The 53,551-nt window shown below is 65.0% G+C and carries 51 protein-coding genes; 25 read left to right on the top strand and 26 right to left on the bottom strand.

Annotated elements, in window-relative coordinates; translation table 11 throughout:
* Positions 1 to 217 (top strand): oligopeptide/dipeptide ABC transporter ATP-binding protein (locus tag BBA01S_RS44170; RefSeq protein ID WP_027819124.1); only part of this gene is annotated, 217 nt, incomplete at its 5' end.
* A gap of 1 nt (position 218) precedes the next feature.
* Positions 219 to 1,466 carry a TraB/GumN family protein gene (locus BBA01S_RS35050; protein ID WP_027820502.1) on the top strand — a complete coding sequence of 416 codons (1,248 nt, stop codon included), beginning with the start codon at positions 219 to 221 and terminating at the stop codon, positions 1,464 to 1,466.
* Here BBA01S_RS35050 and BBA01S_RS44175 read toward each other — a convergent pair.
* Positions 1,447 to 3,330, bottom strand: coding sequence for a tetratricopeptide repeat protein (locus tag BBA01S_RS44175; protein ID WP_063750590.1), 1,884 nt, complete (start codon positions 3,328 to 3,330; stop codon positions 1,447 to 1,449). The two genes, BBA01S_RS35050 and BBA01S_RS44175, sit on opposite strands and share 20 nt — an antisense overlap.
* Positions 3,331 to 3,580: 250 nt before the next feature.
* On the opposite strand from BBA01S_RS44175, the gene BBA01S_RS44180 reads away from it, so the two are divergent.
* A complete protein-coding gene (locus tag BBA01S_RS44180) occupies positions 3,581 to 4,411 on the top strand; it encodes a glycosyltransferase family 2 protein (RefSeq protein WP_042298410.1) in 831 nt (276 codons plus the stop codon).
* 6 nt (positions 4,412 to 4,417) lie between these two features.
* Here BBA01S_RS44180 and pxpA read toward each other — a convergent pair whose 3' ends face one another.
* The 4 genes from pxpA to BBA01S_RS35080 all read right to left on the bottom strand — a co-directional run bounded on the left by pxpA (position 4,418) and on the right by BBA01S_RS35080 (position 7,889).
* On the bottom strand, positions 4,418 to 5,167 hold the full coding sequence (gene pxpA / locus BBA01S_RS35065; protein WP_027820503.1) for a 5-oxoprolinase subunit PxpA: 750 nt from the start codon (positions 5,165 to 5,167) through the stop codon (positions 4,418 to 4,420).
* 134 nt (positions 5,168 to 5,301) lie between these two features.
* Complete coding sequence (locus tag BBA01S_RS35070) at positions 5,302 to 6,357, bottom strand: 5-oxoprolinase subunit C family protein (protein WP_027820504.1); 1,056 nt, start codon at positions 6,355 to 6,357, stop codon at positions 5,302 to 5,304.
* The gene (pxpB, locus tag BBA01S_RS35075) at positions 6,354 to 7,055 is read right to left on the bottom strand and encodes a 5-oxoprolinase subunit PxpB (RefSeq protein WP_042298411.1); all 702 of its coding nucleotides are present in this window, start codon (positions 7,053 to 7,055) and stop codon (positions 6,354 to 6,356) included. Before pxpB ends, BBA01S_RS35070 begins: the two co-directional genes overlap by 4 nt.
* 198 nt (positions 7,056 to 7,253) lie before the next feature.
* Positions 7,254 to 7,889: a 5-formyltetrahydrofolate cyclo-ligase gene (locus BBA01S_RS35080; protein ID WP_042298418.1), complete on the bottom strand. Its 636-nt coding sequence runs from the start codon at positions 7,887 to 7,889 to the stop codon at positions 7,254 to 7,256.
* Between the two features lie 8 nt (positions 7,890 to 7,897).
* On the opposite strand from BBA01S_RS35080, the gene BBA01S_RS35085 reads away from it, so the two are divergent.
* From BBA01S_RS35085 to BBA01S_RS35100, 4 genes are all read left to right on the top strand, one after another.
* Positions 7,898 to 9,871 (top strand): lytic transglycosylase domain-containing protein, encoded by a 1,974-nt coding sequence (locus tag BBA01S_RS35085; protein ID WP_027820507.1) that lies wholly within the window; start codon positions 7,898 to 7,900, stop codon positions 9,869 to 9,871.
* Between the two features lie 115 nt (positions 9,872 to 9,986).
* Positions 9,987 to 10,943 (top strand): complex I NDUFA9 subunit family protein, encoded by a 957-nt coding sequence (locus BBA01S_RS35090; RefSeq protein ID WP_027820508.1) that lies wholly within the window; start codon positions 9,987 to 9,989, stop codon positions 10,941 to 10,943.
* A gap of 40 nt (positions 10,944 to 10,983) precedes the next feature.
* Positions 10,984 to 11,649 carry a glutathione S-transferase family protein gene (locus tag BBA01S_RS44185; RefSeq protein ID WP_042298412.1) on the top strand — a complete coding sequence of 222 codons (666 nt, stop codon included), beginning with the start codon at positions 10,984 to 10,986 and terminating at the stop codon, positions 11,647 to 11,649.
* Positions 11,646 to 12,905, top strand: coding sequence for a multifunctional CCA addition/repair protein (locus BBA01S_RS35100; protein ID WP_027820509.1), 1,260 nt, complete (start codon positions 11,646 to 11,648; stop codon positions 12,903 to 12,905). Before BBA01S_RS44185 ends, BBA01S_RS35100 begins: the two co-directional genes overlap by 4 nt.
* Before the next feature lie 64 nt (positions 12,906 to 12,969).
* Here BBA01S_RS35100 and BBA01S_RS35105 read toward each other — a convergent pair whose 3' ends face one another.
* Positions 12,970 to 13,164, bottom strand: a complete 195-nt coding sequence (locus BBA01S_RS35105; protein ID WP_027820510.1) for a DUF2905 domain-containing protein — start codon at positions 13,162 to 13,164, stop codon at positions 12,970 to 12,972.
* Positions 13,165 to 13,218: 54 nt separating this feature from the next.
* Complete coding sequence (locus tag BBA01S_RS35110) at positions 13,219 to 14,433, bottom strand: class I SAM-dependent methyltransferase (RefSeq protein ID WP_027820511.1); 1,215 nt, start codon at positions 14,431 to 14,433, stop codon at positions 13,219 to 13,221.
* Positions 14,434 to 14,446: 13 nt separating this feature from the next.
* Here BBA01S_RS35110 and BBA01S_RS35115 point away from each other — a divergent pair, with 13 nt between their 5' ends.
* The 7 genes from BBA01S_RS35115 (at position 14,447) to BBA01S_RS48510 (ending at position 22,216) form a co-directional block, all read left to right on the top strand.
* On the top strand, positions 14,447 to 15,313 hold the full coding sequence (locus tag BBA01S_RS35115) for an SDR family oxidoreductase (protein WP_084162733.1): 867 nt from the start codon (positions 14,447 to 14,449) through the stop codon (positions 15,311 to 15,313).
* 328 nt (positions 15,314 to 15,641) lie between these two features.
* Entirely contained in the window at positions 15,642 to 16,037 is a 396-nt protein-coding gene (locus BBA01S_RS35120; RefSeq protein ID WP_027820513.1) for a dihydroneopterin aldolase, read from the top strand.
* Positions 16,038 to 16,040: 3 nt separating this feature from the next.
* A complete protein-coding gene (ttcA, locus tag BBA01S_RS35125; protein WP_027820514.1) occupies positions 16,041 to 17,054 on the top strand; it encodes a tRNA 2-thiocytidine(32) synthetase TtcA in 1,014 nt (337 codons plus the stop codon).
* Positions 17,055 to 17,270: 216 nt separating this feature from the next.
* Positions 17,271 to 18,632, top strand: a complete 1,362-nt coding sequence (gene glmU / locus BBA01S_RS35130; RefSeq protein WP_027820515.1) for a bifunctional UDP-N-acetylglucosamine diphosphorylase/glucosamine-1-phosphate N-acetyltransferase GlmU — start codon at positions 17,271 to 17,273, stop codon at positions 18,630 to 18,632.
* Positions 18,633 to 18,741: 109 nt separating this feature from the next.
* A complete protein-coding gene (gene glmS, locus BBA01S_RS35135; RefSeq protein WP_027820516.1) occupies positions 18,742 to 20,562 on the top strand; it encodes a glutamine--fructose-6-phosphate transaminase (isomerizing) in 1,821 nt (606 codons plus the stop codon).
* A 203-nt stretch (positions 20,563 to 20,765) separates the two neighbouring features.
* Entirely contained in the window at positions 20,766 to 22,049 is a 1,284-nt protein-coding gene (locus BBA01S_RS35140) for a TPM domain-containing protein (protein WP_027820517.1), read from the top strand.
* Positions 22,050 to 22,096: 47 nt separating this feature from the next.
* Complete coding sequence (locus tag BBA01S_RS48510; RefSeq protein ID WP_167336076.1) at positions 22,097 to 22,216, top strand: LemA family protein; 120 nt, start codon at positions 22,097 to 22,099, stop codon at positions 22,214 to 22,216.
* A gap of 24 nt (positions 22,217 to 22,240) precedes the next feature.
* Here BBA01S_RS48510 and BBA01S_RS35150 read toward each other — a convergent pair whose 3' ends face one another.
* Positions 22,241 to 22,561 (bottom strand): hypothetical protein, encoded by a 321-nt coding sequence (locus tag BBA01S_RS35150; protein WP_042298413.1) that lies wholly within the window; start codon positions 22,559 to 22,561, stop codon positions 22,241 to 22,243.
* A 178-nt stretch (positions 22,562 to 22,739) separates the two neighbouring features.
* Between BBA01S_RS35150 and BBA01S_RS35155 the strand changes: the two genes are divergently transcribed.
* Both BBA01S_RS35155 and BBA01S_RS35160 read left to right on the top strand, forming a co-directional pair.
* Positions 22,740 to 23,501, top strand: a complete 762-nt coding sequence (locus tag BBA01S_RS35155) for an SIR2 family NAD-dependent protein deacylase (protein ID WP_042298414.1) — start codon at positions 22,740 to 22,742, stop codon at positions 23,499 to 23,501.
* Positions 23,502 to 23,596: 95 nt separating this feature from the next.
* Positions 23,597 to 24,091 (top strand): CinA family protein, encoded by a 495-nt coding sequence (locus tag BBA01S_RS35160; protein WP_027820520.1) that lies wholly within the window; start codon positions 23,597 to 23,599, stop codon positions 24,089 to 24,091.
* Positions 24,092 to 24,474: 383 nt separating this feature from the next.
* Here BBA01S_RS35160 and BBA01S_RS35165 read toward each other — a convergent pair whose 3' ends face one another.
* Both BBA01S_RS35165 and BBA01S_RS35170 read right to left on the bottom strand, forming a co-directional pair.
* Positions 24,475 to 25,377 (bottom strand): aspartyl/asparaginyl beta-hydroxylase domain-containing protein, encoded by a 903-nt coding sequence (locus BBA01S_RS35165; protein WP_027820521.1) that lies wholly within the window; start codon positions 25,375 to 25,377, stop codon positions 24,475 to 24,477.
* Between the two features lie 186 nt (positions 25,378 to 25,563).
* A complete protein-coding gene (locus BBA01S_RS35170; protein WP_027820522.1) occupies positions 25,564 to 26,526 on the bottom strand; it encodes a DMT family transporter in 963 nt (320 codons plus the stop codon).
* Between the two features lie 329 nt (positions 26,527 to 26,855).
* On the opposite strand from BBA01S_RS35170, the gene BBA01S_RS35175 reads away from it, so the two are divergent.
* Positions 26,856 to 27,077 carry a hypothetical protein gene (locus BBA01S_RS35175; protein WP_027820523.1) on the top strand — a complete coding sequence of 74 codons (222 nt, stop codon included), beginning with the start codon at positions 26,856 to 26,858 and terminating at the stop codon, positions 27,075 to 27,077.
* Positions 27,078 to 27,159: 82 nt separating this feature from the next.
* On the opposite strand, the gene BBA01S_RS35180 is transcribed toward BBA01S_RS35175, so the two are convergent.
* Both BBA01S_RS35180 and BBA01S_RS35185 read right to left on the bottom strand, forming a co-directional pair.
* Positions 27,160 to 27,441 (bottom strand): hypothetical protein, encoded by a 282-nt coding sequence (locus BBA01S_RS35180; RefSeq protein ID WP_027820524.1) that lies wholly within the window; start codon positions 27,439 to 27,441, stop codon positions 27,160 to 27,162.
* 87 nt (positions 27,442 to 27,528) lie between these two features.
* Positions 27,529 to 28,344, bottom strand: a complete 816-nt coding sequence (locus BBA01S_RS35185; protein ID WP_027820525.1) for a Mut7-C RNAse domain-containing protein — start codon at positions 28,342 to 28,344, stop codon at positions 27,529 to 27,531.
* A 99-nt stretch (positions 28,345 to 28,443) separates the two neighbouring features.
* On the opposite strand from BBA01S_RS35185, the gene BBA01S_RS35190 reads away from it, so the two are divergent.
* Together BBA01S_RS35190 and BBA01S_RS35195 are read left to right on the top strand one after the other, a co-directional pair.
* Positions 28,444 to 29,316, top strand: coding sequence for an NAD(P)-dependent oxidoreductase (locus BBA01S_RS35190; protein WP_027820526.1), 873 nt, complete (start codon positions 28,444 to 28,446; stop codon positions 29,314 to 29,316).
* A gap of 195 nt (positions 29,317 to 29,511) precedes the next feature.
* Positions 29,512 to 29,877 (top strand): response regulator, encoded by a 366-nt coding sequence (locus BBA01S_RS35195; protein WP_027820527.1) that lies wholly within the window; start codon positions 29,512 to 29,514, stop codon positions 29,875 to 29,877.
* Positions 29,878 to 30,207: 330 nt separating this feature from the next.
* Here the strand turns inward: BBA01S_RS35195 and argC are convergent, their stop codons facing one another.
* From argC to BBA01S_RS35210, 3 genes are all read right to left on the bottom strand, one after another.
* Positions 30,208 to 31,155 carry an N-acetyl-gamma-glutamyl-phosphate reductase gene (gene argC / locus BBA01S_RS35200; protein WP_027820528.1) on the bottom strand — a complete coding sequence of 316 codons (948 nt, stop codon included), beginning with the start codon at positions 31,153 to 31,155 and terminating at the stop codon, positions 30,208 to 30,210.
* Between the two features lie 244 nt (positions 31,156 to 31,399).
* Positions 31,400 to 31,981, bottom strand: a complete 582-nt coding sequence (locus tag BBA01S_RS35205; RefSeq protein ID WP_027820529.1) for a flavodoxin family protein — start codon at positions 31,979 to 31,981, stop codon at positions 31,400 to 31,402.
* Between the two features lie 233 nt (positions 31,982 to 32,214).
* Positions 32,215 to 32,823 (bottom strand): YbhB/YbcL family Raf kinase inhibitor-like protein, encoded by a 609-nt coding sequence (locus BBA01S_RS35210; protein ID WP_027820530.1) that lies wholly within the window; start codon positions 32,821 to 32,823, stop codon positions 32,215 to 32,217.
* 257 nt (positions 32,824 to 33,080) lie between these two features.
* Here BBA01S_RS35210 and BBA01S_RS35215 point away from each other — a divergent pair, with 257 nt between their 5' ends.
* Positions 33,081 to 33,788, top strand: coding sequence for a response regulator (locus tag BBA01S_RS35215; protein ID WP_027820531.1), 708 nt, complete (start codon positions 33,081 to 33,083; stop codon positions 33,786 to 33,788).
* Between the two features lie 124 nt (positions 33,789 to 33,912).
* Here BBA01S_RS35215 and BBA01S_RS35220 read toward each other — a convergent pair whose 3' ends face one another.
* On the bottom strand, positions 33,913 to 34,599 hold the full coding sequence (locus BBA01S_RS35220) for an orotate phosphoribosyltransferase (RefSeq protein WP_027820532.1): 687 nt from the start codon (positions 34,597 to 34,599) through the stop codon (positions 33,913 to 33,915).
* A gap of 358 nt (positions 34,600 to 34,957) precedes the next feature.
* On the opposite strand from BBA01S_RS35220, the gene BBA01S_RS35225 reads away from it, so the two are divergent.
* Together BBA01S_RS35225 and BBA01S_RS35230 are read left to right on the top strand one after the other, a co-directional pair.
* Complete coding sequence (locus BBA01S_RS35225) at positions 34,958 to 36,289, top strand: MFS transporter (protein ID WP_084162735.1); 1,332 nt, start codon at positions 34,958 to 34,960, stop codon at positions 36,287 to 36,289.
* Between the two features lie 532 nt (positions 36,290 to 36,821).
* Positions 36,822 to 39,095 carry an NADP-dependent malic enzyme gene (locus BBA01S_RS35230; protein WP_027820534.1) on the top strand — a complete coding sequence of 758 codons (2,274 nt, stop codon included), beginning with the start codon at positions 36,822 to 36,824 and terminating at the stop codon, positions 39,093 to 39,095.
* 108 nt (positions 39,096 to 39,203) lie between these two features.
* On the opposite strand, the gene BBA01S_RS35235 is transcribed toward BBA01S_RS35230, so the two are convergent.
* Complete coding sequence (locus tag BBA01S_RS35235) at positions 39,204 to 42,800, bottom strand: indolepyruvate ferredoxin oxidoreductase family protein (RefSeq protein WP_027820535.1); 3,597 nt, start codon at positions 42,798 to 42,800, stop codon at positions 39,204 to 39,206.
* Between the two features lie 414 nt (positions 42,801 to 43,214).
* Between BBA01S_RS35235 and BBA01S_RS44190 the strand changes: the two genes are divergently transcribed.
* A complete protein-coding gene (locus tag BBA01S_RS44190) occupies positions 43,215 to 43,397 on the top strand; it encodes a hypothetical protein (RefSeq protein WP_042298415.1) in 183 nt (60 codons plus the stop codon).
* Between the two features lie 161 nt (positions 43,398 to 43,558).
* Here the strand turns inward: BBA01S_RS44190 and hppD are convergent, their stop codons facing one another.
* Positions 43,559 to 44,656 carry a 4-hydroxyphenylpyruvate dioxygenase gene (gene hppD, locus BBA01S_RS35245; protein ID WP_027820536.1) on the bottom strand — a complete coding sequence of 366 codons (1,098 nt, stop codon included), beginning with the start codon at positions 44,654 to 44,656 and terminating at the stop codon, positions 43,559 to 43,561.
* 144 nt (positions 44,657 to 44,800) lie between these two features.
* Here hppD and BBA01S_RS35250 point away from each other — a divergent pair, with 144 nt between their 5' ends.
* Positions 44,801 to 45,301, top strand: a complete 501-nt coding sequence (locus tag BBA01S_RS35250; protein WP_027820537.1) for an Lrp/AsnC family transcriptional regulator — start codon at positions 44,801 to 44,803, stop codon at positions 45,299 to 45,301.
* An 83-nt stretch (positions 45,302 to 45,384) separates the two neighbouring features.
* Here the strand turns inward: BBA01S_RS35250 and BBA01S_RS35255 are convergent, their stop codons facing one another.
* The 8 genes from BBA01S_RS35255 to paaA all read right to left on the bottom strand — a co-directional run bounded on the left by BBA01S_RS35255 (position 45,385) and on the right by paaA (position 51,893).
* Positions 45,385 to 46,050 (bottom strand): GNAT family N-acetyltransferase, encoded by a 666-nt coding sequence (locus BBA01S_RS35255; RefSeq protein ID WP_027820538.1) that lies wholly within the window; start codon positions 46,048 to 46,050, stop codon positions 45,385 to 45,387.
* A 271-nt stretch (positions 46,051 to 46,321) separates the two neighbouring features.
* A complete protein-coding gene (locus tag BBA01S_RS35260) occupies positions 46,322 to 46,924 on the bottom strand; it encodes a TetR/AcrR family transcriptional regulator (RefSeq protein WP_027820539.1) in 603 nt (200 codons plus the stop codon).
* Positions 46,925 to 46,952: 28 nt separating this feature from the next.
* Entirely contained in the window at positions 46,953 to 47,834 is an 882-nt protein-coding gene (locus BBA01S_RS35265) for a DUF1835 domain-containing protein (protein WP_027820540.1), read from the bottom strand.
* 242 nt (positions 47,835 to 48,076) lie between these two features.
* A complete protein-coding gene (gene paaE / locus BBA01S_RS35270; RefSeq protein WP_027820541.1) occupies positions 48,077 to 49,165 on the bottom strand; it encodes a 1,2-phenylacetyl-CoA epoxidase subunit PaaE in 1,089 nt (362 codons plus the stop codon).
* 1 nt (position 49,166) lies between these two features.
* Entirely contained in the window at positions 49,167 to 49,697 is a 531-nt protein-coding gene (paaD, locus tag BBA01S_RS35275; RefSeq protein ID WP_027820542.1) for a 1,2-phenylacetyl-CoA epoxidase subunit PaaD, read from the bottom strand.
* A 65-nt stretch (positions 49,698 to 49,762) separates the two neighbouring features.
* Positions 49,763 to 50,569, bottom strand: coding sequence for a 1,2-phenylacetyl-CoA epoxidase subunit PaaC (paaC, locus tag BBA01S_RS35280; RefSeq protein ID WP_027820543.1), 807 nt, complete (start codon positions 50,567 to 50,569; stop codon positions 49,763 to 49,765).
* 10 nt (positions 50,570 to 50,579) lie between these two features.
* Positions 50,580 to 50,864 carry a 1,2-phenylacetyl-CoA epoxidase subunit PaaB gene (gene paaB, locus BBA01S_RS47235; RefSeq protein ID WP_027820544.1) on the bottom strand — a complete coding sequence of 95 codons (285 nt, stop codon included), beginning with the start codon at positions 50,862 to 50,864 and terminating at the stop codon, positions 50,580 to 50,582.
* A gap of 30 nt (positions 50,865 to 50,894) precedes the next feature.
* On the bottom strand, positions 50,895 to 51,893 hold the full coding sequence (gene paaA / locus BBA01S_RS35290; protein ID WP_027820545.1) for a 1,2-phenylacetyl-CoA epoxidase subunit PaaA: 999 nt from the start codon (positions 51,891 to 51,893) through the stop codon (positions 50,895 to 50,897).
* A gap of 254 nt (positions 51,894 to 52,147) precedes the next feature.
* Between paaA and BBA01S_RS35295 the strand changes: the two genes are divergently transcribed.
* Positions 52,148 to 53,425: an SGNH/GDSL hydrolase family protein gene (locus tag BBA01S_RS35295; protein ID WP_052392031.1), complete on the top strand. Its 1,278-nt coding sequence runs from the start codon at positions 52,148 to 52,150 to the stop codon at positions 53,423 to 53,425.
* Positions 53,426 to 53,551 lie beyond the last annotated feature (126 nt).

Raw genomic sequence — 53,551 nt, forward strand, 5'->3', positions numbered from 1 at the left:
GCTGCTGTCGGCGACGCCCGCGATCTTCGAGGCAGACCGGCGCGTGAAGATCCGGCTCGAAGGTGAATTGCCGTCGCCGCTGAATCCGCCGTCGGGCTGTACGTTCCATCAGCGTTGTCCGTATGCGATCGAGCGCTGCCGCCAGGAAGTGCCGCAACTTCGCGAAGTCGATGGGCGTCAGGTATCCTGCCATCGTGCAGAGGAGGTGGGGGAATAGGATGCTTGAAGCGACGGCGGCGCGTCGTTTTGCGCGCCGCCAACGTAGAAGCGGCCGTCGCGCCGCTTTGAAATTGCGGGCGTGGGTCTGGCGCCAGGGACGAACGGCGCGCGCTGCGATGGGCGCGGCGCTCGCGCTTGCCGTGGCGCTCGGGCCTTCGCTCGACCGTCCGCTGAGGCTCGCCGGTGCTTCGAATGCCGCCGGTTCGCCGGGTTTGCAGGGTTCGCGCACCTTCATGCCGCGCGCCTTCGGCGCGGGCGCTGCCGCCAATACGCCCGGCGTGCGTCCCCCGGTGCCGGCTTCACGGTTGCCGGGTTCGTCGTCGGGGGGGAGCCTGCCGGGCTTCCACTCGCCGCCCCCCGTGCAGAGCTACGCCTCAGGCACGACCGCGGGCGGCCCGGTGCGCACGCAACCGGCTCGCATGCCGTTCTATGTCGCCACGCGCGGCACCACTACGATCTACCTGCTTGGCACGCTCCACGTGGGCGACCCCGTCGACTACCCGCCGAACCAGCCGTTTCGTGCGCCGATCCTCGCGGCGCTCAACGCGTCGCCTACGCTCGCGCTCGAACTCTCGCCCGACGATCTGCTGGTCTCGCAGGACGATGTGTCGAAATATGGCGTATGCCGCCGTCCGTGCCTCGAACAGATGCTGCCCGAGCCGCTGTGGGCGAAGCTTGCGGCGCGCCTGCGCGGCAATCCCGAGGCGCTCGCCGAAATCCGCAAGATGAAGCCGTGGCTCGCTTCGCTGCTGGTGGAGACCTACGACTCGCTGAGTGCAGGCCTGCAAACCGAGTACGGCACCGAGGCGCAGTTGCAGAACGTCTACCTGCGCCTGAAGGGCCGCCGCGTCGTGGGCCTTGAGCGACTGGGCGAGCAGATGCGCGCCTTCACGAGCCTGAACCTCGCGCAGCAGCGCGAGATGCTGGCGCAGGATCTCGCGCAAACGCCTGCGCAGAATCTCGCCGATGTGCAGACGCTCCTGCGCCTGTGGCGCGTGGGCGACGCCGACGCGATCGCGGCCTGGGAAACCGCGCGGACTGAAAAGCTCTCGCACGATCAACGCGTGGCGGCATCGGTGGACAACCGCATCGTCTACGAGCGCAACCGGCGCTTCGTCGCGCGCATGCAGCAGTACGCGGGGCCGAACAAGCCGTTGTTCGTGGCGATCGGCGCTTTGCATCTGGGCGGGCGCAAGGGCGTGCTGCAACTGCTGCGTCAGCGCGGCTTTACGGTTGATCCGGGCTGAACAGGGCATCCTGCTCGGGCGCCTTACGGGCTCGTGAAGGTTTCCCGGACGTTTTCCCGGGCTTGGGCGCCGGCTTGCGCGTGCTGACGCGCTTCGGCTTTCTCTCCAGCGCTTCGCGCAACGCCGCGATCACCGTGCTCCAGTCGCCCACTTCCTCCTGCCGGAACAATCGCGCGGTGGGATACCACGGCGAGTCCGCGCGCTTTTCGAGCCAGCGCCATTCGCCGTTCGCGGGCACCAGCACCCAGACCGGCTTGCCGAGCGCGCCCGCCAGATGAGCAACCGACGTATCCACCGCGATCACGATATCGAGGTTCATGATGAGCGCAGCGGTATCGCCGAAGTCACGCAGCTCATCGGTGAAATCGTGGAGGGTTGCGCCGGTCTCCAGCGCCGCAAGCTGCGCGCGGGCCGCGTCGCCCTTTTGCAGCGAGAACCAGTGGAGCTTGTCGAGCGCGAATAGCGGAGCAAATGCCGCAAGCGCCACGGAACGGTTGCGGTCGTTGTAGAAGCCTGGATTGCCCGCCCAGACGAGGCCAATCCTGCGATGACCCGCGGCCTTGCCCGCGACCGTTTCCACCCGCGCCTTCCACGCCTCGATCTCGACCTCGCGCGCGAACAGATACGGCACCGTGGCCGGGATCGTGTCGAGTTCCGTCCTGCAAACGGACGGTGCGCTCATTGCGTAGATCCAGTAGTCGTAGTCGCCCGCGGGCTTGCCAGTCCAGGCGCGGTGCACGCCCGGCACCGACTGCGCGAGCAGTTGCAGCGGCTGCGTGATGCAGACATCGACGCTCGCGCCGCGCGCGGCGATCTCGGTGACGTAGCGCACGAACTGGATCTGGTCGCCGTAACCCTGCTCGTGCACCAGCAGCACGCGCTTGCCGTCAAGGGGTTCGCCGCGCCATTCAGCGATGCCTTCGATGTCGAATGGCGCGTAATCGCAGGCACGCCAGCGCCGCGCGTATTCGGCCCAGCCCTCGCGGTATTCGCCGCGCTTGAGCTTGAGCCAGACGAGGTTCTGGCGAGCGTCGGCGTGTTCGGGATCGAGCGCGAGCGCCTGTTCGTAGTAAGGCGCTTCCTCGTCGTTGCGGCCTTGCGCGCCGAGCGACGCGCCCAGGCACACGAGATTGGCCGCGTTGGGCTCCAGCGCCACGGCCTCGCGGTAGCAACGCTCCGCTTCGCGATAGTCGCCGCTCTGGCCGAGCGCGGTGCCCAGGTTCACCCATGCGGCGGCATAGCCAGGCGCGAGGGCGATACAGCGGCGGTAATGCGTGATGGCGGCGGCATCGTCGCCGAGCGCGCGCAGCGCATTGGCCATATTGAAGTGCAGCGCGGCGTCGTCGCCCGCGAGTTCGAGCGCCTCGCGATAGCACGCGAGCGCTTCCTCATAGCGCCCGAGCTTCGCGAGCACGCTGCCGAGATTGAGCCGCGCGTCGGTGGCCGCCGGGTTCAGCGCGAGCGCCGCGCGGCAGTGGCGCGCCGCGCCCGCAAGATCGCCCATGTCGCGCAAGGTGAGCGCGAGATTGTTATGGGCGTCGGCGAAACCGGAATTCAGGCGCAGCGCTTCGCGCAGGTTGTGCGCGGCTTCGCTGTGCAGGCCGAGCGCGCGAGCGGCGAGAGCGCGGTTGCTCCAGCAGATGGCGTCGCTGGGCGCGTGCTGGAGCGCGCGATCCATCAGTTCGAGCGCGCCGCGATGGTCGCCTTGCTGATGCCGCACGACGCCCAGGTAGTGCAGCGCGTCGGTATGAGCCGGGTCTTGCTCGATCAGCGCCTGGTAGACGGCTTGCGCTTCGTCGAGGCGGCCTGCGCCGTGCGCGGCCAGGGCTGCTGAGAAGCGGCTGGCGGAAGAATCGGAGGTCATGGAGATCGTGCGGCTGGCGGGTGCCGCACGCGCTGGGCAGGCTGCGCGGGCCGCTGACCGGATTGTGTAGGGAATCCAACAAGGTACGGATCAGGCTTCCGATCGAGGATCAGAAAAATCCGAAAGTGACGGCGAGACTGACGATGCCACGGGGAACATGCGCGCAGCCCGTCTGCTTTAGTTGGAATCCGATATCGGCGAATGTGCGGTGCTTCTACGATGCGACTTTCCTCTGCTCACTAGCCGCATCATGCTGAATCCACCTTTAGCCGGATCTGCCAGGCCTGACGTTCCCGTCGTTAGCGTCATCACGCCTACATGGCAGCGCGAAGCCATGCTGCCGTTCGCTTATCGCTCGTTCGCGCAGCAGGACGTGGGCGAGTGCGAGTGGATCGTGGTTGACGACAGCGCCGAGCCCAGCGCCTTCATGGCGAGCCTGCGCGACCCGCGCGTGGTGTATCGGCACGTGTCGCAACGCATGAGCATCGGCGAGAAGCGCAACCTCGCGGCCGGTCTCGCGCGCGCCGAGGTCATCGCCCACTTCGACGACGACGAGTTCTACGCGCCGGCGTACCTGCGCACGATGCTCGACCAGATGAAGGCGGGCAACGCGGACATGGTCAAGCTCAGCGCCTTCTTTCTGTATAGCCGCGTGTACGGCCAGTTCGCGTGGTGGGACACGCTGCGCAAGAGCGGGCTGCATTTCCGCTGGAGCCGGCAGCCGATGACATCGCTGAGTTTTCCGACCGAGCACAAGGCATTCGCCGACAACCATCTGGGCTACGGCTTCAGCTATGTCTACACGAAGCGCCTTTGGGCGGCGGGGCCGTTCGAGCCGTCGTCGTTCAACGAGGATGGCGCGTTCACGCAGGCGGCGTGCAGGCGCGGCGCGAAGCTGATGCTGGTCGCCGACGACGTCGGCCTGTGCGTGCACGTGCTGCACGCGTACAACACATCGGCGAGCTTTCCGCAGTACATCCTGCCGGACGCGCTGGTCGCGCAGCATTTCCCGCGCTTCGCCGAGGCGATGCGGGACATGCCGGCGCTCACTCAACCGCTCACCCAACCCACGAGCGCCTGAAGATGCTCAGGCCGCGCCCGCCACGCGCACGCCGATGCCCGCTTCGTCGAGCGCCGCGCGGATGCGCCGCGCGAACGCCAGTGCGTGCGGGCCGTCGCCGTGCAGGCAGATGGTCTGCGCATTGAGCGGCACCCACGCGCCATCGACGGCCTGCACGCGTTGCTCGCGGATCATCGCGAGCGTGCGTGCGAGCACGGTCTCCTCGTCGTCGAGCAGCGCGCCCGGCTCGCTGCGCGGCACGAGCGAGCCGTCGGCGCGATAGCCGCGGTCGGCGAACACTTCCTCGATGGCGACAAGCCCCGCTTCGCGCGCGGCGCTCACGAGCCCGCTGCCCGCGAGTGCAAACACCGTCACCGACGGATCGAAGTCATGCACCGCGGAGACGATCGCATCGGCGATTTTCGCGTCTCGCGCGGCCTGGTTATAGAGCGCGCCGTGCGGCTTCACGTGCGCGATGCGCCCGCCCTCGGCCTGCGCGATCGCCGACAGCGCGCCCAGTTGATACAGCACGCCCGCGTAGATTTCCTCGGCGGGCAGATCCATTTCCTTGCGGCCGAAGTTTTCCGGATCGTTGAAGCTCGGATGCGCGCCGATCGAGACGCCCTTGCCGACGGCCCAGCGCACGCATTCGCGCATCGCGTTGGCGCCGCCCGCGTGCCAGCCGCACGCAATATTGGCCGAGCTCACGAGGTCGAGCAGCGCCTCGTCGGAGCCGCAGCCTTCGCCGAGGTCGGCGTTCAGATCGATGGTGGTCATGGTGGTTCTCTCCGTATTGCCTGACGCCGCCCTCGCTGCCTGGTCCGGGCGGCGAGGGCGCTTGATGCGTTGCCTGCGTGTGATGCAGCGTTGCTCCGGCTGCTTTCGTTGTGGTTATCGCGGGTTATTGCGGGTCATCGCGAACGTGCGCGGCGCTCGTCCTGCATGGCGATCGCCGTGTCGATCTGGCGCAGGTACGCGCGCTCTTCGAGCAGCGCGTGACGCGCGACCGTCGGTGTCGTCTCGACAAATCGCAAGCCCGACGCCAGGCGCACCTGCGCGAGCTTCCAGAGATCCGCGCGTATCACCGCGCCGATCTTCGGATAGCCGCCCGTGGTCTGCGCATCGCTCATCAGCACGATCGGCTGGCCGTTCGGCGGCACCTGGATCGTGCCGGGCAGCACGGCGTGCGAGAGCAGGTCGGCGCTGGCTGCTTCCGGCTCGCGCGCGAGCGGCGTGCCTTCGAGGCGGTAGCCCATGCGGTTGCTGTTGGGCGTGACGCACCACTCGTCGGCCCAGAATGCGCGCTGTGCATCGGGCGTGAAACTGTCGTACTCGGGGCCGCGCAACACGCGTACCGGCACCGCCCACAGCACGCCGTCCGGATGGCGGCCGCGCCGGTGATGCGGTTCATCGACGTAGACGAAGCCGCATTGCGACGGCGCCTTCACGCCGAACGCCGGTGCGCCGGGCGCGAGCGAGGCGCGCTCGCCGCCCGGTGCGAACGACGCGCCCGTGGCGAGCCGGTCGCCGTCCTTGAGCGCACGGCCCGCAAGACCGCCGAAACCGGCCGCCAGGTCGGTGCTGCGCGAGCCGAGCATCGGCAGGACGTCGATGCCGCCCGCCACGCACACGTAGGCACGCATGCCGCGTTTCGCGCCCGGCAGCACGAGTTCCTCGCCTGCCGCGACCGGCAGGCTCCACCACGACCAGACCGGCTTGCCGCCGAGCGTCGCGCCGAAGTCGGTGCCGGTGATGGCCACGCGCGTGGCGCGCGCAAAGCGCAGCGCGACCGGGCCGAAGGTGATTTCGAGACCGGCGGCGTCCGGACGATTGCCGACCAGCCGGTTGCCGACTTCGAGCGCGAGCGTGTCGAGTGCGCCGCCGCTGGCGACGCCCAGATGCCGCAAGCCGTGGCGGCCGAGATCCTGGACTGTGGTGAGCAGACCTGCGCGCAAGACTTCGATCATGCGTGGGCCTCCTCGTTGACGCTTGCGTCGATGCGCTCAATGACGAAGCGCACGCGGTCGCCCGGCATGAGCAGGCTGGGCGGATTGCGCGTGGGATCGAACAGGTTGAGCGCGGTGCGGCCGATCAGTTGCCAGCCGCCGGGCGAGCGCGCGGGATAGATCCCGGTCTGCGCGCCGCCGATGCCGACCGATCCGGCGGGCACGGCCACGCGCGGCGTCGCACGGCGCGGTGCGTGCAACGCGGCGTCGAGGCCACCCAGATAAGCGAAACCGGGCTGGAAGCCGAGGAAGAACACCGTATAGACGCCCGCTGCGTGGCGCGCGGCGACATCGGCGGGAGCGAGGCCCGTGTGGCGCGCGACGGCGCCCAGATCGGGGCCCGCCTCGCCGCCGTAGTGCACAGGGATCTCGACTTCGCGGCCGGTCGCGGCGTCGGACTTGAGCGCGTCGCTGGCGTCGGCATCGTGCCAGGCGGCTTCGAGCGCGCGGGTGAGCGCGACGGCGTCGGCAGCCAGCGCATCGAAAACGATCGTCAGGTTGTTCATGCCGGGCACGACTTCGCGCACGGCGTCCCAGCCGCGCGCGAGCGCGGCCACGGCCCAGATGCGGCGCTGCACGTCGAGCGTGGCGGGCGGCGGCGCTTCGCAGACGAGCGCCTCATCGCCAAGCGGATAAATACGGGGAGCAGGATTGCGCATGAGGTTTGGAATCCGTCGCCAGCGGGCGGCGCGCTGTTCTACGCGATGCGCAGCGCCGGGCACACGGATGGGGTCAAGTTACTTTCTCGACGAATTATCGACAATTTCTGGATAAGCGTTTGCCCCAGGGCACAGCGCGATGCGTCGAACAGACACAGCGGTGAAAGAAACGGCGTGGCGACGTGGGGAAGCTCGTGCTCAACGCGCTTGCAAACGTCCCGCGAGATGCGAGTGCGCATCGGTGACGACGGCGTCGAGCGGCAGGTCGTGCGCTTCCGGTTCGAGCACGCCGTCGTCGATCCGGCACGCCTCCCAGGCGACGCCCACCGTGAGCGGGGGCTGTGCGGCGGGCCAGGCGGCGAGCGTGCGGTCGTAATAGCCGCCGCCGTAACCCAGCCGGTAGCCCGCGCGATCGAAACCCACGCATGGCACCAGCAGCAGATCGGGGAGGGCCAGGTCCTGTGCGTCCTGCGCGGCCGGTTCGGGAATGCCGTGATGGCCTTCGCGCATCGCCGCGTGCGGCGTCCAGAAATAGAACTGCAAGGGTGTGTGACGTTCGTGAATGACCGGCAATGCGGCGCGACGCGATGCATCGGCGGCGAGCCACGCGGCGATCCAGGCGCGCGCATCGAACTCGCCGGGCAACGGCCAGTAAAAACCGATCGTACGGGGCGCGAGATGCGCGATGAGTGCATCGAGATTCGCCGTCAGCGCGGCAGTCGCAACTTCGTCGGAAAAGGCCGCCAGACGGGCCTCGCGAAGCCGTAAACGCCACGTCTTTTTGGCTTCGGCCAAAGGGTTGCGTGCTATGCTTGGGTTCACCTCGCGCTCCAGAAATAACGATGTCCAAACGCCTTGTCCGAGTATATCGCGTGGTCGGTCTCGCACTGACCGCCGCGGCGCTCGTGGCGTGCCGCACGGCCGATGCCGTGCGGCCCGTCGCGCTGCCAGTGGGGGCGACGCTCACGCCCGACGACCAGACTTTCATCCAGCTTCGCGAAGCCGCACGCAACAACGATGCGGGGCGCGCCGCGCAACTCGCCGCGTCGATTCCGGATTATCCGGCGCCTGCGTATCTGGAGTATTTCCAGCTCAAGCCGCAACTGTTCGATTCGCAGGGCCATGCACGCGTGGACGCGCCCGACGCGCCCGTGCTGTCGTTCCTGCAGCGCTATGACGGCCAGGCCATCGCCGACCGTCTGCGCAACGACTATCTGCTGGTGCTGGGCGCGCGCCACGACTGGGCGAACTTCGACAAGCAGTACACGCGCTTCGTGCTCAACGACGACACGCAGGTCAAGTGCTACGCGCTGGAGTCGCGCGCGGCGCGTGGCGACAACGTCGCCGACGATGCGCGCGCGCTGCTCACCGAACCGCGTTATTACGGCGACGGCTGCGTCGACCTGGTCACGGCGCTCGCCATCAAGAACCAGTTCACGAGCAACGACGTCTGGCAGCAGATTCGCCTCGCCTACGAGCAGAACCAGACTTCGACGGGTACGAAGCTCCTCGACGCGCTCGCGCAACGCCCGGATCCCACGGCATTCAGCCAGGCGGTCAGCACGCCGCCGCTCACGCTCGCGCGCGGTGTCGGCGCAGACGACCAGTCGCATCAGCTCGCGCTGCTCGCCGTCACGGTGATGGCGCGCAACGATCCGGCCATGTCGGCTTCCACGTTCGCGGCGGTCGCGCCTTCGCTGACCTCGCCGGAGCGCGCGATCGGCTGGGGCACGATCGGCTACCAGGCGGCGCTCAAGCGCATGCCGGGCGTGCTCGGCTGGTATCGCCTGTCGGCCAACGCACCGCTCTCGTATCCTGCGTACGAATGGCGCACGCGCGCCGCGCTGCTCGGCGGCGACTGGACGATGGTGCGCTGGTCGATCGAACAGATGCCAGCCGCGCTGCGCGCGCAGCCTTCGTGGGTCTACTGGCACGCACGCGCGCTCAAGCAGGCGGGCGAAACGGGCCAGGCGAACCAGGAATTCGCGTCGATCTCGCAGGGCTATAACTTCTACGGCCAGCTCGCCACCGAAGAACTCGGCCAGAAGATCACGATTCCGCCGAAGACGACCGTCAGCGACGCCGACATCGCCCAGGCCGCGCAGACGCCGGGCTTCGCGCTCGCGCAGCGTTTCTACGCGCTCAACCTGCGTCTCGAAGGCAATCGCGAGTGGAACTGGCCGCTGCGCGGCATGAGCGACCGTCAACTGCTGGCCAGCGCCGAGTACGCGAAGCGCATCCAGTTGCTCGACCGTACCGTCAACACGGCCGATAAAACCGTCAGCGAGCATGACTTTTCGCTGCGCTATCTCGCGCCGTTCCGCGACGTGGTGGAGCGCGACGCGCAGACCAACGGCCTCGACGTCGAATGGGCCTATGGCCTGATCCGCCAGGAATCTCGCTTCATCCTCAACGCGAAGTCGGGCGTGGGCGCAAGCGGCCTCATGCAGATCATGCCGGCCACGGCGCAGATGGTCGCGAAGAAGATCGGCATTGGCCCGCTCTCGCGCGATCAATTGAACGATCTCGACACCAACATCCTGCTGGGAACGAACTATTTGTCGATGATCTACAATCAGTTCGATGGCTCTGCCGTGCTCGCCACGGCCGGTTACAACGCCGGGCCGGGACGCCCGCGCGCATGGCGCTCGACCCTGCAAGGCGGCGTCGAAGGGGCCATCTTCGCGGAAACCATTCCGTTCCAGGAAACCCGCGATTACGTGAAAAACGTGTTGTCGAACACGGTCTACTACGCGGCACTGTTCGAAGGCCGTCCGCAGTCGCTCAAGGCGCGTCTCGGCTATATCACTCCTTAAGCCGATTCTGCGCCGCGCGGCGCGCTCCGTGAAAGCAGCGGGGCGCACCGCACGAGCCGCCGGACCTCCTGCGTGAACTGGACGCCGCGCCGCCCAGCTCACGAGGAGGTCGGAGATGCGACATCAAGCCATCGCGGTCATCGGCGGTTCGGGATTCATCGGCAGCCATCTCGTCAACGCACTCGTCGAGGCCGGCAAGGATGTCCGCGTCGCCACCCGGCGGCGTGCCGCGGCCAGCCACCTCACCCTGCTTCCCATCGATGTGATCGAAACCGACGTGACCGATCCGGTCGCGCTCGCCCGTTTCGTGGAAGGCACCGACGCCGTCATCAACCTGGTCGGCACGCTGCACGGCGGCCACGGCAAGCCGTACGGCGCGGGCTTCGCGAAACTGCACGTCGAACTGCCCACCAAAATCGTCGCCGCCTGCGAAGGCAAGAACGTGCATCGGCTCATTCATATGAGTTCGCTGGGCGCCGATCCGCGCGGGCCGAGCATGTACCTGCGCTCGAAGGGCGACGGCGAAAAGGCCGTGCACGCGGCCACGGCGCTGGCCACGACGATCCTGCGGCCGTCCGTCGTGTTCGGGCCCGAGGACAATTTCCTCAACCGTTTTGCCGTGCTGCAAAAGCTCTTTCCGATGATCCCGCTGGGCATGCCGGATGCGAAGTTCCAGCCGGTGTACGTGGGCGACGTGTCGAAGGCGATCGTCAATGTGCTCGATCTCGACGCCGCGAGCGGGCACACTTACGAACTCGGCGGCCCGAGCATCTATACGCTGGAGCAGCTCGTGCAGTATTGCGGCGACGTCGTCGGGCGGCACGCGCGGATCATGCGGCTGCCCAATGCGTTCGCGCGGATGCAGGCGTTTTCGTTCGAACTCGCGCCCGGCGAGCCGGTGCTCACGCGCGACAATCTCGACTCGATGAAGGTCGATAGCGTGATGAGCGGGCCGCTCGCGCCGGAGCTGGGGATCGAGCCGGCCAGCATCGAAACCATCGCGCCGCTCTATCTCGCCGATGCCTCGCTGCGCTCGCGGCTGAACATTTTCCGCGCGAGCGCGGGCCGTTGAACGCCATACTCAATCAACCCACAACCCTCTAACGCTCAACATGAAGCTCGTCATTGGAGACAAGAACTATTCGTCGTGGTCGATGCGCCCCTGGCTGCTGCTCACGCATTTCGGCATCCCGTTCGAGGAAGTGCTGATCGAGCTCGACCAGCCCGGCACAAAGGACGCGATCCTGTCGTTCTCGGCATCGGGCAAGGTGCCTTGCCTGATCGGCGACGACGGTGCGGCCGTGTGGGATTCGCTTGCCATCGCCGAGACGCTCGCCGAGCGCTTCCCGCAGCACGCCATGTGGCCGCGCGATGCGAACGCGCGCGCGCAGGCCCGCAGCGTGAGCGCCGAAATGCACTCGGGCTTCGCCGAGCTGCGCACCCGCATGCCGATGGCGATTCGCACCTCGAAGCCGGGCGCGGGCGCGACGCCCGGCGCGCTCGCCGATGTCGCGCGTATCGATGCGCTCTGGAACGCCTGCCTCGACGCGAGCGGCGGCCCGTTCCTGTTCGGCGAGTTCGGCATTGCCGATGCGATGTACGCGCCGGTCGTGATGCGCTTCAACAGCTACGCGCCGCCGCTCTCGCCGAAGGCCGCCGCCTACGCCGAACGCGTGAGCGCGCTGCCCGCCGTGGCCGCGTGGATCGAAGGCGCGCACAACGAAACGCATCGTATCGGGCATGACGAACTCGACGGCCCGGACGACGGCGACGCATGAAGATCTATGTCGTAGGCGGCGCGATCCGCGATGAAATGCTCGGCCTGCCGGTGCGCGACCGCGACTATGTCGTGGTCGGCGCGACGCCCGAGCAGATGGCCGCGCAGGGTTATCGTCCGGTGGGCAAGGACTTCCCGGTCTTCCTGCATCCGCAGACCCAGGAGGAGTACGCGCTCGCGCGCACCGAGCGCAAGACCGCCGCGGGCTATCACGGCTTCCAGTTCTTCTACGCGCCGGACGTGACGCTCGAAGAAGATCTCGCGCGGCGCGATCTCACGATCAACGCGATGGCGCGCGAGGTGCAGCCTGGCGGCGTCATGACCGGGCCGGTGGTCGATCCGTTCGGCGGCGCGCGCGACCTGAATGCGCGCGTGTTTCGCCACGTGAGCGATGCGTTTCTGGAAGACCCGGTGCGGATCCTGCGCGTGGCGCGCTTCGCCGCGCGTTTTGCCGATTTCAGCATTGCCCCGGAAACCCTGGCGCTCATGCGTGCGATGGTCGAATCGGGCGAGGCCGATGCGCTCGTGCCCGAGCGCGTCTGGCAGGAAGTGTCGCGCGGGCTGATGGAAGCAAAACCTTCGCGCATGTTCGAGGTGCTGCGCGAATGCGGCGCGCTCGCGCGCGTCATGCCCGAGGTCGACAGCCTCTTTGGCGTGCCGCAGCGCGCGGACTATCACCCGGAAGTCGATACCGGCATCCACGTGATGATGGTGATCGACCACGCGGCCGCGCAGGGTTACGCGCTGCCGGTGCGCTTCGCCGCGCTCACGCACGACCTGGGCAAGGCGACCACGCCCGAGGACATCTTGCCGCGCCACATCGGTCATGAAGGACGCAGCGTCGATCTCCTCAAGCCGCTGTGCGACCGCCTGCGCGTGCCCAACGAATGTCGCGATCTCGCGTTGCTGGTCGCGCGCGAGCATGGCAACGTGCATCGCGTGATGGACATGGGCGCGGCGGCGCTCGTGCGCATGCTCGAACGCAGCGACGCACTGCGCAAGCCCGCGCGTTTCGCCGAGGCCTTGCAGGCGTGCGAATCCGATCTGCGCGGGCGCCTGAACTGGGAAAACGCCCCGTATCCGCAAGCCGAGCGTTTGCGCGTGGCGCTGGTGGCGGCGCGTGCGGTGGACGCGGGCGCGATTGCGCGCACGGTGACCGAAGCCAGCGCCGATAAAAACGTCGCGGAGAAGATCAAGGACGCCGTGCACCAGGCGCGGGTGGAATCGGTGGAAGCGGCGCTGACTGCGGAAAGCTGAGCGGGCTTTGGTGGCAAAAGAAAAGGCGCACGCGTGCGCCTTTTCTTATTTGGATCGTTCGCTCTCAGAGCGCGCGCACGATCAACGAGAGCGCCATCGACAGCACGAGCGTCGACATGAACGGCAGCGGGTACTCGCGGCCGAAGAGCCGCAGCGTGACGTCGCCGGGCAGCCGGCCGATGCCGAGCTTGCGCAGCCACGGCTGTGCGCCCGACAGGATCGCGACGGCAATGAAAGTGGTGATGAACCAGCGGATCATGGTCGCGCGTTCCAGTGGGTATCGTTAAAGCGGTTATCGTTCGAGCCGATGGGGTTAAAGCGTATGGCTGCGGTCGCCGCGAGCGAACGCAGCAATCGTCGAGTCGATGCCGCGCGAGAATGCGATCACCTTGAACAGCTCGCCCATTTCGGCTTCCGAAACGAGTTTTTGCACAGCGTTGGCGGCAGGGATGAAGCGCGCGACATCGTTGACATCGATTTCGCTGAGCACCTCGGTGATGCCCGCGTTCATCAGGAAGCGCGCCTGCGAGGTGTAGCCGAGCAGGTCAGCGCCGGTCTCGACGCCCGCCTGGGCGATGCCCGTGAATTCGACGTGCGCGGTGATGTCCTGCAAGCCGGGGTAGAGGAACGGATCGTCGTGCGCGCGGTGACGGTAGTGGCACATCAGCGTGCCCTGCACGCGCTGCGGGTGGTAGTACTCGCTTTCCGGAAAGCCGTAGTCGATAAAAAACACCGCGCCGCGCGTGAGCATCGCGCAGACCGTGCGCGTGAAGGCGAGTGCGGCTTCGTGCGTCTCCGCCACGTAATCATAGCTGCCGTCGATGGCGGCCAGCACGCTGCCCGGTACGCCCTGGGCCCAGTCGGCGTCGCGCCCGCTCATGGCGGGGCGGTCGGAGAACACAAAAGCGTGGTCGTCGTTCACGGCCACGCCGCGCTCGTGCCACACCGCGTCCTTGCGCGCGAAGAGGCGCACCGGCATGGCGTCGAGCACCTCGTTGCCGATCACGACGCCTTCGAAGCTCGCGGGCAACGCGTCGAGCCACTGCACGCGCTCAAGCAGATGCGGCGCGCGCTGCGCGAGGGTTTCGCGCTGACGCTCGCGCAGTTCGCCCGACAGATCGACGATTGCGTAGGAATCGAACGGCACGCCCTGCGCTTCGAGCGCGAGCATGACGCCCGCCGCAAGCCGCCCCGTGCCCGCGCCGAACTCCATCAGTGCGCGCGTGCCGCTGGCCGCGAGCGCTTCGCCGACCGCGCGCGCGAGCGTGGCGGCGAACAGCGGCGACATCTCGGGCGCGGTCACGAAGTCGCTGCCATCGTCGGCGAGCAGGCCGAACTTGCGCGAGCCGCCGCTGTAATAACCGAGTCCCGGCGCGTAGAGCGCGCGCTCCATATAGCGGTCGAACGGCAGCCAGCCGCCCGCGGCGGCGATCTCCGCGCGCAGGGTTGCGGCGAGCGCCTCGGACTGCGCGAGCGCGATCGGCTCGGGAACAGGTAAACTAGCGGGTTCGTGAGCTTTCGGATTCATCCCGGCATTGTAAATGAGCGCATCTTCCGGCATCGGCGTAACGGATCGCGAGATCGGCGGCATCGCACAGGCGGGCAAATCGGTATCCGACCCTGCATCTAGCCCTGCGCGAGTCGTGCTGGTGACGGGCGGCGCGCGCCGTATCGGCCGGGCGCTGTCGGTGGGTTTTGCGGCGCGCGGCTGGGACGTCGCGGTGCATTACGGCGAATCGGCCGATGAAGCCGAGGAAGTCGTCGCCGAAATCCGCGCGATGGGCCGCCGGGCGATTGCCCTGCACGCCGACCTGGCCAACGAGGCGCAAGTGGCGCGGCTCGTGCCGGACTGCGTGGCGGCGCTGGGGCTGCCCGCGTGCGTGATCAACAATGCTTCGCGCTTTGAGGAAGACACGGCGCGCGACGTCGGCTACGAACGCCTGCAGCATCTGATGGCGATTAACGTCGGCGCACCGCTCGTGCTCGCGCGCATGCTCTGGGCCGCGACGCCCGAAGCCGCCGTGGACGACGAGACGCTGCGCACCTGCGTCATCAACGTGCTCGACCAGAAGCTGTACAACATGAATCCGGACTACCTGTCGTACACGCTGACCAAGGCCGCCTTGCAGAACGCGACCGTGGCGCTGGCCCAGGCGCTGGCGCCGAAGCTGCGCGTGGTGGGACTCGCGCCGGGACTGACGCTGCAATCAGGCGACCAGACGCAGGACGGCTTTGCCGCTGCCCACAAGGTGACGCCGCTTGGGCGCGCGTCGCGGCCGAACGATCTCGTCGAAGCCGCGCTGTATCTGGCGCAGGCTGGCGGCGTGACCGGCACGACGCTCGTCGTCGATGGCGGCCAGCATCTGGTGCCGCTGCCGCGCGACGTGATGTTTTTGACGGGCGGCTGAGCCACCTTGCGTGATTGTGCGACTGCAAGACTGAGTGCGTCATGAAACGCAACTAAATGAATTTACCGCTGCCCCTACCCAAGCGCACGCTCCGCGTGCGGCTGGGCCGGCAGGGGCGGGGCGGCCGGCCTGACCGGTCAAACGGATCGACGCGTCCGGCGATACTGCCGGAGCCGCCCGATCGCCGGCCCGAACCCCGCGCAAGCGGGCGCGCAACCTTGCCGCCCACGCGCTTTGCAAGATCAACCGTATGACCTTCCGGGCGCCCGCGCCCGCGAGACGTGCCGAATCCGCAACACGACGCACGCTTTTATCGACTGGAACGAACATGTCCGCCGTACTCCTGCATCCCCGGCTCGCCGACTGCCGCCGCCTTTTCCTGCGCAACTACGAAGTGCACATCAACATCGGCGTGCATGACTTCGAAAAACGCGGCGAACAGCGCGTCGTGATCAATGTCGACCTGTATGTGCCGCTCGCCTCGACCACGCCGCGCGAAGACAAGCTGCGCGAAGTCGTCGACTACGACTTCATGCGCGCGACCGTCGCCGCACGTATCGGCCAGGGCCATATCCATCTGCAGGAAACGCTCGTGGACGAGCTCGCCAATGCACTGCTCGCGCACGAACAGGTGCGTGCGGTGCGCGTGTCGACCGAAAAGCCCGACGTCTATCCGGACTGCGACGCCGTGGGCGTCGAAGTGTTCCGTATCAAGGAGGACTGAGCCATGAACGCACCCGAAACGCTGCCCGTGGATCAGCTCCAGAACGGCACGACTGAAGCGACCGACACGCCCGAGGTGAACACGCCCGAAGCCAGCGGCCGCCAGGCGCTGACCAGGCGCGAGCAGAAGGAAGCCTACGAGAACAACAAGCTGTACAAGCGCATCGTGCGTCAGGTCGGCCAGGCGATCGGCGACTACAACATGATCGAGGACGGCGACAAGGTCATGGTCTGCCTGTCCGGCGGCAAGGACAGCTATGCGATGCTCGACGTGCTGATGCGCCTGCGCGAGCGTGCGCCGATCGACTTTTCGATCGTCGCCGTGAACCTCGACCAGAAGCAGCCGGGCTTTCCGGAGCACATCCTGCCTGCGTATCTCGACAAGATCGGCGTGCCGTATCACATCGAGAACCAGGACACCTACAGCATCGTCAAGCGCCTCGTGCCCGAGGGCAAGACGACCTGCTCGCTGTGTTCGCGCCTGCGCCGCGGCATCCTGTACCGCGTGGCGGGCGAGCTGGGCGCGACCAAGATCGCGCTCGGCCACCATCGCGACGACATCCTGCAAACGCTGCTGCTGAACATGTTCTACGGCGGCAAGCTCAAGGGCATGCCGCCCAAGCTGCAGTCGGACGACGGCAAGAACATCGTGATCCGCCCGCTCGCCTACGTGAAGGAAACCGATCTGGAGAAGTACGCCGAACTGCGCGAATTCCCGATCATTCCGTGCAACCTGTGCGGCAGCCAGCCCAACCTGAAGCGCGCGGAAATGAAGGCGCTGATCCGCGAATGGGACAAGCGCTTCCCGGGCCGCATCGAGAACATGTTCAACGCGCTCGGCAATGTCGTGCCGTCGCACCTCATGGACGCGTCGCTGTTCGACTTCAAGGGCCTGCGCACGACGGGCGAAGCCGACCCGAACGGCGATATCGCCTTCGACGAAGATCCGTGCTCGACCGAAACCTCCGCGCCCGCCGAAGGCGCGACGATCCAGTTCCGACCCTTCGACGAGATCTGATCGACGGGTTTCATCGCAGCGCTTGCGAAAGCGCATCAGACCCCAAGGCGGCCGCGAGTGCACAATTCCGGCCGCTTTTTCACGTCTGCTTTCAAGCGGATGAGAAGTGTGTAAAAGAGTGTTCTATTCGGCTGCAAGCGCCTTGTGGTGGGGCGTTTTGAGAATAGCCCACATGCTAGAATCGATCGCTTCATTCCCACTCAAGTCATCGATGCAATGAACATCGTGATCCTCGCGGCAGGCATGGGCAAACGCATGCACTCCGCGCTGCCGAAAGTGCTTCACCCTCTCGCAGGCCAGCCGCTCCTCTCGCACGTCATCGACACTGCCCGCAGTCTTGAGCCGTCGCGCCTCGTGGTCGTGATCGGCCATGGCGGCGACGCCGTGCGTGCGGCTGTCGGCGCGCCCGACGTGCAGTTCGCCGTGCAGGAACAGCAGCTCGGCACCGGCCATGCGCTTGCGCAGGCTCTGCCGCTGCTCGACCCGAACGTGCCCACGCTCGTGCTCTACGGCGACGTGCCGCTCACGCGCGCCTCCACGCTCAAGCGCCTGACCGATGCGGCGGGCGCGAACGCCTACGGCATCCTCACGGTGACGCTCGATAACCCCACGGGTTACGGCCGCATCGTGCGCGGCGCGACCGGCTCGGTCATCCGCATCGTCGAGCAGAAGGACGCCAGCGACGACGAACGCCTGATCGACGAGATCAACACCGGCATCGTCGTCACGCCGACCGCGCCGCTCGCGGGCTGGCTCGCGGCGCTCGGCAACGACAACGCGCAGGGCGAGTATTACCTCACCGATGTCGTGGAAGCGGCTATCAAGGCCGGCCATCCGGTCGTCACGGCGCAGCCCGACGAGGAATGGGAAACGCTCGGCGTGAACAGCAAGCAGCAGCTGGCCGAACTCGAACGCGTGTATCAGCGCAACGCCGCCGATTCGCTGCTGGTCGCGGGCGTCACGCTCGCCGATCCGGCGCGCTTCGACCTGCGTGGCTCGATGCGCTGCGGGCGCGACGTGTTCATCGACGTGAACTGCGTGTTCGAAGGCAACGTGACGCTGGGCGACAACGTGCGCATCGGCCCGAACTGCGTGATCCGCGATGCCGAGATCGGCGCGGGCACGCGCGTGGACGCGTACACGCATATCGAAAGCGCGAAGGTGGGCGCGAATGCGGTGCTCGGCCCTTACGCGCGTCTGCGTCCGGGCGCGCAGCTCGCCGACGAAGTCCACGTAGGCAATTTCGTCGAAGTGAAGAACGCCAATATCGGCGTCGGCTCGAAGGCCAATCACCTGAGCTATGTCGGTGACGCCGATGTGGGCGCGGGCGTGAACATCGGCGCGGGCACCATCACCTGCAATTACGACGGCGCGAACAAGCATCGCACCGTGATCGAGGATCAGGTGTTCGTCGGCTCGGACACGCAGCTCGTCGCGCCGGTGCGCGTGGGCCGCGGCGTGACCATCGCGGCGGGCACGACGGTGTGGAAGGATGTGCCGGAAGGCGCGCTCGTCCTCAACGAAAAGACCCAGATCGAAAAGACCGGCTACGTTCGGCCGGTGAAAAAGAAAAGCTGAACGGCAGGACAAGCAGAACAAGCAGGACACTCAAGGCGGCGGCGCGCATTTCCCGCGTCACAAGCGCAGCGCGCGCCGCCTCGCCTCTCATTGCAAAGGATCGAACTCCATGTGCGGCATCGTCGGCGCAGTAGCGCAACGTAATATCGTTCCCGTTCTCATCGAAGGGCTGCGGCGGCTCGAATACCGCGGCTACGACTCGTGCGGCGTGGCCACCGTCACGGCGGCTGGCCCGCAGCGCGTGCGCAGCGTCTCGCGCGTGGCCGAACTCGACGAGCAGGTGCGCGAGTCGCATTTCGAAGGCGTGACCGGCATCGCGCACACGCGCTGGGCCACCCACGGCGCGCCGACCGTCAACAACGCGCACCCGATCTTCTCGCGCGACGCGCTGGCGATCGTGCACAACGGCATCATCGAGAACTACGAAGCGCTGCGCGAAATGCTCAAGGGCCGTGGCTACGAGTTCGTCTCGCAGACCGACACCGAAGTCATCGCGCACCTGATCCACAGCCTCTACAAGGGCGACCTGTTCGCCGCCGTGCGCGAAGCCGTGCAGCAGCTGGCGGGCGCTTACGCGATCGGCGTGGTGCACAAGGATCAGCCGCATGTGGTCGTGGGCGCGCGCGCGGGCTCGCCGCTCGTCGTGGGCTACGGCGAAGGCGAAGCGTTCATCGCTTCGGACGCGCTCGCCATCGCGGGCAGCGCCAACCGCATCAGCTACCTGGAAGAAGGCGACGTCTGCGAGATCTCGCTCGAAGGCGTGCGTATCGCCGATCGCGCGGGCAACCTCGTCACGCGCGAATCGCGCGACGTGCAGGCGTACGGCGGCGCGGTCGATCTCGGCCCGTATCGCCATTACATGCAGAAGGAAATCTTCGAGCAGCCGCGCGCGATCTCGGACACGATTCCGGCGCTCGACGAAGCGTTCGATCCGGTGCTGTTCGGCGAGAATGCCGGCGAAGTCTTCAAGGGCATCGACAGCATCCTGATCCTCGCCTGCGGCACGAGCTACTACGCGGGCCTGACGGCCAAGTACTGGCTCGAAACCGTTGCGAAGATCCGCACGGACGTGGAAATCGCCAGCGAATACCGCTACCGCGAATCGGTGCCGAACCCGCGCTCGCTGGTCGTGACGATCTCGCAGTCGGGCGAAACGGCGGACACGCTGGCCGCGCTCAAGCACGCGCAGTCGCTCGGCATGGAGCACACGCTGGCCGTGTGCAACGTGGCGACGAGCGCGATGGTGCGCCTGACCGAATTCAAGTTCCTCACGCACGCGGGCCGCGAAATTGGCGTGGCGTCGACCAAGGCGTTCACGACGCAGCTCGTCGGCCTGTTCATCCTCGCGGTGACGCTGGGCAAGCTGCGCGGGCAGGTGAACGCCCAGCAGGAAGCCGAATATCTCAAGCTGTTGCGCCACCTGCCGGCAGCGCTCAACGGCGTGCTGGCGCTGGAGCCGCAGATCATCGCGTGGTCGGAGGAATTCGCGCGCAAGGAAAACGCGCTGTTCCTCGGCCGCGGGCTGCATTACCCGATCGCGCTGGAAGGCGCGCTCAAGCTCAAGGAAATCTCCTACATCCACGCGGAAGCGTATCCGGCGGGCGAGCTCAAGCACGGCCCGCTCGCGCTGGTGACGGAAGCCATGCCGGTCGTGACGGTCGCACCCAACGACGCGCTGCTCGAAAAGCTCAAGTCGAACATGCAGGAAGTGCGTGCGCGCGGCGGCCAGCTCTACGTGTTCGCCGACGCCGATACGCACATCACGAGCGAAGAGGGCATCCACGTGATCCGCATGCCGGAGCACTACGGCCTGCTCTCGCCGATCCTGCACGTCGTGCCGTTGCAGATGCTCGCGTATCACACGGCCAGCGCCCGTGGCACCGACGTCGACAAGCCGCGTAACCTCGCGAAGTCGGTGACGGTCGAATAAGGCTGTTCGAATAGCGATTGCGCAGATGGGATAGAAAGGCGCCGGACGAAAATCCGGCGCCTTTTTCTTTTGCCGATGCGCTTCGCATGGAAGATTTGCAGGCATCCGCAATTGATGCAGACTGGCGCCAGTTTGCTTTCCTCTGACGGATCGACGCGTAACGCGCCCGACCGCCGGACGGACAATCGAGGGGGCGTGGTCTTATGGTTCGATGGGGATGGCTCGCTGCGCTGGTGCTCTGCATGGCGGCGCAGGCTGGCGAGCTTGACGCAAGCAACGACGGCAGCAGCGCCGCCTCCGACGTGAGCGTCGCGGCGAGCGCGAATGCCTGCTCGCATGCCTATACCGCGCCAATCGCCGATACGACGCTGCCGGCGAGTTCGCTCACTCGCCCTCAAGGCCGCGTCACCGACCTCACAGGCGTGCTCTCAGAGGCCTGCAAAGCCGATCTCACCGAACGCCTCGCTACGCTCGAACAGCAGACCGGCGATCAACTGGCCGTGCTGCTCGTGCCTGGCACCGGCAGCGACTCCATCGAGCAATACGCCACGAAGATCTTCGAGCAATGGAAACTTGGGCATAAGCAGGTCGACAACGGCATCCTGCTGGTCGCGGCGCTGCATGACCACCACGTGCGTATCGAAGTGGGCTACGGGCTGGAAGGCACGATTCCCGATGTGGTCGCCGGGCGCATCATTCACGAACTTATCGTGCCCGCGTTTCGCGGGCAGAACTACGAAAGCGGGATCAGCGCGGCAGTGGACGAGCTGACGCTGCGGCTGGGCGGCCGCGCCGCCACCAATGCGCCTAATGATGCCGCCACGCCGCAGCAACCGGACGAGACCATCCGCGCAACGCCTTCGCTGACCCCCAGCCCGCCGCCGGAGGATCACGCTGGCAGGCCGTTCTTCTGGTGCACGTTCGCGCTGCTCAACGTCGCTTTCGGCGCCGTCGCCGCGTGGCGCAAGATGACCTGGGGCTACAGGCTGGGCGGCGGCTATGTCGTCACGGCGCTCGCTGCGCTCTTTTTCGCGTCGCCTGCGATTCTCGGGCCTGGCCTTCAGGGTGCGGGCGGCACGTTGCTGCTGCCCGCGCTGTTGCTGCCCGCCATCTTCAGCTGGCCGCTGGTGGGCCTGGGGCACGGTCTGTTCGTCTCGAAGAAGGTGCGCCAGTACACGGGCGTCTCGTTCGGCGCGCTGTGCGCATCGGTGCTCGCGGGCTGCGCGATGGGTTACGGCTTCGTCAGCGTGCTGCTGGTGATGACGCTGTTCGTGACCGTGATGGCGCTGATCGTCGCCTGGCTGGAGGCCACGATGCGCTTTGCGCGCGGCGGGAGCCACGCGGATTCTTCGACCGGTACGTCGTACAGCACTGGCTGGATTTCGAGTTCCAACTCCGATACGTCCAGTTCCTCGTCGTCAGGTTCCGACTGGTCGGGCGGCGACGGAGGTTCGAGCGGCGGTGGCGGCGCGTCGGGCAGCTGGTGAAGCACGGCCACGCCCCAGCAGTACAACGTGCAGATCCGTCAGTTTCCGTGCTGGTCGCCAGGGCGTTCGGCTACAAGCCGAGGCCCAATTTCAGCGTGACGGACGAAGCGGCGATCTCAAAGCCGCCCACGCTCGACTTCACGCCGCAGAAGGCGCAAGCACAGTAAGCGGACGAGGCGGGTGGAAGTGGCTCAATCGTCGTCGTCGTCGCGGTGATGCTTGTACCAGCCGCGATGGCGGCCGTGATCGTGCCAGCGGCGATCGTCGCCTTCGTCACCATCGTCGCCGCGGTAGCCGTAGCCCTGAACGTATCCATAGGCGGGGGCCGCATAGGCCACTGGCGCCTCCTGGTAGACCACGGGCGGCGGCGGCGCCACATAGACCGGCCCGGGCACGCCCAGCATCACGCTCAGGTCAGTATGAGCCGACGCCTCGCTGGCGGCCACGGCACAGGCCAGTCCGGCTGCCGACAGTATCGAAATGTGCAGTGTGCGTTTTATGGTGGTTTTCATGTTGACCCTCGTCTCTCCGAATGGCGGGATCGTAGGGACTGGAATCGTTCCAGGGTGATACGGGTTGCTTGCTGCTGTAACCGCGTGTAAGCCCGAATGCAGCGCCATAATGGCGCGAGTCGAATTCCGCACGGCAACACACAACATCGCGTACCTTCAAGCATCTAAGGCGTCACTTATGCAACTAACCGAACAAAAGCGACCGTCCACCCAACGGTTGCCACGCCTCTACGCGTTCTCGGGCGCCGGGCTTTCAGCAGAGAGCGGCATCTCGACGTTTCGCACTGGCGACGGCATCTGGACGCACACCAGCATCGACGAAGTCTGCAACTACCGCACGTGGCGTCGCAACCGGCCCGCGGTGTTCCGCTTCTACAACCAGCGCATCGCCGAATGTTCGGACGCACAGCCGAACGACGCGCATCGGCTGCTTGCGCAGTGGCAGGACACCTGGGGCACGGAGCGTGTGCACCTGATTACCCAGAACATCGACGGTTTGCTGGAGCAGGCCGGTGCGCGCCAGGTCACGCATCTGCATGGCGACATGATTTCGCTGCTTTGCACCGACTGCGAGTACCGCTTTCCGAGCGGCGGCAGCGCGCTGGACGCCAACGCGGCATGTCCGTCGTGTGGCCAGGTCGAGAGCGTGAAGCCAGGCGTCGTGTTCTTCAACGAAGCCGCACCCGAGTACGAAACGCTCTGGCGTATCCAGCAGGCCATGAACGACGACGATATTTTTATCGCCATCGGTACGTCGTTCGAGGTGATTCCGCCAGAGCGGCTGCTGCCGCCTTCGCGCTACGGGCGTCATGCGCGCAACCTGCTGGTGGATCCATCGCCAAGCCGCACCGAGTTTTTCGGTGTCGTGGAGGCACAGCCGGCGACGGTGGGCCTGCGCAAGCTAGAGCCTTCGATCGAACACATGATGAACGGCGGCTGATCGCCGATAACCGGTACGACCGCGTTCATTTCGCTTTCCTGGCTTTGCTGGCGTGCCGGCCTGTTCGCCGCACGCCTTTTTTACGTCCTGCACCCATGAATATTTCCAGACAGATCGCCGGTTATCTGAAGTCGCGTGAGCTCGTGCTCGCAAGCCTCGAAACCGCTACGGCCGGCGCGATTACGGCTGCGCTAGCGGATTTGCCAGGCGCGGCGACGAGCCTCGATATCGGCGTCGTAGTGCATACGCCCCGCGCGCTGGCGGGCTATCTGGAAACGACGGCGACGAACGAAGCCGTCAGCGAGGCGCTCGCGCAAGCACTGGCCGAGGCCTTGCTTAAAGAACGCGAAGGGCGTGCAAACGTGGCGCTCGCGAGTATCGGATGGCTTGAGCCAGAAGACGGCGGGCGGGCGGCGATCGCCCATTGTTTCGCATGGGCAGGCTGGGATCGCGATGCGGTGGTCTCCGCGAGCGAGACCGTGCTTTTTTCAGGACGGCGCGTGGACATTCGACGCTCGATTGTTCGACGCGCGTTGCTGGGCCTGCCACGTTTCGTCGATTCGATTTCCGCGCGTGAGCGCGCTGGTTAGGGCAGTTGGAGTCAGGCAGCACCGGCGGATTTACGTAAACCAATTGAAGTTATAAATATGTATACGTAAACGTAGTAATAGTTAACAAGCCCTGGTACTTCCTGTGGATAACGCGGTATTTCTCATTGAATTCAATTCGATGCGTGCCGGACAGCCATGCGGACAATTCCTGTATCCAAATGGGGCTTCGAGGATAACTTTTTGCTCCTTGCGCGAGCAGGGCGAGTTATCAAGAACTGATCCACAGTTCGTCCGTGAGGTATTCCCCAGCTTATTCAGAGGTCGCCGTGGATAAGTGGGGCGCGCTTGCATGCTAGGCGCGAGCAAAAAAAAGCGCCGCCCGAAGGCGACGCTCGTGCAACTTCCAGCCATCTTCGTGCTGACTAGCGCCAGAAGATCGCGAGCGCGATCGCGCCGAACAGCACCCACTTCACGATGTAGTAGGCCGTGCGGTTCCACGCCTTGAGCCGCTTGGCTGCGAGGCGCACCGAATACACATGGCGGAATGCGCAATTGAGGCCACCGGTGCGGTCGCCGGTTTCGTTCGGCGAGGCGGCCGCGCGCATCAGCAGATCGCCGATCCCGCTCATGATCGATTGCGCCCAGCGGTATTTCATTGGCCGCTCGATATCGCAGAACAGGATGATGCGGTCTTGCTGCGTCTTGTTCGCCGCGTAATGCAGATAGGTTTCGTCGAACACGACGTCCTTCCCGTCGCGCCACGAATACGCAATCTCGTCGACGACAATCGCGCAACGGTCGTCATTCGGCGTAACCAGGCCGAGGTGATAGCGCAACGAACCCGCAAACGGATCGCGATGCGGATTAAGCGCGCCATTGGCTGGCAGCATCGCGAACATCGCCGCTTTGATCGACGGAATGCGCTGCAAAATCTCGATTGTGCGCGGACAGAGCGCCGCCGCCGAAGGGTGCGGATTGTCGTACCACTTCAGATAAAAGCGTTTCCAGCCAGTGCGGAAAAACGAATTAAAGCCGATATCGTTGTACTGTTCCGCTGCCTGAATACGGCTGGCCGCCTGAAGCGCAAGGGCTTCCTCGCGAAACACTCGCCATTCGGATTTAAGCAGTGCGAGTTCGGGAAAATGCTTTGTTTCGATATAGGGCGTATTCGGCACCTTCGAAAACAAATAGGCGAAGCCATTGAGCGGCGCCATGAAGGTCGAGTGATCGCCTAGCTGGCGAAAGAAGCTGCCGTGGCGCGCCTTGCCCCGAAAATGGGTATAGACGGCGCACAGCAGAAAACCAATTAGAAGAGCCCAACGCATGACTTACTCGTAGAAAAACTTTCGCTGAGGAAATTTTACGAGTAGTTACGAAAGTCTGTCAGTAAGCCAGCAATCCCATGACATTGCTGTCATGGGATTATTGCATCCGGTCGAAATGATTTTTGTAAAAAGCGTTGTCTATTGCGGGATTCATGCCGCGAATAAGCGGGGTATTAAAAAACAAAATCAGGCCGATTCGACGGATTGTTTTGCGGCAATGGCTTCTGCTTCATCGCGACTGCGCGAAGCAGGCAATAACTGGCAAGCGAGCAAACCGGCAAGCATCAATGCGCAGCCAACGAGCGCGCGCGTGGAAAGTGTTTCGCCGAGCGCAGCCCATCCGGCAATCGCAGCAAACACGCCTTCCATGCTGAAGATCACGGCGGCGTGCGCGGGCGCGGCATCGCGCTGCGCGACCACCTGGATCGTGTAGCCGACACCCACCGACATCGCCCCGCCGTAAAGGATGGCGGGCGCGGCGCGCGCAATATCGGCCATGCGCAACGGTTCGAAGCCGATCGCCACGGCAAGGCAGGCCGCCCCGCAGGCGATGAACTGCACGATCGACAACGCAAGCGGATCGTGGCGCGGCGCGTAGTGGCCCACGAGCATCACCTGGATCGAAATGACGATCGCGCAGCCGAGCTGATACCAGTCGCCGTACATGATCGAGAAATGCTCGTTGATGCTCAGGAGATAGAGGCCGGCGGCGGCCAGCGCCGCGCCGATCCACGTGCCGGCGCCGGTGCGATGGCGCAGGAACACGCCGAGCATCGGCACGATCACGACGTAAAGCGAGCTGATGAAGCCCGCATTGGCGATTTTCGTGTAACGCAGGCCGATCTGCTGGAGCGAGATCGCCACGGACAGAACGAGACCGAGGATCACGCCGTCACGAAGCAGGGCCACATCGAAGCCGTGGGAAGCGGCTGCTGGCCGAACCCCGCACGATCTGCGCGAGCCGCGGCGCGTCGCAAACACGAACGCCGAGACGATGGCCGCGCCTAGCAGGAAGCGCAGGCCGGTAAAGAGGAACGGGCCGATGGCGTCGAGGCTCAGGCGCTGGGCCACGAAGGCGGAGCCCCAGATCATGGCGGCCGCGAGCATCAGCAGGTTGGCGCGCAAATGTTGACGGGAAGACGGTTTCAAAGCGGTGCAGGCCGGAATGACGAGGTAATCGGGGTAAAGCAGGATTGCGCGATCGGCGATCATTTCGCGCAAAGTTGGGCAAAAAAGCGGGATCTGCGGGGCGAACAACCGTGCGGAATCTCTAGCGAATCCCGATCGTATCCGAATTGAAAGCCGGTTGTCTCCCGGAAAATACACCCATCCGTATCGTGGATGACAAAGCGCTAACGCTGCGTAATACTGCTTCGCGCGAAACGGCCGCCCAGATCGGCCAGCGGACCATTTCGCGACTTCTCGCGTATTCAATTCACAACGTGCCGGTCATATTTGTCAGGTTTGGGGAACAACAGATGAACAAGATTCTCGCCTCGCTTATCGCAGCATCCGTCGCACTGATTTCGGTTCAGGCTCTGGCTCAAGACGCATCGGGCGCCGCAGCGACCGCTCCGGCAGCCAGCGCACCGGCCAAGGCCAAGAAGCAGCACAAGAAGCTCAAGCACCACGGCAAGCGTGCAGCCGTTTCGGACGCCGCATCGGCCGCTGGCACGAGCGACAAGGGCACGCAGAACTAAGCGTCCCAGCCGCACCAAAGAAAAAAGCCAGAGCGCATTGCTCTGGCTTTTTTTATTTCAGGCGCGCTTTGCCGCTGACGGCTCAAGCGTCTTTTGCGAGGCCAGCTTGCAGCAGCTCGGTCATCAGGCCGGTCAGGCCTTCCGGGTGCGCTTGCGCGCGCGTCTTGAGTTGCGCGACGAGATCGGCGTTGAGCTTGCACGCGAACGGCACGAGGCCGGCGGCCTGGTCGAGCTTGCGCTGCTCGCGGCGGTCGAGCGCGGCAGGCGCCGCGTCTTTGCCGAAGCGCTCAGGGCCGGCTTTGTGGGTTGCTTGCATCAGCTTCAGCGCCTTGTTTTTCTCAAGGTCGAACTTTTTCATGGCCATGGATACGGCTCCGGTGTTTGGCAGTGTTTTGGGCAGTGGCGCGCATTGTACGCAAACGCCCGCCCGCGTCCATCGCGGTGATTGGGGTCAGGGTGCTGCATTGCCGTCCTGCACGGATCGCCCGGCTTGATCGGGCGCCGCGCCCGCCACGTCGTCGATCAGCGCGCGCATGCGGCGCCAGTGCGTGCCTTCCCAGAAGACGCGTGCGCAGACGTCGCAGGTGACGAAGCGGGTGTGCCGCTCGAACACGCCTGCTGGCACGCGCGCCTGCACCTCGGCGCGCGGGATGCGCCGCAGCGGCGCGTTGCAGGTGAGGCACAGGCGAAACGGCCGCGCGCTCGCGGCCAGATCGAGCCGCTCGAACAGCTCGTCGAGCTGCGCACGCGGCCTGAGCGCGCGCACGTAACAACCGTGCGTGATGGTGCGGCGCTTGAGCAGTTCGCGGTCGCGCGTGAGGACGACGCGATGCTCGGCGGCCGCGAGTGCTTCGATGGCTTCATCGGCGTAATGATTGTCGTAAAGCGTGTCGAAGCCCGCGAGCCGCAGCAATTGCGCGAGGCCGCCCAGATGCGCATCGGCGATGAAACGCATCTCGCGCAGCGGATTGGCGCGCACGCGCAGCAGGGGCCGGATGTCGAGCGCCTCGAACTTTGGGTACACGGCGACGCGGTCGCCTTCGGCAAGAGAGTGTTCGAAGCCGACCGATTCGCCGTTCACGAGGATCAGTTCGACTTCGGTATGCGGCACGCCCAGCGCCTCGATCATGTGCTTGGCCGTTGAATTGGCCGCACACGGGCAACTGAACGCGCGTCGGCGCAGCGGCCGGGCGAGAAAATCGTTCAGCTCCTCGTAGAAGCGGAAGGTGGCGGTGAAGGCGGTGCCCATCCATGCAGTATCGCGCATCGCGCCGCGCATGGAGCGGCATTGAGCGCCGCATAGAAGCGTCGCTGCACGGGCCGCCGCGCTGTGCTTTACTCCAGGTCTAACTTCCTGGAGCGTGAGATGGATATTGGTTTTATTGGCCTCGGCGAAATGGGCGGTGCAATGGTCGCCAATCTGCTGAAGGCAGGCCACACCGTGCGTGTCTGGAATCGCTCGCCCGAGAAGGCGCAGGCGCTCGCCGCCGCGGGTGCGCGCGTGGTCGCCACGCCCGCCGAGGCCTTCGCGGGCGACGCCGTGCTGTCCATGCTCGCCGACGATGCGGCGCTGCGCGCCGTGATCGACGCCCCTTTGCTCGAACATGCGCCGCGCGGCCTCGTGCACGTGAACATGGCGACGATTTCGGTGGCGCTGGCCGAGACGCTCGCCCGCGAGCACGCCGAGCGCGGTCTGCACTACGTCGCCGCGCCGGTGCTCGGGCGTCCCGACGTGGCGGCGGCGGCGAAGCTCACGATCGTCGCGGCGGGCGCCGCCGAAGCCATCGACCGCGTGCAGCCGCTGCTCGACGCCATCGGCCAGAAGACCTGGCGGATCGGCGCGCTGCCGCAGCAGGCCAACGTGATGAAGCTCGCCGCCAATTTCATGCTGGCGTCGGCGGTCGAGACGCTCGGCGAGGCGTCGGCGCTGCTGGGCGGCCACGGCGTCGCGATGCGCGACTTCCTCGATGTCATCACGAGCGGCATCTTTCCGGGCCCGGTTTATGCGGGCTACGGCGGCATGATCGCGGAAAATCGCTACGAACCGGCGCTATTCAAGGCTCGGCTCGGCCTGAAGGATGTGCGGCTTGCGCTCGCAGCGGCCGAAGCTGTGTCGACGCCGTTGCCCGTGGGCAGCGTGGTGCGCGACAGCCTGATCGAAGCGGTGGCGCACGGCGACGGCGAGCGCGATTTCGCGGTGCTCGGCAAGGTGGCGGCGCGCCGCGCGGGCCGGGGCTAAGCCGGGCTTTCGACCGATGCGGGGCGCGAACGCGGGACTTATGGCGATGCGCCCCGGTCAAAATCCTCATACGACCGCGTGTTGACGCACGCAGGATGGCAGGGCGGCTGTGGACAATCTGGATACTGCGCCGCGCAATGAATGCGCGGCTTTAATCGCAACCGCGTCGCAACTGAGCAGGATGGGAGACGGCGAATGGACAGGCGCATCCTGATCGCCGACGACGATGCAAAGTCGCTGGCCGGACTCAGCACCTTGCTGTCCGATCTTCAGTACGCGACGGCCATCGCGGCAACCCTCGACGACGCGGTGCAGGCCGCTTCGCGCTTCGTGCCCGACGTGCTCGTCGTGGGGCTTTCGCTCGCGCCGGACGACGATTTCGGCACGCTGGTGCAACGGCTGCGCGCAGCCTGCGGCGCCCGCACGCCGCTCCTGATTGCACTGGGCGGCTGGGGCGAATCACAGCATCGCGACGAAGCGCTGGCCGCGGGCTTCGACATTCACCTGGTGCGCCCGGTGGGGCTCGATCAACTGACTTTTATTCTTTCGCTGGTCGCGTAAAGCGCTGTGGCGCCATTCGGGTAATCCTGAGCGCCTTTATGTTGCCATTTTACAACATAAAGGGTGGATACTACTTTACATGTTGCGTCGCACCAAGTAGTTCGCTATACTCGTTCTTGTCTCCTCCATGTCTCCTCTGATATGGATTCAGCCCGCCTACCATTGGCGGGCTTTTTTTCGTCTGTACGTTTTGCGTGCGCACGTTGTGCGCGTGCTGGGTCAGCGAAATGCGGCGCACCAATAAAAAACCCGGCACTGCGAGGCGCCGGGTTTTTTCGTTTCAGCGTGGAAGTGTCGGGTTTGCCCGATTTTTCCTGCTTTTACGCTCTTTTAGCTCTTCAGGCCGGTATCTTCCGCTGCGCCGATCGCCAGGTTCATACACTGGACGGCTGCGCCCGATGCGCCCTTGCCCAGGTTGTCCAGACGCGCCACGGTCACGAACTGCTCGTCGTTGCCGAACACGAACAGATCGACGCGGTTCGTGTCGTTGTTAGCCTGCACGTCGAATGCGTTGTTATCGAGGTTGGCCTCGCCGTTAAACGGCATCACGCGCACGAACTTCTCGCCCGCGTAGTACTCGGCGAACAGCGCCACGACGTCTTCGGGCTTTGCGCTGCGCGCGAGCTGCGACGGCGTGTAGTACGTCGTGACCGCGAGACCCTTGAAGAACGGGCCGACGATCGGCGTGAACACGGGCGCGTTCGCGAGCTTGCCGTGGAAAGCCATTTCCGGCAGATGCTTGTGCTTCAGGCCCAGTGCGTAGGGGCGCGGGCTCATGAGCTTCGCGTTGCCGCCGGCTTCGTACTCCGCGATCATCGACTTGCCGCCGCCGCTGTAGCCGGTCAGCGAGTAGCTGTGCGCTGCGAATTCGGGCGCGACCAGGCCGGCTTCGACGAGCGGGCGCATGGCCAGAATGAAGGCCGAGGCGTGGCAGCCCGGCACGGCGATGCGCTTCGAGGTGCGCACCTTCTCGCGCTGCGCCTTGGTCAGTTCGGGCAGGCCGTAAGCCCAGTCCGCGTGAGTGCGGAACGCCGTGCTGGCGTCGATCAGGACGGTGCGGTCGTTCTCGACGAGCGAAGCCGACTCGCGCGAAGCGACGTCCGGCAGGCACAGGAAAGTGACGTCCGACGCATTGATGAGACGACGGCGTTCCTCGACGTCCTTGCGTTTGGCCTCGTCGATCCGCAGGATCTCGACGTCGGCGCGCTGCGACAGGTATTCGAAAATCTTCAGGCCGGTCGTGCCTTCCTGTCCGTCGACAAAAACTTTCGTGCTCATCTCGCTTCCTCTGAAACGCGGGGATTGCGGGCGCCGCCCGCCGCACAGCCAGAAGTGTGCGGCAGTCACCGATACGGCGCGGGAACGGTATTTTAAGACCGTATGCCGTCTCGCGTGCGGCGTGTGCGGGAAAAAAATCAGGCGTTACCCGTACGGATAAGACCTGGCAGGCCGCAACGGCAATCGGGGCGCGGCCCGAGCGCATCGCGGCCCGTTCGCGCCCCTAAACGCGCAGGTGCAGATTTCAGGCCGATGCTGCTCGGCCGGCCAGCCAGCGCGCCGTGACCGCAGCCACACGTGCGCCGAACGCCTTCGCAGTTTCGAGGTCGCCGCGCGGCGGCGCTTCTTCGGGTGTGGCGTCGGCGGGCGATTGCGCGAGCAGTCCGGTGAAGCCGCCCACGAAGTTCAGGTCGTCGCGCGTGGCGGCCTTGGTGTTCGACGGCATCATGCCGGTGCCCGTCCAGATCATGCTGTGCTGCATGGCGAGCGTGACGAAGTACTGGATCGTCGAGAACTTGTCGCCGTTCATCGTCGCCGAATTCGTGAAGCCGGCCGCGATCTTGTCCTTCCACTTTTGCGTGAACCAGGCCTTGGAGCTGGCGTCGGCAAACTTCTTGAACTCGGCGGCCGGGCCGCCCATGTAGGTCGGCGCGCCGAACACGATGGCGTCGGCGGCATCGAGCTCGGCCCAGCCGGCGTCGTCGATCTGTGCGACGGCGAGCAGCGTGGCCTGGGCGCCTGCATCCTGCAAACCGGCGAACACGGCTTCGGCGAGTTTCTTGGTGTGGCCGTAGCCACTGTGATACGCAACGACGATTCGGGACATGGGGCGCTCCAGGTAATCAAACAATGCAAACAATGCAGACGATGGAAAGAACGGGTGCGCAGCGAAGTGCAGCGAGGCGTGCGTGGTGCGCCGTCACATGGTAGCCGCTCGCGTCCATACTTTTTCTGACAGTGTCGATTCCCTTGCGGGACAACAGTATTTCGTAGCCCGATTCAATTCGTCGTGCACGTACGAAGATTGCAAACGTACGTGAGATTCGATGTGATCCGCTGTCAGCGGCCGTAGGAAACAATGAGTTTCGCACTGCCGATCGCCGCGCTTTCGATTTCGCGCGCGAACATCGTCGCGGGCCGGCCTGAGGCAAGTGAGAGCTTGTCCACCCTGAGCGCATAGACCGTGACGATGTAGCGATGCGGCTTGCCGGGCGGCGGGCACGGGCCGCCGTAACCGTCGTCGCCGAAGTCGTTGCGCGCCTCGATCGCGCCCAGCGTGCCGAGCGCACCGGATGCGCTCGCGTTTTCCGGCAACGTGTTCACGCGCGCCGGAATGTCGGCTGCGGCCCAGTGCCACCAGCCGCGGCTCGATGCGTCGGGATCGAAAATCGTAACCGCATAGCTGCGCGTGCCGGCGGGCGCATTGCGCCAGGTCAATTGTGGAGAGCGGTTTGCACCCGTGCAGCTATCCTGATTGAATACCTGCGCAGCAGCGACCCGGCCCCCGTCCCGAAAGTTCGCGCTGCTGACGACAAAGCCGCCTTGCGCACTGGCCGATGGGGACGCGATGCAAGGCAGGATCGCTGCGACGATGCTGGCGCATGCCCGTGCAGTGGAACGCCAGCCCGCGGGCGCTGTAGGATACGGCTTGATGTCGGCAGACCGCATCGGCTAGTTCTCCTGTATGTTTGTTAAAACTGCTGAGCGATTTTCTGACGGATCAGAATGAATTGTGTCCCAGATCGAATATCGTTCAAACTATCGGCATTAAAAGGATAAGTTCTGGGCCAGCAGCGGCGGCCTTTGCGAGGAAATCGGCTATAGTCGCGAGCTTTCCTCAATATGCGGAAACGGGGTTCCGGGGACACACGGGGCAATCTAAGTCAACAAATAACGACGGGCAGGACTGTCTCCACGGAGGGGTAATGCAGCAGCAGCCAATCAGGGTCGTAGTCGCGGACGATCATCCGGTGATCTTGTTCGGCGCGGAGCATGCGCTCCTGAAGTTTCCTGGCATTCAGGTGGTTGCCCGAGCTCGTCAGTCCACCGAACTGATCAAGGCGCTGCAATCGACGCCCTGCGATGTGCTCGTGACCGACCTCGCCATGCCCGGCGGCCAATATGGCGATGGATTGCCGCTGATCGGCTATCTGCGTCGTAACTTTCCGGAAGTTCCTATCGTCGTCCTGACGATGCTCGAAAATGCCGCGCTGCTCAAACGCCTGGGCGAGCTGGGCGTGATCGCCGTCGTGCACAAGTCCGACGATCTGAGCCACATCGGCCTGGCCGTGCAGCACGTGAGCCGCAATCTCGAATACATGAGCCCGCAGGTCAAGGTCGCGCTCGAATCGCTGCGTATCAATAGCGGCGGCAAGAACGACGAAGTGATTTTGTCGAAGCGCGAACTCGAAGTGGTGCGGCTGTTTGTTTCGGGCATGACGATCAAGGAAATTTCCGAGAAGCTCAACCGCAGCATCAAGACCATCAGCACGCAGAAGAACACGGCGATGCGCAAGCTCGGCCTCGACCGCGATTCGGAATTGTTCCAGTACGCGCAGAGCAACGGGCTGCTCAATCTCTCGTCGCATGCGCCTGACGAAGGGCTGGGCAGCGAAGTGACGCCGCGCGCCTGATCGGTTCAAAGACGCAAGAGGCACGCAAGACGAAAAAAAGGCCATCCGACGATCAATCGGATGGCCTTTTTGTTGCAACGGCGGCGGGCTTATTCGGCTGCCGCCGTGCTCAGTGCTGGTTGGCTTACTGCGGTGCCGACGTCGCGCCGCCGTGCGCAGCCGACCATTCAGCCGGTGCGTGCAGGAATTTTTCGACTTCGTCGAGCGTCTTGGTTTCGAAGTAGCCCGATTCCTTGGCGACGCGCAGCACGTCCCACCACGTAGCGAGTGCGTGCAGGTCGACGTCGATGTCCTTCAGGACCGAGACGCTTTCCTTGAAGATGTTGTAGTGGAACAGCACGAAGCAGTGGTTCACCTGCGCGCCTGCGGTACGCAGTGCGTTGATGAAGTTGATCTTGCTGCGGCTGTCCGTCGTCAGGTCTTCGACGAGCAGGACGCGCTGGCCTTCGGTCAGCAGGCCTTCGATCTGCGCGTTGCGGCCGAAGCCCTTCGGCTTCTTGCGCACGTACTGCATCGGCACCATCAGGCGGTCGGAGAGCCATGCCGCGAACGGGATGCCCGCGGTTTCGCCGCCGGCGACGGCGTCGATCTGCTCATAGCCGACGTCGCGCAGGATCGTCGCTTCGGCCATTTCCATCAGGCCGCGGCGCACGCGCGGGTACGAGATCAGCTTGCGGCAGTCGATGTAGACCGGGCTCGCCCAGCCGGAAGTGAAGATAAAGGGCTTTTCCGCGTTGAAGTGCACAGCTTGCACTTCGAGCAGCATTTTCGCGGTTGCGTCCGAGATCGTCTGGCGATCGTTGCCTGTCATGGGCGAATCCTTGGATGTGAGTGCTCAGGAGGGTGGGCGCTGGGCCCGGTGGCGCTGGCACGGCGAGTCCGTATCTTGTGTATCGGAACCCGCGATGCGCGGTCTGGAGGGCGTCGATCGTCTGAGGTCTGGTTTCAAGGCGACTCGCTCGCTCCGGACGGCTTCTCTTGCGCGCGTAGGCCGGTATTTTACCCGACTTGACGGTTGCCGACGAGTCGCGCTGACAGTGTCGCGCGACAGGCCCCTTGCCGATTTGTAGGGCGCGATCGGACGGGCTGGGCGGTTGTGAGCGTACTGGCGCGCCAGTAAACTCTCGCCGGTTTTCGTCGGGCTAGCGCCCAGCACAGGATCTTTCGCCATGTCTCCCGCTTCCCATCCCGCTTCCCATTCCGCTCGACCGCCCGATGACGCACCTGCCGACACCGCCTTCGCGCCCGCCGCGATCGCGCACTCGGACAACAGCAAGAATGACGACGACGCGCCGCGCGGCCACGCCGTGCGTGCATTGGTCGCTTCGGTGCTGGGTTATGCGATGGACGGCTTCGATCTGCTGATGCTCGGCTTCATGCTGCCCGCCATCGGCGCAGACCTGCATTTGACGGGCGCGCAGTCCGGCGCGCTCGTCACCTGGACGCTGGTGGGCGCGGTGGTGGGCGGCATCGTGTTCGGCCTGCTGTCGGATCGCTTCGGCCGCGTGCGCGTGCTCAGCTGGACGATCCTGGTGTTCGCTGTGTTCACCGGCCTGTGCGCGCTGGCGCGCGGCTACACCGATCTGCTCATCTACCGCACGATCGCGGGGATTGGGCTGGGCGGCGAGTTCGGCATCGGCATGGCGCTGGTCGCCGAGGCCTGGCCCGCGCGGCTGCGGGCGCGGGCGTCGTCTTACGTGGGCCTGGGCTGGCAGGTGGGCGTGCTCGCGGCGGCGCTGCTCACGCCCTTGCTGCTGCCCGTGATCGGCTGGCGCGGCATGTTTGCGGTCGGCCTGCTGCCCGCCGTGGCGTCGTTCGTCGTGCGCCGGCGCGTGGAAGAACCCGAACTGTTTGTCGCGCACCGCGAGCGCGCCGCGCAGGCCGCGCCGCACGACAAGCCGCGTGCGCTGCGTTTGCTGGTCGCCGATGGCCGCACGGCGCGCGCGAGTCTGGGCGTGGCGGTGCTGTGCTCGGTGCAGAACTTCGGCTATTACGGCCTGATGATCTGGCTGCCCGCGTACCTGTCGAAGTCGTTCGGCTATTCGCTGACGAAGTCGGGCCTCTGGACTGCCGCGACGGTGGCGGGCATGGCGTTCGGGATCTGGCTCTTTGGCGTGGCCGCCGATTGCTTCGGCCGCCGCCCGACTTTCCTGGTCTATCAGGTGGGCGCGGTGGTGATGGTGTTCGTGTACGCGCATCTGAGCACGCCGTTTGCACTGCTGATTGGCGGCGCGGCGATGGGCGTGTTCGTCAACGGCATGATCGGCGGCTACGGCGCGCTGATTTCCGAGCTTTACCCGACCGCTGCGCGCGCCACCGCGCAGAACGTCCTGTTCAACATCGGCCGGGCCGTGGGCGGCTTCGGGCCGCTTGCGGTCGGCGCGCTCGCCGCACGCTATTCGTTCACCGCGGCGCTAGGCATGCTGGCCGCGATTTACGTGCTCGACATCCTCGCCACGCTGTTCCTGATTCCCGAGCGGCGCGGGGCGGCGCTGGAATAATCGCCGGATACATTGATCGCTTTGCACGTGACGGTGCGGCGCAACGCCGCACCGTAAGCCGAAGCGAATCGCATCGCTTGTCTCGATCGCGCAATACGCGCGCCATCACGCTGCAATAATTTCGCGAAATGCCCGCGACGCGCAGGGCTGTGCCGCTCGCCGTCGCTGTCGCGAACCGCACGCATCGTCACATCCCGATTCGATAAATGCGCCGTACGCCGTCCATGTGTCGCGTACGCGCCGCGCGCACGCCGCAAGTTCGCGTCTGGCGGCCTGCCGGTTTCGCGCCGGAAGGCATCCAGCACAAATCCCCGGTATCAGTCTTTGACCCGAGTCGCCTCGAACATCGTGAGGTGTACACTAATCGCCCCGCTTTTTTGCCGGCGCCGTTTCGCCCGTGAACTGCCAGGTTGTTGCCGTCGTGCTGCCGTTGCGCACGAGCGTTCAATGAAAAGTGCAAATCTGCGGGGTTAAGAACACTAGTCGAACATAAACATTCCTCTCTCGTCTCTCACGTCTGGCAGGCCCGAAAATGGATGAACAACTGAAGCAAAGCGCGCTCGCTTATCACCAGAATCCGAAGCCCGGCAAGATCTCGGTCACGCCGACCAAACCGCTCTCGAACCAGCTCGATCTCTCGCTCGCGTATTCGCCGGGCGTGGCCGCTGCGTGTGAAGCGATCCACGCCGATCCGCTCGACGCGCAGAAGTACACCTCGCGCGGCAACCTCGTCGGCGTCGTGACCAACGGCACGGCCGTGCTCGGTCTCGGCAATATCGGCCCGCTCGCGGCCAAGCCGGTGATGGAAGGCAAGGGCTGTCTCTTCAAGAAGTTCGCGGGCATCGACGTGTTCGACATCGAACTCGACGAAAACGACCCGGACAAGCTCGTCGAAGCCATCGCGATGCTCGAACCGACGCTCGGCGGCATCAACCTGGAAGACATCAAGGCGCCCGAGTGCTTCTACATCGAGCAGAAGCTGCGCGAGCGCATGAAGATTCCCGTCTTCCACGACGACCAGCACGGCACGGCGATCATCGCTTCGGCGGCCATCCTCAACGGCCTGAAGGTCGTGGGCAAGGAACTGGGCAGCATCAAGCTGGTGTGCTCGGGTGCGGGCGCAGCGGCGATCGCCTGTCTGGACCTGCTGGTGAAGCTCGGCGCGAAGAAGGAAAACATCCTCGTCACGGATTCAAAGGGCGTGATCTATGAAGGTCGCGGCAACCTCGATCCGTCGAAGCAGCGCTACGCGGCCAACACCGATGCGCGTACGCTTGGCGACGCCATCAAGGGCGCGGACGTGTTCCTCGGCTGCTCTAGCGCAGGCGTTCTGAAGGCCGAAATGGTCGTCGACATGGGCACCACGCCGCTGATTCTGGCGCTGGCCAACCCGGAACCGGAAATCCGCCCGGAAGAAGCCAAGCGTGTGCGCCCGGACGCGATCATCGCGACGGGCCGTTCGGACTATCCGAACCAGGTCAACAACGTGCTGTGCTTCCCGTTCATCTTCCGCGGCGCGCTGGATGTGGGCGCGACGACCATCACGGAAGAGATGAAGCTTGCGTGCGTGCGCGCAATTGCTGAGCTGGCCGAAGAAACCGACCAGGGCGACGAAGTGGCGAAGGCCTATGAAGGCCACACGCTCGAATTCGGCCCGGAATACCTGATTCCGAAGCCGTTCGATCCGCGCCTCATCATCAAGATCGCGCCGGCTGTCGCGCAAGCCGCGATGGATTCGGGCGTGGCGACGCGTCCGATCAAGGACATGGACGCGTACCGCGAAGAGCTGGGCGCAACCGTCTATCGCACGGGCATGGTGATGCGTCCGGTGTTCGCGGCGGCGAAGGCCAACAACGCGCGCATCGTGTTCGCGGAAGGCGAAGACGAGCGCGTGCTGCGCGCCGCGCAATTCGTGCTGACCGAGAAGATCGCGCGTCCGATCATCGTCGGCCGTCCGTCGGTGGTGGAAATGCGTCTGAAGAAGATGGGCTCGAAGCTGCGCGCGGGCACCGACTTCGAGATCGTCGATCCGGAAGACGATCCGCGCTTCCAGAAGAGCTGGCAGGCGTACCACGAACTGGGCGCGCGCCAGGGCATCACGCCGGAAGTGGCGAAGGCGTCGATGCGCAAGTTCAACACGCTGATCGGCGCGATCCTCGTGCACCTGGGCGACGCCGACGGCATGGTCTGCGGCCTGCTCAACAGCTTCGACTATCACCTGAAGTTCATCGAGCAGGTGTTCGGCAAGGCGAAGGAAGCCGAGAACTACGCGGCGATGAACCTGCTGATGCTGCCGGGCCGCAACCTGTTCATCAGCGACACGTACGTGAACGAAGTGCCGAGCGCCGAACAGCTCGCCGACATGACTATTCTCGCCGCGCGCGAAATCGAAAAATTCGGCATCACGCCGAAGGTCGCGCTGCTGTCGTCGTCGAACTTTGGCAGCGTGCGTTCGTCGACGTCGCAGCGCATGCAGGCTGCGCGCCAGCTGCTGGCCGAACGTGCGCCGCAGCTCGAAGTCGATGGTGAAATGCACGGCGATGCGGCGTTGTCGGAGATGATCCGCAAGCAGTCGTTCCCGGGCACGACGCTCGCGGGCGAAGCGAACCTGCTGATCATGCCGAACGTGGAAGCGGCGAACATCACGTACAACCTGCTGAAGATGATCGGCGGCGAAGGCGTGACGGTCGGCCCGTTCCTGCTGGGCGCATCGAAGCCGGTGCACATCCTGACGCCGGCCGCGACCGTGCGACGCATCATCAACATGACGGCGGTGGCTTCGGCTAACGCCAGCGTGGCGAAGTAAGTTCGCAGCGGCCCGTTACTGGCCGCTTGATGTGCCAGAAGTGAAAAGGGCGCTCCGTTCAACACGGAGCGCCCTTTGTTTTTACTGCGTTACAGCATCAGGAAACCATCAAGCCGCATGCCGCGCCGCGCCGTTTTCCGGCGAGCGCCACTTCGCGAGCAGCGTCGCCCACTTCGCGCGCGTGGCCTTGAGGTTGTTTTCCTTCACGTGGCCGTAGCCGCGGATCGCGTCGGGCAGCGTCGCCAGTTCCAGCGCGAGCGGCAGGTTCGCCTCGCTCAAGCCGCCGATCACTTCACGCATCAGCGTTTCATACTCGCCGATCAGCGCGCGTTCGTGGCGGCGTTCCTCGGTGCGGCCGAACGGATCGAGCGCCGTGCCGCGCAGGAACTTGAGCTTCGCGAGCACGCGCATCGCCGTGAGCATGCGCGGGCCGTATTGCTTTTTCTGCAGATGGCCCTTGTCGTCGTGCTTCGCGAACGACGGCGGCGCGAGATGGAAGTTGAGCTTCCAGTCGCCTTCAAAGCTCGCCTTGATCTTCTCGACGAAAGCCGGATCGGCGTACAGGCGCGCGACTTCGTACTCGTCCTTGTAGGCCATCAGCTTGTGCAGGTTCTTGGCGACGGCTTCGGTGAGCGGCTGCTGGCCGTCCGCGCGATCGAGCTTCGCCTCGGCGCGGCGCACATCGTCGATAAAGCGGCGATAGCGCTGTGCATAAGCGTCGTTCTGGTACGCGGCGAGATACTGCGCACGCTTGTCGATCAGCGCGTCGAGCGCCTTCGGCGTGTGCAGCGAGACGATCTTTGCGCCCGAGGGGTTCTGCTCGCCAGCGGGCTTCTTCGCGAGCGCATCCACGGCCGCACGATCATGCGCGACGCGGCGGCCCCACTCGAACGCCGCCAGGTTCTTCTCCACCTGCACGGCGTTCAGTTCGATCGCGCGCGTGAGCGACTCGTGCGTGAGCGGCAGCCAGCCCTTTTGCCACGCGTAACCGAGCACGAACGGGTTCGTATAGATCGCGTCGCCCAGCAGCGCGAGTGCGTAGCGGTTGGCATCGACGGTCGCGACGTTGTCGACGCCTGCGGCCGCGCGCACGTCGGCTTCCGTGTTCGAGCCCGGGAATTGCCACTGCGGATTCTTGATGAACTCGGCGGTCGGCGTGGCGGCGCTGTTGAGCACGACATGCGTCTGGCCCACTTGCATACGCGAGACGCAGTCGTCGCCCGCCGTCACGATCGCATCGCAGCCAATCACGAGACTCGCTTCGCCCATGGCGATGCGCGTGGCGTGGATATCGGCGGGATGGTTGGCGATCTGCACGTGGCTCATCACCGCGCCGCCCTTTTGCGCGAGGCCGGTCACGTCGAGCACGGTCACGCCCTTGGCTTCGAGGTGCGCGGCCATGCCGAGCAGCGCGCCGATCGTCACCACGCCCGTGCCGCCGACGCCTGTCACGAGCACGCCGTAGGGGCGGCCGATGGCGGGCACGTCGGGCGTCGGCACCGGCGGCATCGCGTCATTGGCGACGCGATCGGACTTCGGCTTGCGTAGCTGGCCGCCTTCGACGGTCACGAAGCTCGGGCAGAAGCCCTTCACGCACGAATAGTCCTTGTTGCAGGTGGACTGGTTGATCTGGCGCTTCGTGCCGTATTCGGTGTCGAGCGGCTCGACCGACAGACAGTTCGACTGCACCGAGCAGTCGCCGCAGCCTTCGCAGACGGACTCGTTGATGACCACGCGTTTGGCCGGATCCGGATAGGTGCCGCGCTTGCGGCGGCGGCGCTTTTCCGTGGCGCAGGTCTGGTCGTAGATCAGGATGGTCGTGCCGGCGATCTCGCGCAGTTCGCGCTGCATCGCGTCGAGCTGGTCGCGATGGTGGATCGTCACGCCCGGCGCGAGTTTCGCCGTGACTTCGCCGTCGTACTTGTCGGGATCGTCGGTGACGATGACGATTTTCTTCGCGCCTTCGGACGCCACCTGATGCGTGATCTGCGGAATCGTCAGCACGCCGTCGACAGGCTGGCCGCCCGTCATCGCGACCGCGTCGTTGTAGAGGATCTTGTAGGTGATGTTCGCCTTCGACGCGATGGCCGCGCGAATCGCCAGCAGGCCCGAGTGGAAGTAGGTGCCGTCGCCTAGATTGGCGAACACGTGCGTGTCGTGGGTGAACGGCGCCTGGCCGACCCAGGCCACGCCTTCGCCGCCCATCTGGCTGAAGGTACTGGTGCTGCGATCCATCCACACGGTCATGTAGTGGCAGCCGATGCCGGCCATCGCGCGCGAGCCTTCCGGCACGTTGGTCGACGTGTTGTGCGGGCAGCCCGAGCAGAACCACGGCTTGCGTTCGACCTGCACGCGCGGCTTGGCCAGCGCTTTTTCCTTCGCCTCGATCACGGCGATGCGGGCGCCGATGCGCGCGCGCACGTCGGACGGCAGATCGAGCTTGTCCAGGCGCGTGGCGATCGCCTTGGCGATGATCGCGGGCGAGAGTTCGTAGTGCGCGGGCAACAGCCAGTTGCCCATCGGCACCGACCATTCGCCGCCTGCGCCATCCTTCTCGTCGAACTTGCCGTACACGCGCGGACGCTGCGCGTCCGGCCAGTTGTACAGCTCTTCCTTGATCGCGTATTCGAGGATCTGGCGCTTTTCCTCGACCACGAGAATCTCTTCGAGACCGCGCGCGAAGGCATGCGCGCCTTGCGCTTCGAGCGGCCACACGCAGCCGACCTTGTAGAGGCGAATGCCGATGCGCGAGCAGGTTTCGTCGTCGAGCCCCAGGTCGGTGAGCGCCTGGCGCACGTCCAGATAGGCCTTGCCGCCCGTCATGATGCCGAAGCGCGCCTGGGGCGAATCGATCTCGATGCGGTCGAGCTTGTTGGCGCGCACATAGGCGAGCGCCGCGTACCACTTGTAGTCGAGCAGACGCGCTTCCTGCACGAGCGGCGGATCGGGCCAGCGGATGTTCAGGCCGCCGTCCGGCATCATGAAATCTTCGGGCAACACGATACGCGTGCGATACGGGTCGATCTCGACCGATGCCGACGATTCCACCACGTCGGTCACGCACTTCATCGCCACCCAGAGGCCGGAATAGCGGCTCATCGCCCAGCCGTGCAGGCCGAAATCGAGATATTCCTGCACGTTGGAGGGGAACAGCACCGGCAGGCCGCAGGCCTTGAAGATGTGCTCCGACTGGTGCGCGAGCGTCGAAGACTTGGCCGCATGGTCGTCGCCGGCAAGCACGAGCACGCCGCCATGACGCGACGATCCCGCCGAATTGCCGTGCTTGAAGACATCGCCGCAACGGTCGACGCCCGGGCCCTTGCCGTACCACATCGAAAACACGCCATCGTGTTTCGCCGAGGGGTACAGGTTCACCTGCTGCGAGCCCCAGACGGCGGTCGCGGCGAGGTCTTCGTTGACGCCGGGCTGAAAAACGATCTGATGCGCGGCGAGATGCTGCTTCGCCTTCCAGAGCGACTGATCGAGACCGCCCAGAGGCGAGCCGCGATAGCCTGAGATGAACCCCGCGGTATTGAGACCGGCGGCCTTGTCGCGTTCCTGCTGCAACATCGGCAGGCGAACCAGCGCCTGGATGCCGCTCATGTACGCGCGACCGCGTTCGAGGGTGTATTTATCGTCGAGCGTGACGGAAGCGAGTGCGGCTTCAAGCGAAGCGCGCTGACCTGCGTCGAGCGGGGCATTCATTATTTGTCTTCCTCCATCCAACCAATCCGTTTTGGGATCGCCAGAACTTTCGGTGGCCGCAGCATCTTGTGAATGCGTTGGCCGGGCTCGCCATATTGGCGTCTTTTTTTCGATAGTAGCACTCGGACAAACCCGCCGCTCTGCATCATAAATGCGGCGAAATCTGACGCTTTGCAGCATTTTTTCTGACTGCGACGCCGTGCCGCGTGAAAGCCCTGTCATCCCTTTGTAACAAAGGATGTATCCGAATGGGGTGCCAGGTAACAACGTGTAAATGTTGCACTGTCAGGGAACCGGTCTTGAATATCCTGTCTAACTCCCTCACTTGAGCGAACTGCGTGGCGCCAGTCAAATATTGGGGCGCAAACGTAGATTGCTTAGTGAGAGGCAAGTCTGAAAAAAGGAGTACACAAGATGAACAATCGACATATCCAGACCTTCCTGACGGTTTCGGCTGCGTTCTTCGCCATGAGCGCGCCCCTGCATTCGAACGCCCGCACCCAGAGCGCGGCGAATGCAGCGACGTCGTGCGCGCAGTACACGCTGTGCGCGAAGGCTGACTCGAACCCGCTGGCGGCCTCGAAGGCCGGGCGTTAAGCCGTTCGATCCATGGTTTCGACGATGTGGCGCTGATCCGCGCGGCATCCCATTCACCTGAATTCGCCGTCGTAGGTGTGCGGCGCCGGATTCAAAAACTAAAAAGGGCGAAGATCGCGTGATCTTCGCCCTTTTTTCATTCATCGCCAGTCTTCCCCGGCTTAAACCTTGTCTTGCACGACGCCGCGGCGGATCTGGTCAAGCTCGATCGACTCGAACAGCGCCTTGAAGTTGCCCTCGCCAAAGCCCTGATTGCCCTTGCGCTGGATGATCTCGAAGAAGATCGGGCCGATCTGGTTCTCCGTGAAGATCTGCAGCAGCAGGTCTTCGGGCAGACCGTCGATCAGGATCTTGCGCTTCTTCAGCTCGTCCAGCGGTTCGGTGTGGCCCGGGATGCGGCGGTTCACCAGCTCATAGTAGGTATCGATGGTGTCGAGCAGCGCGATCTCCGAGGCGCGCAGGCCGTCGACCGTGCCATAGATGTCGTTGGTGCCGAGCGCGATGTGCTGGATGCCCTCGCCGTGATACGCGTCGAGGTATTCCTGGATCTGGCCAGCCGTCTCGCCGCCTTCCTCGTTGATCGGAATGCGGATCTTGCCGCACGGCGAGGTCATTGCCTTCGACTTCACGCCCGTCACCTTGCCTTCGATATCGAAATAGCGGATTTCGCGGAAGTTGAAGAGGCGTTCGTAGAACTCCGCCCATTCGGCCATGCGGCCGCGGTGGACGTTGTGCGTCAGGTGATCGATGTAGGTGAGACCGTGGCCGGCCGGGTTCTGGTCAGCGCCCTCGATCGGCACGAAGTCGACGTCGTAAATGCTGATGTCGCCGATGCTGCCCGGCTGCGCGCCGTTCTTGCCGCGCCAGCGGTCGACGAAATAGATCAGCGAATCGCCAATGCCCTTGATGGCCGGGATGTTCAGCTCCATCGGGCCGGTCTTGTTGTCGAAGCCCCAGGCGCCCAGGTCGAGCGCGTGCCTGTAGGCCTTGGCGGCATCCTCGACGCGGAACGCGATCGCGCAGATCGACGGGCCATGCAGGCGCGCGAAACGCTGGGCGAACGAATCCGGCTCGCCGTTGACGATGAAGTTGATGTCGCCCTGGCGGTAGAGCGTCACGTCCTTGTGGCGATGGCGTGCGACAGCGGTGAAGCCCATGCGCTCGAACAGCTTGCCGAGTGCCTTGGGATCCGGCGCGGTGTATTCGATGAATTCGAAACCGTCGGTGCCGACGGGATTATCCCAGGTGGATACCTGCATGCCTGTCTCCTGATTTGCGCTCAAGTACGTGATTTGATGCGACAAAGTGTAGCTGTGCGAGCTGGGCGAAAACTTGCGAACTTAATCGCTTGCGCGTCAATTTGAGCTATAAACTGCCTTGATCAAATCAATGGACGGCAGAAAATGGCGAGCATCGAACTGGACGCAATCGATCGGAAAATTCTGGCGATTCTTCAGGAAAATGGCCGGCTCTCAAACCAGGAGATCGCCGAGCGCGTCAATCTTTCACCCAGTCCGTGTCTGCGGCGCATCCGGCGGCTGGAGGAAAGCGGCGTGATCCGCACGTATGTCGCGCTGCTCGACGCGCAAATGCTCGGCCTGGACTTGCTGGCTTACGTCAACGTGCGGCTGGAGAAGCGCGGGCCGACGGCGTCGGGGCGTGAAGGCGTGACGCACGCGGAGCTCTTTCGCGCGGCGGTGCAAACCTGGCCGGAAGTGGTGGCGTGCCACGCCATGACGGGCGACATGGATTTCCTGCTGCGCGTGCAGGTGGAGGACATGGCGCACTTCTCGCGCTTCGTGCAGGATCAGTTGCTGCACCATCCGTCGGTGATCGACGTGAGGTCGAGCTTTTCGCTGCAAACCTTCAAGGAAACGACGGCGCTGCCAATTCCTCAGCAGTAGGGAGTGCAGCAGGAAGCGCGCGTAAAAAAAGCGGCCGAAGCCGCTTTTTTAGTCATGCGCATTCAACCCAGGCCGGGCAGCAGTCACGCCGCGATGGCCTGCGGCAGGATCGTTTCGATCAGCTTCGAGGTCTGGCGCGCCTGGCGCTTGAGCGCATAGTCGAACACGGCGGCCTGCTCCTGGAGCATTTCCGCAATGATGCTGCTCTGGTCGGCCGGTTCGAGCGAGAGATAAGCGTCGGCTTCGCCGTAGGCGTACTCGATCTTCATGCCCGACTTCTTGGCAATGTGCATCATCGTCGAGTTGCGCGACAGGCAATGCATGTACAGCGTGGTGACGTGCGTGTTGCGGCTGCGGATTGCGGCGCGCTCGAACAGCTTCGAGCCAATGCCCTGGCCGCGCGCGCTTTCGAGCACCGACACGCCGAACTCCGCCGTACGGCCATTGCCGTCCGCCGGCAGGTAAGCCAGATGGCCCGCGCCCACGAGTTGCAACTGGTGGTCGAACACGCCGAACACGGTGTCGCGCGTGAAGTCCATCGAGCGCACGTAGTTTTCGATCACGTGGTCGGGCGCGGCCTGGCCGAAGCGCAGCAGGCGGTCTTCGCTGTCGAGCGTGAGAAAGTGCGCGAGCAGGCGTTCGCGGTCGGCCGAGGTGAGTACGCGCACCATGGCCGGCGAATGTCCGGACGCGAGCGGACGGGCAGATGCGAGGATCGGCTCGTTGGCTTGGGTCGAAATAGTCGTCATGGTGGGGCCTCCCTGGAACACGAAAACGGCGCATGGATGATGCGCCGCAAAACGAATTCTAGCGGAAACCCTAAGGTCGATCTAGGGAAAACCCGGATTCCGGATTTGAGTGTTCCACCTAATTAACAAATTAGAACGCGTAACTTATTGATTTTTATAATGTATTCGTGGTGAATAGCTTGACGCGTCAATTGTTGTGACTACACATCATGTTGCGGTGCATCAATCTGGCCCGAATTGATCGACCGCCCGGTTGATCATCGGGATCGGTTCAGGCGTTCTGCAGCCCGTGATCCATGACGTCGATCACCTGTTCGGCGAAGTCGCGGTAACCCATGCGGCCACCGGGTTTGAGCCAGGTGAACGTCCAGTTGATCATGCCGAACAGCATCATCGTCAGCGAAGTCTGGTTTTCCGCCGTCACGCGACCCGGATAGGCGCGCGCGAGCTGGCGGGTGAACGCAGCGACTACGTCGCGCTGACGGTTCAGGATGATCTCGCGCTGCGCGTCCACGAGATACTTCACGTCGTTGAGCAGGGCCACATGGCGGCTGTGCGAGGTCTCGTACTCGGCGAGAAACGCGCGGATCAGCTCGGCGAAGCATTCGCGCTCGTCCAGACCCTTGCGCTGGCTCGCGCCTTCCACCTCGGCGATGATCAGCATGAGCCGTTTGGTGTAACGGTCAAGCAGATCGAACAGGATCGCTTCCTTGCTCTCGTAGTAGTGATACAGGCGTGCCTTCGAGGTGCCGCTCGCCGCAGCGAGATCGGACATCGAGGTGCTCGGATAGCTCGTCTGTGCGAACTTGGCGGCGGCGAGTTCGAGGATCTGGTCGCGCTGGGTTTCGTGGTCGGGCGCTCGGGTGCGTGCCATGTTGGTTCAGCAGGGGTTCGGCAAAAGATCAGCGGGAAAGGGAGAGGTGAGCCGCGGCATGCACCGGAATGGGGCGCGCGACGCGGGCGTCCTGGGCGCCGGTACGCGCGGCGCAAAGGTCGTCGCGCAGACGCAGCTCGCCCGCCGATGCGAGCTCACGCAGGCGCCAGCGCACGACCGGCTCGGCGACCGTGAAGCCCGCGCCGGCGCGCACGAGCGCCGCGCCTAGTGTGTCGCAGGCGAGCCAGGGCGCGCCGGAATCGCTGGGCGGAGTCGCTTCGCCGAGGATGTCGAGGATCTGTGCGTCCAGGTCGGCCCAGGTGCCGCTCGTAAAGGTGTTGTCGCGCCAGCGGCGCGTCTCGCCATTGGCGAACTTCGCCTCCTGCCATTCGAGCGCGAGGCGCGTGATGCGCAGCACCGAGATCGGCGCTGCGTCCGGCACGCGCGCTTGCAGGCGCGCGGCGACTTCGTCCTGTGTGCCGGCCAGATCGGCGGGGCTCAGGCGCACTTCGTTCAGGCGTTGCGGCACGTTGCGCAGCCGGTAGCAGGCGCGGCGCAGCGTGAGCTGATCGGCAGCGTCGTGCGTGTGCCAGATCACCACGCTGGCGTTGTCGGCTTCCAGCGCCTTCAGCGCGGCGCAGTCGTCTTGCGCGAGCGTCTGCATTACCTCTTGCGCCTCCGGCGCGCCGCATTCGCCGTCCACGCGCTGCCAGAAGGCCGCGCGCTGCGCCGTGCCGGGGTTGGCTGCCTCGTCGATATCGCGCAGCGGCCCGACCGTGAGGTCGTCGGCCAGCGCAATCACGTGCGCGGCCGACTGGACGCTTGCGGGGCGTGCGGCCTCGTGGGCCTGCAAAGCCTGACGCAGCGCGGTCGCTGCCGGCTCGCCGTGGATGAGGTGGATCGTGGTCATCGACAACTCGTTGCGTTCACCATGAACGCCTTGAACGACTGAATAAGTGCCAGATGCGTGCCGGGCATACAGGCGACACGCAAGCGACAAAAAGGGCCGCCCGCACCGATGCAGCGCTGCGCTGCACCACTGACGGGCGGCCCCTAGTGTAAGCGGATCGCCGGAGCGCCGAAAGCGTGCTGTTGCTCTAAGGTCTATTCGTCCTACATCGTCGAAGGCGAATCAACCCGCACGCGAGCCGCTTATCGTTCGTCGAAACTCACCACGACGCGCTCGCTGGCGGGATGGCACTGGCAGGTCAGCACGAAGCCGTCCTTCACTTCCTGCTCCTCCAGCGTGTAGTTCTTGTCCATCTTCACTTTGCCTTCGAGCACCTTCGCGCGGCAGGTGCAGCACACGCCGCCCTTGCACGCGTACGGCAGCGCAAGACCCGCCTTCAGGCCGACGTCGAGCAGGCTCACGCCCGCGTAGGGCAGGCGCAGCTTGCGCTTTTTGCCGTCGATGACGATTTCCAGGTCGGCGGCCGGCGTGCTTTCGGTGATCTCGACCACGGGCACGCCCGCCTGCGGCAGCGGCGAGCCGAAGCGCTCGACGTGCACCTTCTGCTGCGCCACGCCTGCGTCCTTGAGCGCGGCTTCGGCGGCGTCCATCATCGGGCCGGGGCCGCAGATAAAGGCTTCGTCGATTTCCTCGGCGGGCAGCAGCGATTCGATGAAGGCCGCGCACTTCTCCTGATCGAGCACGCCGTTGAACAGCTCCACGTCCTGCAGGTCGTCGGACAGCACGTGATAGAGGCGGAAGCGATCCATGAAGCGGTTCTTCAGGTCTTCCAGTTCCTCGGCGAACATGATCGCGTCCACGCTGCGGTTGCCGTAGACGAGCGTAAAGGCGCTGCGCGACTCCGTTTCGAGCGTGGTCTTGATGATCGCCAGCACCGGCGTAATGCCCGAGCCGCCGGAGAACGCCACGTAATGCTTGCCGTGCTCCGCGTTCAGGTGCGTGAAGAAGCGCCCATCGGGCGTCATCACGTCGATTTCGTGGCCAGGCGCGAGCTGGTCGAAGGCAAAGTTCGAGAAGCGCCCGCCGCGCACGCGTTTGATGCCGATGCGCAGTTCGCCGTCACGGTCGTAGTCGGTCACGCCGACGCAGATCGAGTACGAGCGGCGGGTTTCCTCGCCGTCGATATGGGTCTTGAGCGTGACGAACTGCCCTTGCGTGAAGCGATACGCGTCGCGCAGCTCGGGGGGAACGTCGAAGGCGACGGAGACCGCGTCCGCGGTTTCGGGCCGCACTTCGCGGATGCGCAGCGAATGGAATTGCGGAGTGGCCATGTCAGTAGGGTTTGAAGTAGTCGAAGGGTTCGCGGCAGTCGATGCAGCGGTAGAGCGCCTTGCACGCGGTCGAGCCGAATTGCGCGAGCCGCTCGGTGTGCTTCGAGCCGCAGCGCGGGCAGGTGGGCGCGGGCAGCTTCGGCATGAAGGTGATGGTTTTTTCGCTTGCGCCGGGCGCAGCGCCGCTGCCGCAGTTGCCGGTTGGCGGCGCGATGCCATAGGCGCGCAGCTTTTCGCGCGCTTCGTCGGTGATCCAGTCGGTAGTCCAGGCAGGGGCGAGCGTCGTCACGATGCGGTGCGGCGCGATCTGCGCGGCGTCGAGCGCGTGCGCGACATCTTCGGCGATCTGCGACATCGCCGGGCAGCCCGAATAGGTCGGCGTGATGACCACTTCGAGCTGGCCGTCGTCGGCGCGGCGTACGTCGCGCAGAATGCCCAGCTCGCGGATCGATACGACCGGAATCTCCGGATCGGGCACCGATTCGAGGACTTGCCAGGCGCGTTCGAGAGTGTGATCGGCGCTCGCTTGCATCGTCGTGACTTCCTTTTCCTGTGCGTACCTGTGCGTGCCTGTACGTACCTGTCCCAGGCCCGCGCTTACCAGCGCGCGCCCGGATGCTGGCGCGCGAGGCTCTGCATTTCGGCGAGCACGAAGCCCATGTGTTCCGAATGCTCGCCATGCTTGCCGGTCGTGATGTGCTTGACCGGCGCGGGTGCGGTGAGCGTCGCTTCTTCCAGCGCGGCTTCGACATCGGCGCGCCACGCGGCTTCGAGCTGTGCAGTCAGTGGTGCGATACCGGCTTCGGCGACCGTGCTTTCCACGGCGTCGGTGCTGAAGAATTCGCGCGTGTACGGCATCAGCCAGTCGAGCGCGGTCTGGGCGCGGCGATGCGATTCCTCGGTGCCGTCGCCGAAACGGATCAGCCATTCGCGCGCGTGATGCACGTGGTAGCGCGTTTCCTTGATCGAGCGTTCGGCGATCGCGGCCAGTTGCGGATCGGCGGAACGCAGCAGCGCCGTCCACAGGTGCGCCATCAGCGACGCATAGAGGAAGTTGCGCACGATCGTCACGGCGTAATCGTTGGCCGAATGCGTCGTGCCGGCGAGCGGGCCGAAGTGCGGCAGCTCGGCGAGCGTGTAGTTGGCGAACTCGCGCTCGGCGCGGAAGTAGGCGTAATCGTCCTCGGTGCGCTCGCGGCCGGTGAGCGCCTTGTCGAGCGTCGCGGCGTGCGTATAGAGCAGGCGCGCCTGGCCGATCAGGTCGAGGCTCATGTTGGCGAGCGCGATGTCTTCTTCGAGGATCGGGCCGTGGCCGCACCATTCCGTGTTGCGCTGACCGAGGATCAGCGCCGTATCGGCGAGGCGCAGCACGTACGCGAGGTGTTCTTGCGTGGGCGTCGTCATGTTGGCGCTCTTACATGTGGTTGACTTCGTCGGGCAGCGTGTAGAACGTCGGGTGGCGATAGATCTTGTCGCCAGCCGGGTCGAACAGCTCGGCCTTCTCGTTCGGATCCGATGCCGTGATCGCCGCCGACGGCACCACCCAGATGCTCACGCCTTCCTGACGGCGCGTGTAGACGTCGCGCGCCATGCGCAGCGCCATCGAGGCGTCGGCGGCGTGCAGGCTGCCGCAATGCTTGTGGTCGAGGCCCTGCTTGCTGCGCACGAACACTTCCCAGATCGGCCATTCCTTGTTCATCGTGCTATCTCCTTCCAGTGTCTGTTGGTGTTACGCGGCGTGTTGTTCGGCGCGCTGACGTTGCTTTTCGGCGTGGGCGAGGGCGGCTTCGCGCACCCATGCGCCTTCGTTGTGCGCCTTCACGCGCGTGCCCAGACGCTCGCGATTGCACGGGCCGTCGCCATTGACGACGCGCCAGAATTCTTCCCAGTCGATCGTGCCGTAGTCGTAGTGGCCGCGCGCCTCGTTCCACTTGAGATCCGCATCGGGCAGCGTGACGCCGAGCACCTTGGCCTGCTCGACCGTGGCATCGACGAACTTCTGGCGCAGGTCGTCGTTGGAGATGCGCTTGATCCCCCATTTGGCCGACTGGTTGCTGTGCACGGAATCGGCGTCGCTCGGGCCGAACATCATCAGCACCGGCCACCACCAGCGGTTCACGGCCTGCTGCACGAGTTCGCGTTGCGCATCGGTGCCGCTCATCATGGCGAGCAGGGCGTCGAAGCCCTGGCGCTGATGGAACGACTCTTCCTTGCAGATGCGGATCATGGCGCGCGCATACGGCCCGTAGGTGCAGCGGCACAGCGGGATCTGGTTCATGATCGCCGCGCCGTCGACCAGCCAGCCGATCACGCCGACGTCCGCCCAGGTGGGCGTCGGGTAATTGAAGATGCTTGAGTACTTGGCCTTGCCCGCGTGCAGTGCGTCGACCAGCTGGTCGCGCGAGACCCCTAGCGTCTCGGCCGCGCTATAGAGATAGAGGCCGTGACCGGCTTCGTCCTGCACCTTGGCGAGCAGGATCGCCTTGCGCTTGAGGCTGGGCGCGCGGCTGATCCAGTTGCCCTCGGGCAGCATGCCGACGATTTCCGAGTGCGCGTGCTGCGAGATCTGGCGCACCAGCGTCTTGCGGTAGGCGTCGGGCATCCAGTCCTGCGGCTCGATCTTGCCGTCGGCGGCCATGATTTCGTCGAACTGCGCCTGCTCCGGCGAAGCCGCCGCCGCGTCCAGCGGAGCGACATTGCCTGGAATGTCGAGGGATTGCGTGTACATGGGAACGCTCTCGTCAGAGTTTGGTGTGGAGTGCAGTATAAACCAACCGACCGGTCGGTAAATGAATATTTTGAGCTTGCGCAAATGGGTGAGGCGCGCGGGTGCAACTTGTCGGTGGTGGTGTCTGTGTTTTAGGGGATCGGGGGCGCTTTGGACGGGTTGTGTGTCAGGAGGATGGAAGGTCTCGATACGGGCCCATGGGGCACAATGGTCGCTTTGCTTGACTATCCGCGACTACGCGCGCAACCGACTGCATGAAGATCCCTTTTGCTACCACTGCGGCTGGCGCCGCTTTGCTCGTTTCGATCGGCGCGGCGACGCCGGCTTTCGCCCAACCGCCGGCCCCGCAAGCTGCCGCGGCTGGCGGACATTGGGTAACGAGCTGGGCGACGGCGCTCCAGTCCATTCCGCAGCGTGACGCGCTGCCCGCGCTCTATCGCGCACCCGATGTCGCGGGCCGCACGGTTCGGCAGATCGTTTATCCGACGCTCGGCGGGGACGTCGCGCGCGTGCACATCAGCAATCTCTATGGGCGCGCGCCGCTCGTGATCGAAGCGATGGCGATCGCGCCGTCGGCTGGCGGCTCGGCGGTGAGCCAGGCTGATAGCGTGCGGGTGACGTTCGGTGGCCGGCAGTCGGTGTCGTTGCCGCCTGGCGCCGAGCTCGACAGCGATCCGATCCATATTGGCCTGAAGCAAGGCGCACCGTATGCGATCAGCAGCTATATGGGGGCTGAGCAGAAGGTGGTGGCCTGGCATCGCGTGTCGAGTCAGGTGAACTATGTCTCGCGGCCGGGCGACCACGTGGCCGATCCGTCGATCGGCGCGTTTCCGGTGCGTTTCACGCAGTACGCTTGGGTGACGGGGCTGGCGGTCGAGGCGCCGGGCGCGCAGACGATCGCGGCAATCGGCGACTCCATCACGGACGGCATGCGCTCATCGCTCAATGCGAATCGCCGCTGGCCCGACGCGCTGGCGCGTCGTATCACCCGTGAACGGACAAATGTGGCGGTGATCGACCTCGGCATTAGCGGCAACCGGCTGCTGAGCGATTCGCCTTGCTATGGAGAGGCGCTTGAGCGCCGCTTCCAGCGCGATGCGCTCGGACACGTGGGTGTGCGGACGGCGGTGCTGCTGATCGGCATTAACGACATCAACTTCCAGGCGATGCCGCCGCGCTCGGGACTCGACTGTGATTTCCCCCATACGCAGGTGAATGCGGACGATCTGATCGCCGGGTATCGCCGTGTTATCGCGGCGGCGCATGCGCGTGGCGTCCGCCTGCTTGGCGCGACGATTACGCCCGCCGAGCTGCCGCCTGAGCGTGAGGCGATCCGCTCGAAGGTGAATCAGTGGATCCGCACGAGTGGGCAGTTCGATGGGGTAGTGGACTTCGATGCGGCGCTGCGCGATCCGGCTGACCCGCTGCGCCTGCGCCGCGATTACGACAGCGGTGACCACATCCACCCGAGCGACGCGGGCTACGCGGCGATGGCGAACGCCGTGCCGCTGGCTGCGATTGATGGGAAGTAAGAAATACTTGCGCCGCCCCCTTGCGCGGCGGCGCGCGTAGCGCTAAGATTCGCCCCCTTCGCTGCTTGCCGTACTGGCTGCGAAGCCTGCCGGGAGAAACGGCGGGGCGCTCCGGCGACATCCTGC

The sequence above is a fragment of the Paraburkholderia bannensis NBRC 103871 genome, from assembly GCF_000685015.1.
Taxonomy (GTDB): Bacteria; Pseudomonadota; Gammaproteobacteria; order Burkholderiales; family Burkholderiaceae; genus Paraburkholderia; species Paraburkholderia bannensis.

What these genes read in the sequence shown, in the direction of transcription:
- BBA01S_RS35155 (WP_042298414.1), top strand. Translation starts at nt 22,740, where the DNA reads ATGCAACTAACCGAACAAAAGCGACCGTCCACCCAACGGTTGCCACGC.
- BBA01S_RS44190 (WP_042298415.1), top strand. Translation starts at nt 43,215, where the DNA reads ATGAACAATCGACATATCCAGACCTTCCTGACGGTTTCGGCTGCGTTC.
- BBA01S_RS35215 (WP_027820531.1), top strand. Translation starts at nt 33,081, where the DNA reads ATGCAGCAGCAGCCAATCAGGGTCGTAGTCGCGGACGATCATCCGGTG.
- BBA01S_RS35085 (WP_027820507.1), top strand. Translation starts at nt 7,898, where the DNA reads ATGTCCAAACGCCTTGTCCGAGTATATCGCGTGGTCGGTCTCGCACTG.
- BBA01S_RS44185 (WP_042298412.1), top strand. Translation starts at nt 10,984, where the DNA reads ATGAAGCTCGTCATTGGAGACAAGAACTATTCGTCGTGGTCGATGCGC.
- glmS (WP_027820516.1), top strand. Translation starts at nt 18,742, where the DNA reads ATGTGCGGCATCGTCGGCGCAGTAGCGCAACGTAATATCGTTCCCGTT.
- BBA01S_RS35190 (WP_027820526.1), top strand. Translation starts at nt 28,444, where the DNA reads ATGGATATTGGTTTTATTGGCCTCGGCGAAATGGGCGGTGCAATGGTC.
- BBA01S_RS35225 (WP_084162735.1), top strand. Translation starts at nt 34,958, where the DNA reads ATGTCTCCCGCTTCCCATCCCGCTTCCCATTCCGCTCGACCGCCCGAT.
- BBA01S_RS35150 (WP_042298413.1), bottom strand. Translation starts at nt 22,561, where the DNA reads ATGAAAACCACCATAAAACGCACACTGCACATTTCGATACTGTCGGCA.
- BBA01S_RS35160 (WP_027820520.1), top strand. Translation starts at nt 23,597, where the DNA reads ATGAATATTTCCAGACAGATCGCCGGTTATCTGAAGTCGCGTGAGCTC.
- BBA01S_RS35100 (WP_027820509.1), top strand. Translation starts at nt 11,646, where the DNA reads ATGAAGATCTATGTCGTAGGCGGCGCGATCCGCGATGAAATGCTCGGC.
- BBA01S_RS35195 (WP_027820527.1), top strand. Translation starts at nt 29,512, where the DNA reads ATGGACAGGCGCATCCTGATCGCCGACGACGATGCAAAGTCGCTGGCC.
- BBA01S_RS35105 (WP_027820510.1), bottom strand. Translation starts at nt 13,164, where the DNA reads ATGATCCGCTGGTTCATCACCACTTTCATTGCCGTCGCGATCCTGTCG.
- BBA01S_RS35070 (WP_027820504.1), bottom strand. Translation starts at nt 6,357, where the DNA reads ATGATCGAAGTCTTGCGCGCAGGTCTGCTCACCACAGTCCAGGATCTC.
- BBA01S_RS35090 (WP_027820508.1), top strand. Translation starts at nt 9,987, where the DNA reads ATGCGACATCAAGCCATCGCGGTCATCGGCGGTTCGGGATTCATCGGC.
- pxpA (WP_027820503.1), bottom strand. Translation starts at nt 5,167, where the DNA reads ATGACCACCATCGATCTGAACGCCGACCTCGGCGAAGGCTGCGGCTCC.
- pxpB (WP_042298411.1), bottom strand. Translation starts at nt 7,055, where the DNA reads ATGCGCAATCCTGCTCCCCGTATTTATCCGCTTGGCGATGAGGCGCTC.
- BBA01S_RS35235 (WP_027820535.1), bottom strand. Translation starts at nt 42,800, where the DNA reads ATGAATGCCCCGCTCGACGCAGGTCAGCGCGCTTCGCTTGAAGCCGCA.
- BBA01S_RS35165 (WP_027820521.1), bottom strand. Translation starts at nt 25,377, where the DNA reads ATGCGTTGGGCTCTTCTAATTGGTTTTCTGCTGTGCGCCGTCTATACC.
- BBA01S_RS35295 (WP_052392031.1), top strand. Translation starts at nt 52,148, where the DNA reads ATGAAGATCCCTTTTGCTACCACTGCGGCTGGCGCCGCTTTGCTCGTT.
- paaD (WP_027820542.1), bottom strand. Translation starts at nt 49,697, where the DNA reads ATGCAAGCGAGCGCCGATCACACTCTCGAACGCGCCTGGCAAGTCCTC.
- BBA01S_RS35210 (WP_027820530.1), bottom strand. Translation starts at nt 32,823, where the DNA reads ATGCGGTCTGCCGACATCAAGCCGTATCCTACAGCGCCCGCGGGCTGG.
- hppD (WP_027820536.1), bottom strand. Translation starts at nt 44,656, where the DNA reads ATGCAGGTATCCACCTGGGATAATCCCGTCGGCACCGACGGTTTCGAA.
- paaA (WP_027820545.1), bottom strand. Translation starts at nt 51,893, where the DNA reads ATGTACACGCAATCCCTCGACATTCCAGGCAATGTCGCTCCGCTGGAC.
- BBA01S_RS35175 (WP_027820523.1), top strand. Translation starts at nt 26,856, where the DNA reads ATGAACAAGATTCTCGCCTCGCTTATCGCAGCATCCGTCGCACTGATT.
- argC (WP_027820528.1), bottom strand. Translation starts at nt 31,155, where the DNA reads ATGAGCACGAAAGTTTTTGTCGACGGACAGGAAGGCACGACCGGCCTG.
- BBA01S_RS35260 (WP_027820539.1), bottom strand. Translation starts at nt 46,924, where the DNA reads ATGGCACGCACCCGAGCGCCCGACCACGAAACCCAGCGCGACCAGATC.
- BBA01S_RS35255 (WP_027820538.1), bottom strand. Translation starts at nt 46,050, where the DNA reads ATGACGACTATTTCGACCCAAGCCAACGAGCCGATCCTCGCATCTGCC.
- BBA01S_RS35185 (WP_027820525.1), bottom strand. Translation starts at nt 28,344, where the DNA reads ATGCGCGATACTGCATGGATGGGCACCGCCTTCACCGCCACCTTCCGC.
- BBA01S_RS35205 (WP_027820529.1), bottom strand. Translation starts at nt 31,981, where the DNA reads ATGTCCCGAATCGTCGTTGCGTATCACAGTGGCTACGGCCACACCAAG.
- BBA01S_RS35265 (WP_027820540.1), bottom strand. Translation starts at nt 47,834, where the DNA reads ATGACCACGATCCACCTCATCCACGGCGAGCCGGCAGCGACCGCGCTG.
- BBA01S_RS35120 (WP_027820513.1), top strand. Translation starts at nt 15,642, where the DNA reads ATGTCCGCCGTACTCCTGCATCCCCGGCTCGCCGACTGCCGCCGCCTT.
- BBA01S_RS35230 (WP_027820534.1), top strand. Translation starts at nt 36,822, where the DNA reads ATGGATGAACAACTGAAGCAAAGCGCGCTCGCTTATCACCAGAATCCG.
- BBA01S_RS35110 (WP_027820511.1), bottom strand. Translation starts at nt 14,433, where the DNA reads ATGAATCCGAAAGCTCACGAACCCGCTAGTTTACCTGTTCCCGAGCCG.
- BBA01S_RS35115 (WP_084162733.1), top strand. Translation starts at nt 14,447, where the DNA reads ATGAGCGCATCTTCCGGCATCGGCGTAACGGATCGCGAGATCGGCGGC.
- BBA01S_RS35180 (WP_027820524.1), bottom strand. Translation starts at nt 27,441, where the DNA reads ATGGCCATGAAAAAGTTCGACCTTGAGAAAAACAAGGCGCTGAAGCTG.
- BBA01S_RS44180 (WP_042298410.1), top strand. Translation starts at nt 3,581, where the DNA reads ATGCTGAATCCACCTTTAGCCGGATCTGCCAGGCCTGACGTTCCCGTC.
- glmU (WP_027820515.1), top strand. Translation starts at nt 17,271, where the DNA reads ATGAACATCGTGATCCTCGCGGCAGGCATGGGCAAACGCATGCACTCC.
- paaC (WP_027820543.1), bottom strand. Translation starts at nt 50,569, where the DNA reads ATGACGACGCCCACGCAAGAACACCTCGCGTACGTGCTGCGCCTCGCC.
- BBA01S_RS35250 (WP_027820537.1), top strand. Translation starts at nt 44,801, where the DNA reads ATGGCGAGCATCGAACTGGACGCAATCGATCGGAAAATTCTGGCGATT.
- BBA01S_RS44175 (WP_063750590.1), bottom strand. Translation starts at nt 3,330, where the DNA reads ATGACCTCCGATTCTTCCGCCAGCCGCTTCTCAGCAGCCCTGGCCGCG.
- paaB (WP_027820544.1), bottom strand. Translation starts at nt 50,864, where the DNA reads ATGAACAAGGAATGGCCGATCTGGGAAGTGTTCGTGCGCAGCAAGCAG.
- paaE (WP_027820541.1), bottom strand. Translation starts at nt 49,165, where the DNA reads ATGGCCACTCCGCAATTCCATTCGCTGCGCATCCGCGAAGTGCGGCCC.
- BBA01S_RS35220 (WP_027820532.1), bottom strand. Translation starts at nt 34,599, where the DNA reads ATGACAGGCAACGATCGCCAGACGATCTCGGACGCAACCGCGAAAATG.
- BBA01S_RS35140 (WP_027820517.1), top strand. Translation starts at nt 20,766, where the DNA reads ATGGTTCGATGGGGATGGCTCGCTGCGCTGGTGCTCTGCATGGCGGCG.
- ttcA (WP_027820514.1), top strand. Translation starts at nt 16,041, where the DNA reads ATGAACGCACCCGAAACGCTGCCCGTGGATCAGCTCCAGAACGGCACG.
- BBA01S_RS35050 (WP_027820502.1), top strand. Translation starts at nt 219, where the DNA reads ATGCTTGAAGCGACGGCGGCGCGTCGTTTTGCGCGCCGCCAACGTAGA.